The following is a 57,671-nucleotide window of genomic DNA, read 5'->3' on the forward strand; positions in this document are numbered from 1 at the left end:
ATCCGTCAATTGGGCTACGTGGCTATCTTTCGCGATGTCGACTCCCACCACCGCATGGTGTGGGGTTATACGGTCGATTCGTTGATTTATAGTGGCATTTCGGTTAAACTTCATAATAAGACGCCTCCTGATGGGTTTTTAGGGCCTTGACCCGTGACACCCCCATCATACGAGGCGTCCCTGTTTTTGTCCAAGGCCAAATATTAGCCTCTACAGGAATGTTTACTTCCGATCGCTCTTGTTCCCGGATTTCTTGAATATTTAAGCCCGTGAAACGAGTGAAATCCGAGAACAAAGGCGAACGCTTACGCTTTTCCAGAATTGCCTTCGCTTAGCGAAGTCTGCTTTTTCACCGGGCATTTTTGCTATCCGATGTATCCTATTGTCCCATAAAGCCCACCGCCGCACAATAGTATCCTGTAAGTGACTACACCACTTTGAAGTGCGTACTTCCTAAAATGAAACTTTGCTTTTACAATAAGTCTTGTTCATAAAGACATCCTAACTACCTAAAAGGAGTGACCCAGATGCAATTACAATTAGCATTGGATCTCGTTGATATTCCGGAAGCGAAAAAAGTCGTAAAAGAAGTAGAAGCTTATATCGACATCGTAGAAATCGGCACGCCGGTTGTCATAAATGAAGGACTTCGCGCAGTAAAAGAAATCAAGGAAGCCTTCCCTCATCTGCAGGTTTTGGCCGATTTGAAAATTATGGATGCCGGCGGCTACGAAGTGATGAAAGCTTCCGAAGCCGGCGCAGATATTATTACCGTGCTCGGCGCCTCCGACAACTCCACCATTCAAGGCGCGGTAGTAGAAGCGCGCAAGCAAAACCGCAAAATTATGGTCGACATGATCAACGTCAAAAACCTCGAAGAGCGGGCGCAAGAAATCGACGAGCTGGGCGTAGACTATATTTGCGTACACTCCGGCTACGATCATCAAGCCGCGGGCAAAAATTCCTTCGAAGAGCTCAACTCTATCAAACGCGTCGTGAAAAAGGCCAAAACGGCCATTGCCGGCGGCATCAAATTGAGCACGCTGCCGGAAGTCATTCAAGCTAGCCCGGATCTGGTCATCGTCGGCGGCGGCATTACGGGACTGGACGACAAAGCGGCGGGCGCGGCCGAAATGCGTAAGCTGATCCGCCAAGGGTAACGATGATGCAGATCACGGAATATACCCGGATCATGCTGACGGAGCTGCATGGCACCGCTAACCTGCTCTCCGATGAAGCCGCCGATGAGTTCGCGGACCGTATCGTCAGCGCGAAGCGCATCTTCACGGCCGGCGCAGGGCGGTCGGGTCTGATGATGCGGGCGTTCGCCATGCGGCTGATGCATCTCGGATTGAACGCCTATGTCGTCGGGGAATCGGTCACTCCCGGGATCGGCCGGGACGATCTTCTTATTATCGGCTCCGGCTCGGGCGAGACGAAAAGCCTCTTGTCGATGGCGCAAAAGGCCAAAAGCATCGGAGCCGACATAGCTCTGGTCACCGTCAACCCTGAATCAACCATAGGTCAATTATCCGATGCGACCGTCCGCATAGCCGCCTCTCCCAAAGAGCAGCAAGGCGGCGGCTCCGCTACCGTCCAGCCTATGGGTTCCCTGTTCGAGCAAAGCCTGCTCCTGCTGACGGACGCCCTCGTCCTCAAGCTGATGGATCGTCAAGGCATTGAGGCCGCGGCGATGTTCTCGAAGCACGCCAACCTGGAATAAGCGGGCCGGCTCAGAAGCTTCCGCATCGCAGTTGCCCGCCTTCATGCAGCTCACGTATCTCGCTCGCGCTGCGGGCTTGCGCGGTATATAAGCTTCTTCCAGCGGCTTACGAGCGCACAGGCCAAGCCAACGGAGCCGCAGACGGCAAGCCATCCGGCCCCTTCACAGACAAAGACGCCTCCGGCACCGCTTTAACATAAGCGGGAACGGAAGCGTCTTTTGGGGGTTACAGCCCGGGTTCGCGCCCGGCCTTCTCCACCTGCACGCGGCCGGAGAAGAATACGGCGCCGCCGCCCATATCGGCCTCGCGGTCCGGCGTCAACGCGTTGACGAGCCGCTTGCTGCCCGGCGCGTCGGCCCACAGCCCTTGGCTGACGACGACCCCGCTCAGCACGTCTTCGCCGACCGAAGCGGTCAGCTCGCATTCGCCGCGGCGATTCCAGACGCGCACGGCGTCGCCCGTCTGTATGCCGAGCGCCTCCGCATCGGCGGCGTTCATGAACAGCTTCGGCGTTTTCTCCATTCGCACATGCTTCTCGTTGTTCGAAAACGTCGAGTTGAGGAAGTTATGATTCGGCGCCGGTATGAACAGAAACGGCAGGTCCCCATCCTCGCACAGCGGCGTATACGTCGGCAGCGGCGGGAATCCTTTCTTCTCCATCGCTTTGGAATACAGCTCGATCTTCCCGCTCGGCGTGCGCAGCCGGCCCGGGAACAGAGGCTTCGCCTTCGCTTTCATAAACTGGCGCTCCGTCAATGCCTCGAACGTCATCCCTTCCAGATGCGGGTTAGCCGGATGATCGAGCGCCTGGCGGATCAGTTCCTCGTCCGTATCCTTCAGCGCCTGCTCCTCAAAGCCCATCGCCTGCGCGAGCAGCCGAAATACCTCGGTGTTCGACTTGCTCTCCCCGTAAGGCTCGATGACCGGCTGTTGAAGCTGAATGTAATGATGCCAATACGAGCGGTAAAAATCGGTATTCTCAAACGAAGACGTCGCCGGCAGCACAATATCCGCGTATTTGGCCGTTTCCGTCAGGAACAGCTCGTGAACGACCGTGAACAAATCCTCCCGCTCCAGCCCCTGCCTGACGCGGTTCGCGTCCGGAGCGACGACGGCCGGATTGGAGTTGTACACGTACAGCGAGCGGATCTTCGGCTCCAGCTCCAGCAGAGCGCTGCCGAGCCGGTTCATATTAATCCGGCGCGTGCTGCGCTTCAGCAGATCGGGCCGCTGCAGCGCGGCCGCGTTATGCTCCAGCACCGCGCCGTTGCCTTTGATCGCGCCTCCGCCCTTCACGAGCCATTGGCCCGTCAGCGCGGGCAGACAGGCAATCGTCCGGATGCACATGCCGCCGTTGTCGTGATGCTGCGGCCCGTTGCCGATCCGAATCAGCGACGGCGAGGTATCCGCGTACAAGCGCGCCAGCTTGACGATGTCCTCCGCAGGCACGCCGGTAATCGCGGACACCGTATGCGGGTCGTACTGCTTCACATGCTGTCTCAGTTCCTCGTGTCCGACGGTATACTGCCTGAGAAACGCCTCGTCCGTCTTGTTCTCGGCGAACAAAATATGCATGATGCCGAGAGCGAGCGCCGCATCGGTGCCCGGCATAATCGGGATAAACCAGTCGGCCCAGCGCCCCGTCTGATTTTTATGAACGTCGATGACGACGATTTTGGCGCCGTTCTTGCGCGCCTTCTCGGCGAGCACCACCTGATGCATATTCGTGCTGACCGTATTGATGCCCCACATGATGAACAGCTTGGCATCGACGGTATCCTCCGGGTCGGTGCCGACCGCGCCGCCCATCGTATAATTGTAACCCTCGGTGCCGGCGGCCTGGCAGATCGAATACAGCAATCGGCTGGCTCCGAGCCGGTGGAAAAACCTCCGGTCCATCCCTTCGGTCCCGATCCGTCCCATATTGCCGTAGAAGCTGTAAGGAAGAATCGCCTCGGCCCCATACGCATCGATCGTTTGCTTCCAGCGAGAGGTGATCGTATCGATCGCTTCCGCCCAAGATATGCGCTCGAAACGGCCTTCTCCCTTGCCGCCGACCCTCTTCAGCGGATACTGCAGACGCTTCGGATCGTAAATCCTTTCCCCCATATTGCGCACTTTATTGCAAATCGCGCCTTGGGTTACGGGATGCGAAGGATCACCTTCGATTTTGACGATTTTACCGTTCTCCTTATGAATGATCAATCCGCATTGATCCGGGCAATCCAGCGAACATACGGAGGGAAATACCCCATTAGCGGCATGCTTGGCAGAGTTCATTATGACATCTCCTTCCGGGTTAGACTGCCGGCGGCAAAGCTTTCGAATCACAAGCGCGCGGCCGCTTCGACAGACCGTTCCCGCTTGCTTCGTCTTCCTATTCAACAGAATTAATATATAACGTAGTTTAAAGTTTACGGCGGCAATAGTAAAGCAGGTTCATCGTCAACGCCCTGAATAATATGCTGCGCCCCAAAAACACGGAAAAGACGTTTCCAGGTCTTAAACCGCCTTAAGAAACGCCCTTGCCGTTATCGTGTTTTTCGTATGCCCAGCGTTCCGACTTGAGTTCCAACTCTCCCAAGCCGCGCCTATGCCCCCAACGTTCTGAAAGCCGCTTCCGGCACAGGGTCCGGATCTTTGTTCATATTCGCATGAATGTAGAACATGACGAGCGCGGCAAGCGAAGACAGCGTCCCGAGGAAAAATACCGCTCCAATGCCCCACAAGTCGAAAGCGTGGCCGAACAGGAGCGGTCCGATCATCCGTCCCACATTGGCGAATCCGCCGGCCAGCCCCATATAGAACGGCGCGTTGACTCCCGTGCGCTCGGAGAAAAACGTCGGAATCGCCGGCAGCAGCATCATTTCGCCCAACGTCGCCAGCACCATGCCTATAATCAAATACACATACAGCTCATGGAAAAATAAAATAAAGGAAAACGCCGCGACCGAAAACAGCGCGCTGACGAGCATTTGACGGACGATGTTTTGCGCGAAATTTTGTTTGATCCAGTTTGTAAACGGCTGGAAGGCAAGAATGACAATACCGTTCACCGTCCAGAGCAGACTGTAATACTTCAAATCCATTCCTTGCTCTTCAATATAAGGAGCGTCCACTGCGTAAAAGACAGCCAGAAAAACATCGAGCCGACGGATATAAATAAATACAGCCGGATGTTGCGCAGCAGACTGGAACGGTTCATCCGGACAGCCTCCGCCTGGACAGCGGCTCTAGCATCGTCATGCCCGTGGCGGCCATCCTCCTTGACTGCCGCCGCCGGCTCAGCGGATTCCAAAGAGTGAAGAGCGCGCTCTTTCATAAAAAAGAACAAAAACACCGCGAACAGCAGCGTCGTCGTTCCCGTCAGCACATACGTCAGCTGAAAGGAAACGGCGGCAACCAAGCCGCCGACCATGGCTCCGATGGACAAGCCGGCATTGTTGCAAACATACATCACATTGTACAAACGCCGGCGGTGCTCCTTCCACCGGAACCCTGCATAAGCGTTCATCGAGGGCATCGAGATCCCGTTCGTAAATCCCAGCAAGCAGACAAGCGTTATATACAAAGGCCAACTATCCGTGAAGGCGATCGCATACAGCGTGAGCGCCGAGATGATAAACGACCCCGAAATCATCGTTTTCGGTCCGATCCGGTAATACAGGTTGCCGCCGGTAAATTCCCCCAGCACGCTGCACAGCGCCTGGTACAGCACGACAAGCCCAGCTTCGCCGTACGATTTGCCCATCACATTATGCACATACAGCGTCGTCAGCGGCCACATCACCGCTTTGCCCGTCGCATTGACGCAGCTGGCGGCAATAAAAAATAAGGCGTCCCTCGGAAACTGCTTCCAAGAAGACGTTAACGATTGAAGTACCCGATTCGCATTCATCTTTTTTCCCACCATATCCATTCAGTCAGCTCTCGCGCCGTTACATTTCCGTATCTCCATCATATCAGGAGAGCCTCCCCGAAACCAGACTTTATCCTGTCGTCCGGGATAATTTTCATTATGCTGTAATCCGGGCTTGCAACCATTCAATGGCTCCGCTTCATTTGCATTTCCAGGACGCGGTCACGCGTGTCGGCCGGCCGGTACTTTTTCAACATTCCGCGGTCATAGGTAAAAAAGGCATAGGCATCGTCGTCGCCGATTTCAAAAAAAGTCTTGCCCTCCTCTACAAAAAGCGAAGAATAGGAAGGCGTATCGCCGGCCATATCCGGAAACAAGCCGGGGTCCAGCTGGACAACGGTTGATTCGAAGCGGCCCAGCTCCTGATTCCAGCGGTGAATTTCCACGGCAGGGGGCACCCAATCCGTTTGGTTTCCGACCCATTCAGTAACGCCGTCGCCGTCGAGATCCGCTGCCATGGCGCCGTGCCCTTGGAAATCGATGACCTTCCACGAATCCGTAGGTTGATGATAAACCGCAAGCCGTTTCTTCGCCGCCGCGGAATCGGACGTGCTTGCAATCTCGGCTCCGGTCCATTCCCCGGCGATCCAGTTCAACGGGGTAATCCGCACTTGCCCGGGAGCAGCAGCGGACAAGGAGCCCAGCTTCCACTCCGTCTGCAAGCCCTTAAGATATCCGGTCAAGTTCGAGGACGCATCCGTATCCAAATAAATGCGAATTTCTGCTTTTGTATCCGCAAGAGGAACGCTTTGAATCAGCTTAGCTCCGCTCGGAGGAGAAGCCTGTTCCAACGGCTGAACGGCGCTTTCGCCGAACGGAATCGCAGCCTGCTCCGGAAACAAGTCCGGGCGGTACGCCGCTTGCTTCGGCTGCTGATGGTGCTGATCGGATAAGAACTTTACGGGGATGACGCTTGGTTCGGCCATTCGCTCCGTGTCGCATCCGGCGACGGCAACGGTTAACACGGACAGCATAGTGAACGCGATACGCTGGAATTTATTCATCAATGTGGAAGGCTTCCTTTCTGTTAAATACATATCATAGCAGGCATCACGATAAATAACTTGAATCCAAACGACTACCAATGTTTTAGTTATGGTTATCGGGATCTTTCTTCAGCCAATATTTCGCGTTCTGATTATCCACCAGGTACCACACCGTACCTTTAGGATCTTCCCAATAAGCGCTCGGGTAAACGGTAACGTTAGCTAGCTGGAAACCGCCCAATTCCAACCCATCGAACGGAAACTGGTATAACGGGTGAGAGCCTTTGAGCTCCAAGGGAGCGCTCGTCTTCACCGTGTTCGACGGCTCCGTAAGCCCGAGATCCAACCAGCCGTCCCCGAAGCTCGTATGCACGTGGTATACGTCGGAATCGCGAAGCTGCTCAAAAGAGCTTACCGTCTGCGGGTGCAGCACAACGGAGAGCCCGCTTCGGTAAGTGGCGAACGCAAATAAAGGCGTGTCGTTATGCAAAGTCAAAGGTTCATTCTTCCGAATGACCGGTATCCCTTGCTCGTGGATATATTTCGGGCCTTGCTCCGTCTCCACCTGATAGCTGGTATCGTACACATTGACGTATTCGCCGGTAACGTGAAGCGTTTCGTTGACTGTCTGCTGGAACATCGGGCCGGCCATCGAGCCGTAAGGGCCGTAGTAATTGGGATCGTCCAGCAAAAATTGACCGCTCCCATAGTACGAATAATAATCCGCCGGCTTTACATATCCGATGCTTCCGACGGATAGATGCACCCACTGCTCTCCCAGGTTGGGAGTCTGTATGCGTACCCATCGTTTCTCATCGCTGCTGTTTGCGTAAAACCACATTTTCTCCGCTCCGGTTACCCGCACCTCTTGTGGAGTTAAAAGCGCAGTAGGAGGGACAGTGTCATCCATAGAGGCATAAGCAGGGGTCTTTGATACCAGATGGATTTTTTCTGGAGGAGGGACAGTGATATTCCATGGCTCAGGAGAAATCCATTTCGGACCGAGATAAGTGGAGATCAGCCACCAACTGCGTCCTCTCGCCCATTTATACTCTCCGCCGAGAACTTGAATGCCTTTCTGTGCGGCGAACGTGCCTACAGGGTCCGCGGCAGGATTTCCGGGCTCCGAATAAAAAGGGGTTTCGCTTAACAAATCGATCGTAGAGGGAATTCGAAACAGCTCAGGCGGGTTTACGATGACAGAACCGGAAGGAACCACGGCTTGTTCAACCGCAGAGGCCGTAACGGCATGAACACCGCTGCAGATCCAGATCATTGCGGCAATCGTACAAACGGTCCAATTTTTGCCCATAATATAGCTCCTTATTTTCCGAATGATACCATTTATTAACTCGATTGTTTAGACGCTAAAAAACGAAATTAGTTGTACAAGCGCCTTTGCAAATCAAGTCCAAATCCTGCAGGCAAACCTCTGCACAGTGATTGTAGCATCAATCCATCCGCTTCAGCACATTTCCAGCGGCTTGGTATGTTATTAAAAGTAATGATCATCTTTTCATTTACAAACCGATGGTCGGTTTGTATAATAATCGTATAAAGCGGCTCTGATCAGCCTCGCGCCAAGAAATCAAATTCCCCTACGAGAGGATGAATGCATAATGAACTTATGGCTTGTTCTGCATCTGATAGGAGCGGTCTTATTTGTAGGCAATATTATAACGGCGGCGTTTTGGAAAGTTCGCGCGGATTTGCAGAAAGACCCCGTTATTATCCACAGCGCGGCCAAGAACGTCATGCTCGCCGATATGGTCTTTACTTTGCCCGGGCTACTTCTCATCGTGCTCTCCGGCGTTGTTATGGCCGTTCGCGCCGATATGCCGATGATGGGGCTGAATTGGCTTACGCTATCGCTGATTTTATTCGCGATAACGGGCATCATCTGGCTGGCCGTGCTCATTCCGCTGCAGCGAGCTATGATCCGCCACAGCGCCGCGGACGTCCGGAATGGGCGCATGTCCGACGCTTATTCCCGCGCTTCCCGCTATTGGGCTATCTTCGGCGTAGCCGCTACACTGCTGCCTGTCGTTATCCTCTATCTAATGGTGAGCCGAAGCTTCTGAAAGGTGATGAAAAAATCCGTTGCGGCGCCTACAGGCAAAAAGCCGCTCTCCTTCTCAGCGTAAGGAGGGCGGCTCTGTAAGCCTAATCCGCGCAATCCGGCGCGGCGATTATGAAATCAGCTTCGTCTGTCTCGCCTTCTCGGCTACGCGCTTCGTATAACCGCTGAGCGGCTTCTTCAGCGCCAGAGCGACGACATAGCAAACCGCTATAAAGACGATCAGGAAAAGCACATCCTTCAGTACGGCGCTCAGGAGTATGCCCCCTACTGCCTCGCGCATCGCTCCGACCGCATAAGTAAACGGTACGAACGGATTCAGCTTCTGAAAGAACGTAGCCGCCGTGCTGACCGGGAACGTGCCCCCGGAGCTGGAAAACTGCAGCACGAGAAAAATAATCGCTATCCCTTTGCCGATATTGCCGAACACGGATACTAGCGTGTACGTGATGGTCACGAACACCGCGCTAATCAAAATCGCAAAGACGACGAACCAAAACTTATGGACGACATAGGTGCCGAGAATGAAGAAATCGCCGAGCGAGACGATGAGCGCCTGGAAGAAGCCGATCGTCAGGAAGATGCACATCCGGCCGAAGTAAATTTCGTAGCTTTTGTACACGATGCCTTCCGGATCCTCGACTTCCACCCGCATGAGCGACACGAGCAGCATCGCCCCGACCCACAGCGACAAGGTCGTATAGAACGGCGACATCGCCGAACCGTAATTCGGAATCGGGTACTTCTTCACCTCTTGGATGAGAACGGGATTGGCGAGAAAATCGCTCTCCTTCGTCATATCGTTCTGCAGCCAGTTCAGCAGCTCGGCGATGCTGCCTTCCCCCTCCACCTTGCGGATCTCGTCCGCCGCCTTATGTACGGCATCCTCCAGCTGCGGCAAATCGTCTCGGACCATATCCGCCACCTGATGCACCGCGCTCTCCACCTCGGGAAACTTGGTTTGGTACAAGTCGGCTACTTTGCGCAGCTCCTCCTCGGCCTCCGGCAGATCGTTGCGTACGAAATCGGCCGCCTGATGCACTTTTTGCCCGACCTTCGGCAGGTCGTTGCGAATGAAGGGAGCCGCCGCATTCAGCGCTTCGGTGAATTGCCCCATCTTCGTCTGCACCGCCTCCGCCGCTTCGTGAATCTTCGCGCGGATTTGCGGCAAATCCTGCTGCAGCGCCTCAAGCCCGCTCGCGGCGAATTGAATGCCCGCCTGCGCATCCTGCAAGATGCCCTTGATGTCCGGCAGCTTGTCTTTTAGCGTCCGCAGCACCTCGGCGCTGTTCTTGGCGACCGACAAAATCTGGTCTAACGCCTTCGTCACGTTCGGCACGATCTCCGAATCATACTTCGACAATATCGATCCGAGCGCCATGCTCGCTTCCTTGGACAGCTTGTTCAAGCTGGACACGATGTCCTTGGCCGGCTTCTCTCCGTTCTGAACCGCCGTCACGATAGCGCGGATTTGCTCAATCTGCTGGGTGAAGTTCGACCGTACGGCGCTCAGCCGCTCAATGTTGTCCGTCAGCGGAGCTTTGGGCAAATATTTGTTCAGCCGGGTGAACAAATCGATCTGGCGGTCGAGCACGTTCACCGCCGTCGTCAGCCGGTCCGCGGCAAAGCCGAGCACGGCGAGAAACGGCTTGGGATCGAGATTGGCATCCTGCAGCTGCTCTGTAATTTCGGTAACGTCGTCGGCCGTCTGCTGCATCAGGATCAAATTTTGCTTGACCACGGGAATGAGCGCCTGAAAAGCGGCGTCGTTGTTTTGCAAAAAACTCTGCAGCCCGTCCGCGAACGCGCCTCCGTCAACGGCGATCGCCTCCAGCTTCGGCAGCGCGTCCAGCGCGGCGCTCGTAATTTCTCCCGCTTTGCGGGTATCGTCCACCGCCTTGTTGAGCGCGTCCTCGACCTTGTAAAAGTTTTGGTCCAGCTCGGTCACCCGGTCGGCCGCCCGCTGAATGTCCGGCAGCTTCTCCTGAATGAGCAGCAGCTCGCCGGCGGCGTCCTCAATCTGGGGCCAGCGCTCCTCGATCTTAAGCACCGCGTCCCCGGCCTTGTCGATCTCGGGAATTTGCTGCTCCAGCCGGACGATTTTATCGCCCTTCTCCCTAATTTCCGGAAGCTTCTGTTCGATCTCCAGCGCCCTGTTCCCTACGCCTTCGATCTCGGGAAGCCGTTTCTCCAGCTCGAAGATGCGGCTCTCGATCTTACGGATCGTCGGCAGCTGCGCCTCGAACTCGAGTCCCAGCTCTTTCATGCGCGACAGTACCGTATCGCTGACCGTCCGGATAAAATTTTCGCTAATTTGCGTCGTCACGCTGGAAGCGCCCTTCTCGGTAATTTTCGGTGCGACGGCGTTTACTTTTTCATTAACGGTATAAATAATTTCCGGCTTTTGCGGATTGCCTTCCAGCACGCTGGCAATTTTGCCCGAGAAGTCGGCGGGAATGATCAGACTCGCATAGTAATCGCCGCGCTCCACGCCGTGCAGCGCCTCTTCCTCATCCACGAACGTCCAGCCCAGCTTATGATTATCATGGAGGCTGCTTATGACTTCGCTGCCGATATTGAACGTCTTGCCTTTGGCGGAAGCTCCCTCGTCCTTGCTGGTTACGGCGATCTTGATGCCCGACGTATTCCCGTAAGGGTCCCACATCGCCTTCAGGTTCACCCAGGCATAGACGGAAGGAAGAATAGCCAAAGCGACCATCAGCAGCAGCCCCGTAGGCACCTTGGCAATATTCAATAAATCCGTTTTATATATTTGAAATATGTTTTTCATCCGCAAATCACCCAGATTGTCTCATTTGTCGTTTAATTTATCCGTGTAAGCCCATTTCCATCCATTGAAGTTTTAGGGCGCTCTCCCCGCTTACATCTGAGCGTACGATTATAGCGCCCAAGGCTGGCGGACGGCCGTTACGGTTTCTCCGGTGGCGATAGCCCGCTCGATCATCATCCCGAGGTAATGGTCCTGCGAAGCTTCGCGAAGACTGTAAAATTCCGGCCCGCCCGCCGCATATTCGGCCATCAGCTGCAAGCAGGAGGCGATGCCGATCTCGTCGTCGTACAACCGCGCCGGGGCGAACGGATTGTCATACAGCCATTGATCCCCCGCCATAATGCCTTTAAGGAAATATCCTTCCTGATTCTCCTCCTCGCCGCGGTTAATTCTCTTAAGATCAAGATAGAGCGGCGTCGCATGATCGGCCAGTACGCGAATCCGGTTATCGAAAATTTCGCCGCGCTGCCCTCGCACCGACAAATGATTGGAGCGCGTCCAGGAGCGATGCTGGTCCTTCGTAAAATCGTAAATGCCCAGCTTATCGCCAAAATCGAGCCAGGCTAAGTCGCGCTGCAGCGCAACGATTCTCTCCTCGGCCGGCGGCCCGCTGCGGTCGGGCCCCGCAACCCAGTCGGACGTAAACCGCATTCCCCGGATACGGACTTCTTCGAAGCCGGCTCCGAGCATTTTGCGAATCAGGCTGACGCCATGATACAAATGCGAAATCGATACCGACGCCTCGGATATACGGCCGAGCCGACCGGAGCGAATGAATGCAAGCCGTGCCGCCTGAATCGGCTGCAGATGGTACTGCTCGGCCACCTGTACCCGGGCTCCGCGAAGCGTAAGCCGCTCGTGCAGCTCCAGCAGCCCTTCCAGATCGGGAGCCGGAGGAGTTTCGGCCAGGGCAGGGATGGACAGCTCCGCCAACCGGAGCAAGTAATCCGGGGAAGCGCTGCGGCTAACCGATACGACGACAAAATCCGGACGCTCCCGCTCCAGCAGCTTCTCCAGCGACGGATACACGTTCGTTCCCCACTGCCGCTGCATCGCTTGTCCTTTGGCCTCGTCCCTGACTACCATGCCGCTCACGCGGAACCGGTCCGGAAGCGCTTGGGCGATGCGAAGATAATATTGCGCGCGAAACCCCGCGCCGCCGATAATACTGAATTGAACGGGTTTGCTCATCATCGTTTACCTCCAACAGGCTTCCTCCCTACCGGCAGGAAACCAGCATATTTTTCCAAACCATCATACCATAAAAAAAGCGCGTCTCAAGCGCTATTCATCATAACATTTTATCGTCCGACAAAAACGTTCTATCGGGAAACCCAGTCTTCGCGTGATATGATAGATACCAAATGCAGTAAAGGAAGTGCTTTCTCGTGGATTCGTTCTGGAAACGCAATCTTATCGTCTTATGGATCGGCGCGTTCCTCGTCAGTATGGCTTACTCGGTGTCCATTCCGTTTATGTCGATTTTTTTGCAGGATGAACTCGGGGTGACGGATCATCTGGAAGCTTGGACGGGCGTTATCTTTGCCGTTACTTTTCTGGCCAGCTCGCTGATCGCTCCGTTCTGGGGCTCGCTCGCCGACAAGTACGGCCGTAAGCCGATGATGCTAAGGGCGGGGCTATGCCTGTCGATCGCTTACTTTTTATATTTTCTCGTGCAAAATCCGTACGAATTAATTTTGGTGAGAGTTATGGAAGGGCTGCTGGCGGGCTATATTCCGTCGGCGATAGCGCTCGTAGCCACCAATACGCCGGAGAAGCATGTCGGCTATGCGCTCGGGATCATGTCGACGGCCAGCGCGACCGCATCGATCATGGGTCCGCTGCTCGGAGGCATCGTAAGCCACTGGGTCGGACCGCGGCAGACGTTTTTTCTCGCGGGGATCATGGTGCTGATAGCCTTCCTCATTGCGCTCTTGTGGATTAAAGAGCCGTCGTTCAACCGCTCGGAAGGGAAACGCTCCTCCGTGACGAAGGATCTTAAAGAAGCGGCGTCGAACCGGATGCTGATGTCGGCGCTGTTCATCGTCTTTATTACCTCCACCTCGATCATGATTCTTGAACCGCTGCTTACCATCTATGTGCTGAAGCTCGGTTCCTCGCAAAATTCGGCTTCGCTGCACGCAGGCATCATCTTCTCGGCCGTAGGCGTCGCCACGCTGATCGCCGCGCCTCGTTGGGGAAGAATCGGAACGAAGGTCGGCTACGAGAAGGTGCTCTTTATCGGGCTCATCGGCGGCGGAATCGGCAATCTGCTGCAAATTTTGTTTCACAATCTGGTTGGCTTCGGATCGCTGCGCTTCGTATACGGATTGTTTTTCGCCGCCGTCTTCCCGGCGCTTAACGCCTTTATCGCCAAGCATACGGACCCGGGCTTCCGCAGCCGCGCCTTCAGCCTGAACCAATCCGCCAACCAGATGGGGCTGCTGCTGGGCCCGCTGATCGGCGGCTTCCTGGCGACGCAGCTGTCGATTCCCATCGTGTTCGCCATCAACGGCTGTATGCTGCTGCTTGTCGCTCTGCTGTTGAAAATGCCCAAGTTCTCCTTCAATGCGGCTTCTTCTCCCTTGAAAGAGACCTCGAAATAACCGGCTCCCGCCCGGCCCGGCTCAGCAAAAAGCCAACCTGACTCAGGTTGGCTTTTCCGTTTCTGCCCGCCGCAGAACGGCGGCCGCAGCGCAGCATGTGAATAACTAAATCTGTGGATATGTTGACAGAACGTCTAAACATATGCACAGCAAGTCTGAATGATCTGTTTATTATGTGGATAACACTGTGGATAATTTGTGTGTTAACTTTTATAAGCATGGTGAAAAAAGATCAAATGCGCGCCGCAGCGGACTTTTTCGCCACATTTTTATAAGTCCACCTGCAAATAACAGTCTTCCTCCAGGCCCTGCGCATCGGCTGTCGGTTTGAAACCTTTCACCTGAGTATTAAACCGTTCGATATGGCCTGAAAGCGTCTCATCTTCCATCGTCACAAAGCCGATCGTCAGCTTCTCCCCGCTTAGCTCGATCAGGCGAAAGGCCGGATGATCCAGACAAGCCGCCGTTTGTATGTAATGCCAGCCGTCGCGGGACACGATCGAATTGAGGTGGTTATGCCCGCAGAAGTAGAAAGCCGGGCCTTGCTTCGCCCGCAGCGCCGATTGGATATCGATATCGGGATGAATCGATAATTTGTCCTTAGTCGAATGCGCCGTCGTATCGTATACCGGATGATGAGCGAACACCAGCACCGGCTTGCCGCCGGATTGCTCCAATTGCTCCTTAAGCCATGCGAGCTGCCGTTCGTCCAGCTCTCCGCCCCAATCCGAACGATTCATTTCCTTCGTAGAATCGAGGAATAAGAGCTTGGCTTCGTCCAATTCAATCGCGCCGTAACGCTGCTGGCCAGTAATGGCGAGAATCTCGGTCTTGGGAATCGAATATGTGTCGTGATTGCCCAGCACGTGAATAAAGCTGCGCCCGCTGCCGTTAATTTGCTCAAAAACGTAGCGGAATTCCTCCGGGTATCCGCCGTGCGTAAGATCCCCTAGCGAAATATGCAAATCCGCCTCGGTCTGCAAGAACGCATCCAGCATCGTCTTGTAAGCCGCATCCCTTGCTTCAAGCATCTCGGCCGTACCGCCGTCCATCCGTGAATAATGAAAATCTCCCAACAATGCAATACGCATACCTGGTACCCTCCCATTTTTGACGAACTGCTTGCCTTTTCCTACTATATGCCGCACTTTGCTTGCGCTATGACGGGGGGTTGTCCTGCGCGCCGGTCCGGCGGCTATTGACCGATACGCCATGAAACCGGGCCCTATGCGGGCAGGTTTGTCCCAAAAACACGGAATACCTAGCAATCCTCTCCGTCAATAGCATCGTACCTCACCGGCCTTGGAAAAGAAACGGTTCTTGATAAAAAAACTCGCCGAGAGAGCAAAAAAAAAGCAAAAACAGCCCTCCCCAGCGGGGAAGACTGCTGCGTTTCGTATTAACTATTAATGTGCCGGGTCGGCATGATCGATATGCTTCAGATGGTTCCGATTCATCAGCACGAACAGCACCGAGACGAGCACGAAGCATCCGCCTACGATGAACGGAACATGAGGGTTGAACCATTCCGCCAATTTGCCCGCCAGCCACGGAGCGATAGCGCCTCCGAGAAAGCGCAGGAAGCTGTACGCGGCTGAAGCGGTCGGACGTTCCACCGGCGCTGCCTGCATAACTGCCGTAGTAATCAATGTATTATTATTGCCCAGGAAAGCTCCGGCAATGATAACGGAAATAATAACGACCGCCTTGCTCGAAGTCCATATGCCCATCGCAAGCAGCGTCGCCGCGAACAGCGTAAGCATAGCGCACATGGAAGAGATCGTGCCGAACCGTCTTTGCAGCTGCGGAGCAACAAATACCGATGTGACGGCAAGCAGCAGGCCCCAGCCGAGAAAGACATAGCCCAGACCGCGTTCCTTCAACTGCATGACGAAAGGAGCATAGGCGAGCAAAGTAAAGAACCCGAAGTTATACAGCAGAGCGGTGATCCCGAGCGTGGATAAACCGCGGTATTTCAAAGCCCGAAACGGATCGAGAATGGAGCTTTTGGCCTTCGTCATTTGTTTCGTTTTGGGCATCATGACCAAGAGGAATATAAATGCCACCACCATTAATACGCCGACGCCGTAGAACGGACCGCGCCATGATATGGAGCCCAGTTCCCCGCCGAGCAGCGGTCCGACCGAAATCCCGAGTCCGATAGCGGCTTCGTACAAAATGATAGCTTGAGCCGTTCCCGCTCTGGACAGGGACACGATAGCGGACAATGCCGTAGCTACGAACAGCGCATTGCCAAGCCCCCAACCGCCGCGCAGCCCGACAAGCGCCCAGATGCTGTTCGAGGCGCCGCCCAGCGAGGCGAATACGGCAATGATGATGATCCCGCAGAGAAGCGTCCATTTGGTCCCCAGCCGTGACGACACGACTCCGGTAATCAGCATGGCCACGGCCATGACGATATTATAGCTGGTGAACAGCAAGGTCACCTGGCTTTGCGATGCGTTCATTTTCTCGGCAATGGCGGGCAAGATCGGGTCTACCAGACCGATCCCCATAAAAGCGATAATGCAGGCGAAGCCGACGGCCCATACCGCCTTCGGCTGACTTAACAAGCTTCCTTTCTGCGATGATGAGGAATCCATCATTTCTTCCATCTCCTTGTTTTATTGGTTTTGATCCATTTTATTGATCGCGTTCAGCACGCGGTTGTGGAATTGCTTGATCTCGTCGCGCATCTCAATCATCTTCACCAGCTTCTCTTCGATCAAATCCAGCTGATGCTTCACGACGGGCTCCAGTTCCTCAAGCTTGCGCTTCTTTTCGGAATCGTCCGATATGAGGCGGTAGCCTTGGCGGTGGCTCTCCAGCTCCTCCGTAATGCTGACGTAATGCTGCAGCTCCTGCAAGGAAAATCCAAGCACATCGCGGGCGTTAATGAGCTTCTTAAGCCGGTCGATATGATCGCGGGTATACAACCGGATGCCCCCCTCGCTTCGTTCCGGGGGAGGCAGCAGCCCGATCTCCTCATAATACCGGAGCGTCCGCTTGGTTAATCCGCACTCTTTGGCCACATCGTCGATTTTATATTTTTCCGTCATTATGCAGCTCCTCCGTGTCAATCTAACAGTATCCATCATATCTAACCTTAACGTTAACGTCAAGTATTTCTTTTTATTTTTACCCCCTGTCTTTTAGTACATAAGAAAAAAACGCTCCATCCGGCCCGTTCGAACCGATTTGGAGCAGTTCCTTTTCCATGATCGTATGTGTCCCCTAGTAACCGTCGGTGTTCCCGCCCATCTGCCGTGCGGCGCCGGCTCCTTCCGCCATAGACGGACTGACATTCGGGTCCGCCTTGTGCGTATCCCGCAGCTGCAGACCTTCCGCCACTCTTCTGCCATATTCGGGATCGGCCTTGGTAAAGTATCCGATCATTTTCTCCCGAATATGCGGCCTACAGACGCTCAGATTCGCAACCAGATTGGCGATCAGCTCATCGCGCTCCCAAGCCTGGAATTTCCGGTACGTGTCGCCGGCCTGTCCGAAATCGTTCGTTCTGTCGATCTTCTGACGGACCAAGCTCGCGTCGTAGTGCGGCTCATGCTCTCTTCCACGGCATTCCGCCTCCTTCAGACCGTCCAGCGAAGAAGGCTCGTAGTTGACATGAGGACTTTGTCCGGGAGCTTGATCGACGAAATAGGTCATCTGCCCGTCCCGTTGATTGGTCGCGACCCGCTTCTTCGGCGCGTTGATCGGCAGCTGCAAGTAATTCGTCCCTACGCGGTAACGCTGCGTATCCGAATAAGAGAACGTTCTTCCTTGAAGCAGCTTATCGTCGGAGAAGTCGAGCCCGTCCACCAGCACGCCGGTACCGAAGGCCACCTGCTCCACCTCGGCGAAATAATTTTCCGGATTGCGGTTCAGCACCATTTTCCCTACCTTCCGAAACGGGAACTGTTCATGATCCCACAGCTTCGTCGGGTCCAGCGGGTCAAAATCAAGCTCCGGATGCTCGTCGTCGCTCATAATTTGCACGCACAGCTCCCACTCCGGGTAGTCTCCGCGTTCTATCGCTTCGTACAAATCCTGCGTGGCATGGCTGTAATTGACGCTTTGTATTTCGTCGGCTTCCCGCTGCGTTAAATTGCGAATCTTCCGCTTGACCGGCTCCCAATGATATTTGACCAGAACCGCCTCTCCCGCGGCGTTGACCCACTTATATGTATTGACGCCCGAGCCCTGCATTTCGCGATAACCGGCAGGAATGCCCCATGGCGAGAACAAAAAGGTGACCATATGCGTCGCTTCCGGACTGTTGGAAAGAAAATCGAACATCCGCTCCGGATTTTGCAGATTATTAACCGGGTCCGGCCTGAACGAATGAACCATATCAGGGAATTTCAACGGATCGCGTATAAAAAATATTTTCAGATTGTTGCCCACAAGATCCCAATTTCCGTCCTCCGTATAAAACTTGACGGCAAATCCTCTCGGATCGCGAAGCGTTTCCGGGGAATGCCCCCCATGGACGACCGTAGAGAAACGAACGAATACCGGAGTTCGCTTGCCCTCCTCTTGAAACAGCTTGGCCCGCGTATACTTGGACACCGGCTCGTCCCCGACCTTGCCGTAGGCTTCGAAATAACCGTGAGCCCCGGCTCCCCGCGCATGAACGACCCGCTCCGGTATCCGTTCGCGGTCGAAGTGGGATATCTTCTCAAGCAAATGGTAATTTTCCAGCGTCGTCGGCCCGCGGCTTCCTACCGTCCTGACGTTCTGATTGTCTTTGATGGGATGACCTTGGCGGTCGGTGAGCGTCATTTCATTCTCTCCCGCTCCCATCCTATTGTCGGCGGGTCCGCCGGGCCCTTCATCAACAGCGTAGACTATTATATGCTTTGGCTGCATCATTATCCTCCTATTCGTCTAATGCACTCAAGTATTTTCTGACTCATTCGCTATTTTTATGCTTGACCGCATCAGGAGGACAACGGAAACAAACCGCCTTAAGGTTCCAGCACTTTGGCAACGGCGGCCTGCACCCGGTCGGTGGAAAACGGCTTGACGATAAAATCTTTGGCGCCCGCATAAATCGCGTCAATGACCATATTCTGCTGTCCCATGGCCGAGCATATCACCACCTTCGCGCAAAGATCGTAACTCCGGATTCGTTTCAACGCTTCGATCCCGTCCATTTCGGGCATCGTAATATCCATCGTCACCAAATCCGGAGAAAGCTTCTTATACAACTGAACGGCCGTTTCTCCGTCCGAGGCTTCGCCGACAATGCGATGCCCCATCGCAATCAGTATATCGCCCAGCATTTTACGCAAAAAAGCCGCATCGTCTACGACCAAAATGTCAGCCATCGTTTGCCCCAACCTCCCGAATGCTCTCACGTTTGTAGAGAGAGCCGCCGCTATTTTCGAAGCGGACTGCGCCTTGCTTCCCTTCCGCTCCCGCAGCTCTATGCCGCTCCATTATAGCAGCCCGCTCTGAATCGATTCTGAACATATGCGAAGCAGAGCCGCTTCAATCTCAGCGGCTCTGCTTCGCATATTTATGCATATTAGGCGAATCCATGTCTTTGCCAAACCCCTCCGCCCGTTCGTAGTCGCAGCCTCACTCGGCAGCAGCGGGCGTCTTGGGAATATCGAAGCTCACGGTCGTACCTGCATACGGTTCGCTCGTAATTTGCAAACCGCAGCCGTAAAGCGACATCAGACGGCTGTGAATGTTCACGATCCCTACTCCGCGCCTCGCGCCGCGGCCGGACAGCACTTCGGCGATCCGCTCGCGCGACATGCCGACCCCGTCATCGGATACCGCTACCGTCAGCCGCTGCCTGTGCTCCTCAATGCGCAGCCGGATCGTCCCTCCCTCTTCCCGGACCATAATACCGTGCCGAACCGCATTTTCCACGATGGGCTGAATGGTGAGCGGAGGCAGCAGCACGTTCAGATCCCCCTCCACCTCGCAGCGTATTTGCAGCCGCTCGTCGAATCGGGCCTGCTCCAGGAATAAATAAGCGTCAACCAGCTCCATCTCCCGGCGCAGCGTCGTCAGCTGATCACGGTTCGTAAAATCAAAGCTGCTGCGCAAATATTGGCTCAGCTTGTTCAGCAGCTCTGTCGTCTTCTCCGGATCGGTCGGCAGCAGCGCGATCATCGTGTTCAGCGCATTGTACAAAAAATGCGGCTTGATCTGCGCCTGCAGAAAGGCCATTTCCGAACGGATCGCCTCCTGTACCGACCGCCGCAGCTTGATCAGCGTCCTCGCGCGGGCCCGCAGCTCCTTGGCGTCGACCGGCTTGGCAAGAAAGTCGTTCACTCCGGCCTCGAAGCCGGTACGGATATCCTCCGGCCGGCTCCGCGCCGTAAGCATCAGCACCGGCAGCTCATAGAGCGAATGGCGCTCGCGGATCATTCTGCACAGCTCAAGGCCGGACATGCCCGGCATCATCCAGTCCGTCACGACCAAATCGAACGGCTCGCCCGACTCCAGCAGATCGATCGCCTCATTCCCGTGCTGCACGGCGGTGACGGCATAATGATCTACGGACAGCAGGTTGATCATAACCTGCAAATTGACCGGATCATCGTCTACGACCAGCACGGCTCCCTTCCCGCGGTCGCCGCCGTGCAGCGGCGGATTTTCCGCCTCCCGGCCTGCAGCGGCCTCTTCCGCCGCAGGCGCAGCGATTCGCCGCGCCGCCGCGGCCGGGCTCCCCGATTCCGCGGCTTTGCCGGCAACCGGCAGCGTGAAATGGAATCGCGAGCCCGCTCCGAGCTCGGATTCCGCCCAGATCCTCCCGCCGCTCAGCTCCACCAGCTTCTTCGTGATGGTCAAGCCCAGTCCGGTTCCGCCGAAGCCGGACTCTCCGCTCGGCTCTCCCTGCTCGAACGATTGGAAGATCGACTGCAGCCGCTCCTGTGCGATGCCGATTCCCGTATCGGCGACAGTAATCGTCACCAGCTCCGCATCCGCCCGCGCGGTCAGCTTCACCTCGCCCTGGTGCGTGAACTTCAAAGCATTGCCGAGCAGATTGTACAAAATCTGATTCAGCCGGTCTTCATCCGCGTTCAGCGGCGGCAAATCTTCCGGCAGCTCCTGAATCAAACGCACGCGATCCTTGCGGCTGACATGACGGACGACTTCCATCACCGAGTCCGCTACCGTCTGCACATCGACCGCCTGGCGGCGCAATACGATTTCGCCGTTCTTCAGCTTGGCGAAGTCTAATATATCGTTAATGAGCGCAGACAGACGCCTGCCGGTCGAGACGATCGTCGCCAAATGTCTGGATTGGGCTTCCGTCATCGCCCCGGCCACTCCCTCAAGCATCGACTCCGCTATGTTGACGATGCCGTGCAGCGGCGTCCGCAGTTCATGGGACGTATTGGCCATAAACTCGTCCTTGAGCTCATCCAAAGTGATCAGCTTCCGGGACAACTGTTCCACCTCATGAAACGATGTTGCAAACCGTTTGGCAAGCAGCAGCGCTTGCGTCACGATAAAGACGATCATCCCTACCGAAAACAAGATCTGGTTCATCAGCAGCCCGGCGACATTCAAAATGCTGTTGATGATCGGCAGCAAAATGCCTATGACGCTGGTCATCACGAACACATAGTCTCCCGGCCGCTGCAACGCCACCCTAAGCAGAGCGTACAGCACATAGCCCACCGTCAGCAGCGCAAGCGACAACAGCGGAACCTCCAGGTCGGACACGATGCTCGGAGACAACAATATCCCTACGGCAAGTTCGAAACCCGTCACCCATGTGCACGCCTTAAGAGCCCAGCTATGAATCGCTCCCGGCATGACCGCGGCAATGTACAGCAGCAAATAATAATAGGCGAGAGCGGACGCAATGATCTGCAGCTTCATGAACAGATCGTAATTGAGCCCGCTGAAGACAAGCCCCAACAGCTTCTCCCCGTGCGTCAGCACGTAGACGACCCCCGAGAGGCAAAATCCGCCCAAATAAAGCAGCGATCGGTCGCGGGCCCGCAGCAGGTAGAGCGCCAGAAAGAAAAATCCGGGAATGAAATAGCCTACGGCCGACGCCAGATCGAGCATAAATTCCCAATCTCTGCTCTTCATGACCGACTGCTGATCGCCGAATACGATAGGGTATATAATCCCGCCGGAGGAATAATCGAAATTGGCGACCTGCACGATCATCTCGACCTCGTCCCCGGATACGGGAAAAAAAGCGGTATACGGAATATTGTTCATAACGCTCGTCTCGGCCGATGTGCCCGGAGTGCCGCTCGCCCCCACAGCCTCGCCGTTCACATACACCTTGTTGGCCAGCCGGATATTGTCCGTGCGGATGCCGAACAAGAGCGGATGGTCCGGCTTCAGATGAATATGCAGCCGGTACGTCCCGTAGCCGTACGCCCCTATTTCTCCGTCCGACTCCATATAATCGTTCCATCTGCCGGGCACCGCAGCCATCTTCACGGGCACCGGCGCTTCGTCCGTTCGGAACTGCTCCGGAGTCAGCAGCCTGCCGCCGTAAAACTCCCATTCTCCAATTAAGCGCACGGTCCCCTCTTCGGCAAAGCTCCAGCCGGATAAATCCATCTGCGCCTGCACCGCTCTAGGGCTATGACTGGAAGCATTCTTCGTATCCACGTACGCGAAGAGCGGCAGTAAAACGATCAATACGACCGCCGCAATTAAAACTCCCCGGTTATGTCTCATGTATCCGTTTCTCCTGTAGGTCTTGACGAAGACCGGTTATAACGCTTACTCTCCCGCAGGCAGCGATGAAAGCCCCCGCTGCAGCTTCGTATACAGCTCCGCCGTCTGCTCCTCCGGCTCCGTACCCAGCTCGCTCATCAGAAACTGCGCGAACGCCTCGTAATACCGGCGCAGGCCGTCGGCATCCTTCAGCTGCCCGTATGCGGCCAGGATCAGCCTGCAAATGTCCTCTGAGTAAGGCTCCTTCTCCTGCGCCGCGCACAGCCTTTCTATCGCCTGAAGTTCCCGGCCGTTCCCCATATCATGCTCGGCCATCCGGTACACAAGACGAATGTAGCGTTGAAGCAGCTCTCTTCTTCTAGGCTTGGCCCACGCATAATCATGCTCTTCCAAATAATCTCCGCGGTATAAAGCGAACGCCTGCTCGTTTAGCCGCATCTGCCGCTCCTCGTCCGCCGCTTTCTCCGTCAAGCAGCGCTCGAACAGCTCCACATCGGTCGTCAGTCGGGCCTTGACAAGGCAGTAGCTGTCATGGGCGTATTTGATCGATGCCTCCGCGTCCCACTCCTTCAGCTGCTTGCGAATCTGGTAAACCGCCGTATGCAGATGAGTAAGCGCCTTGTCCTGCGTATATTGCGGCCAAACCGTATCGAGAATCAGTTCTTTGGAAACCCATTGGCCATGCTGATGAAGGAGAAAGGCGAACAGCTCCTGCGCCCTTAACGTTCTGAACTGCAGCTTGCTCTGAAAATGCGTGCTGTCCAGCCGCTTGAAGCAGAGTATCGCCGGTTCTTCCTTCGCCTCCTCCTTCTTGCCGGAGCGCAGACTAAGATAAGCTTCTATCCGTTCGACAGTCTTGTGCAGCCGTTCGGGCGTCACCGGTTTCAGCAGGTAATCCAGCGCATGCAGCTCGAACGCGTTAAGCGCATATTCCGAATAAGCGGTTATATATACGATGCGGATGCGCTCGTCGATTTGTTGAATCAGCTCCGCCGCCTTCAGTCCGTTGATTCCGGGCATTCCGATATCGAGAAATACGATGTCCGGCGGCTCCTTGGCGAGCTGTTCGAGTCCGGCTCTTGCGGATGTGTACTTGCCGTCTACCTGCACCCGTCCGTCCATTTGAAGCATTCTCTCCAAATGAAGCAGCGCCAGCTTCTCATCATCTATCAATATCGCTCTCATTCTTAAACTCTCCTCCTGCAAACACTGCAGCTGTTATTCCCAACATACCTTATCCCCGGCGGAAAGAAAAGCAAAACTATTGCATTTATTTTGGAAATCTATGACAATGAAACCAAGCATGCGCATCTCTATGAAAAATGCAACCCGTCGAATTTGAGGGAAGGAGGCGAAGGCTCTGGCTAAAACCAATATATTTATCAGTTCGGTCGGGCAGGATGAGCTTAAGTCCATCCGCAATGCCGTATTCGATGAGCTGACCGCGATGGGACACGCCCCTCTCATGTACGAGCGCAATTTCGGTCCTTGGGACTCTCACCAAAATCCCTTGCAGAAATGTCTCGACAAAGTAGAGGAATCCGATATATTTCTATTATTCATCAAAGATAAGGGCGGCACCTTCTATCCGGCCTACGACCGAACGATTACGCATTTGGAATATATTCAGGCGGCCCGCTTGAACAAAACAATTCTCGTATTCGTCGAATCCGGCGTCAAGCACAGTTATTTCTCTCAGGTCAAACCCGTCATGGAACGAATCGCCGACAACCATATGGAAAAAACCGGAGGCTACCCCAAAGCCGCGGAGTTCGTAACCGCTCTGCAGGCCGCTCCCGGCATTCCGCCGCATATCGATCCTTACGTCTGGTTTTTTATCGACGATCTGGTCAAGAAGGGCATCTATTTCGAAGAGCTGTCGCTCGGGGTTTCGATCCATTGGAAAGAGTATTTCAGCGATTTGCTGCGCCGGGGCGTCCTGCTGCTGCCTTTGGAGCGGACATTCGACGCATACATGAAACAAATTCAGGCTTACGAGGAATTTCATCAATTTATCGATCATTGCGCAGGCGCGTTTCAAACGGCTTCCCAAGAAGGAACGATACAATTTCTTGCCGCCTTGATGGACAAGCTAAAGGGCGGCATCGTGCGGCATCATTACGGCAATCTGTTCGCAGAGGACATCGGCACCTTCCAAAACTGCTCGGCCCTCACCATTTATGAGCGAAGCGGTAACCGTTTGAATCTTGCGTTCGTGACGGGAGCCATTACCAGCGAGCCTTATTACGAAATCGACAACGAGCAGTCCTATGTGTCCATTACCGCCCAACGCGCCAATACCGAGCAGCTTTTTTTCCGCGAAGAGAAGCAAATGCTGTATTTAACCGTGAAATGCCGAGACCGGATCTTAACCTGCCACTTCCTTGCCGATTCCAGCTGGAATACGGGCAAGTTTGTCTCTTTCCGCGACGATATCTTGTATGCTATAATGGATCAAAATCCGATGATATTGGAGTTTGCGCGAAAAATGATTGGAGGGATGCGGCTATGACTACCGTATATGTATCCAAGAATGGAGAAATCTCCGTCGCCGTAGGGGAGCAGCCCAAAGACGCCCTTCTGTTCGTTTCCCCAAAGAAGAGCTTCCAAGACCTGCTTCGGGAACAAAAGGAAGAGAGCGCCAAGGCGCTTGAACTGATCAAAAGCCGTTTTGCCGCGGCAAAACGGGGCTAATCGTCCATATTTCACCGCAGCCAAGCAGGCCCGGACCGGTTTAGAAGTCTTTCTAAATCAATCGGGCCTTTTCTGTTTCCGGATCGCTCAAGCTTGCGCGCGCTGTACCGGCTGCATATCGGGGACGGGAAAACGCACTTCGATGACGGTCCCCTCATTGACTTTGCTATGTACGGCCATCGTGCCCCCGTGATGCTCGATAATTTTGCGGCTGATCATAATCCCAAGTCCCGTACCGCCTTCTTTGGTCGTGAAGAACGGCTCTCCTACTCTATTAATTTTGTCCTCCGGTATCCCGCAGCCTTGATCGATAATCCGCAGCAGCGTGCCCCCGCCTTCATCGTTCTTTAGATGGAGGCAAACCGTACCGTCCGGGCCCGTCGCTTCGATAGCATTTTTCAGAAAATTAATAATCACCTGCTTGATCTGATTCGGATCGCAATATAAGGGAACATGCTCCAGATCGGATTCCAGATCGATTTCGATGCCCCTCATAATCGCCTGGGTGCCGATAAGCGCCCTGACTTCCTCTGTCAACTCCTTCAGATTAACGCAGCGCAGATGAACGGATTGCGGCTTCGACAGCATCAGCAGCTCGCTGACAATCAGCTCGATCCGCTCCAGCTCCTCCTTCATAATGCCGAGGTATTTGGGGAATTGCTGACCGGAATGCATCATCAGCTTAATGAAGCCTTTGAGCGCGGTTAGCGGGTTGCGGATTTCGTGGGCGACCCCTGCGGCTAGCTGGCCGACGACGGACAGCTTCTCGGATTGGCGCAGCAGCTCGTCCTTACGCTTCTGCACCGTAATATCCTTCATCATAATGTAGCAGCCTACCATTTCCCGGCGAACGAAGATCGGGGCGGGGGTCACCAGCAGATCGAGAACGGAGCCGTCCTTATGCAGCGCGCGAACCTCCTCGCTTTCGGACATTTCGCCCCGCATAAATCTTTGGTACCACGCTTCGGCACGCATTTTATCGTCGTTTAGCCCGTATACCAAATCGGTAAAATGCAGCTGTCCGAGTTCCGTCGCGCTGTACCCGGACATATTCTGGGCGGCGGGATTCACCGAAACGATATACCCCAGCTTATCCAATGATATGACGGCATCCGGATTGTACTTTTTCAGCGAAGTGTAACGGTCAATCGTTTCTTCCAGCAGCAGCTCCATTTTTTTCCGTTCGGTAATATCTTGGGCGGTCCCGAGCATTTTGCACGGGTTTCCCCTTTCATCGGTTAAGACGATGCCTTGGATATGTACATATTTATCATTGCCTCTGGCCGTCACAATGCGGCATTCCAGACTGTACGGCTCTCCGTTGATCGCTCTTTGCACAAGCTTCCGTACCGTGCCCAGATCGTCAGGATGAATGAATTGCTTCAGACTATCGTAGGTATGGGCAAAATCTTCACGGCGAAGCCCGCAAATACGCAGCAGTTCATCGGACCAGATTACCTGAGACGTCGGAATATCCCATTCCCAGCTGCCGATCGATGCAATTTTTTGCGCTTCCGCAAGCGCCCTTTCGCTCTTAAGCAGCGCCTGCTCCGCTTCTATCCGCTCCGTTACGTCGCGCCCTACGCCCATAATCTTCCAGGGTTCGCCTTGCTCGTCGCGGATGAGCTTGATCGACGTCTCGAACCAGACATAATGACCTCGGGCGTGCCGGTATCGGGCGCAAATCTTATCCGTATCGGCGTATGCGCGCTCCAGCACTCCCTGCTTGTCGTCCGGATGAAGCAGCCCGTGCTGCTGCCGGCCAACCATCTCTTCGGGCTCATATCCAAGAAGACTTTTCACGGCCGGCGATACGTACAGGCATGTTCCGTCCAAAGAATTGAATGTGATGATGTCCTGCGAATGCTCAAAAACAGTCGAATAGACCTGATCGCTATGCTTGCGGTCCGAAATATCGGTCAAGTGAATATAGAAGCAGTAAGGCTGGTCGTCTTCGTTGCGGATTAACGAAACGTGTCTGGATGTCCATATCACGCTTCCGTTCCTACGGTAATGCCGCATCTCGATGCAGTAGGAGGTGAAGCGGCCCTCCAGCAGCTGCTGAATTTGCCATTCAGCCAAAGCCAGATCATCCGGGTAGGTAATCTCGCGATAATCTATAGAACAAAGCTCCTGCTCCCCATAGCCGAGCATGTCGCACAGCGCCCGATTCACTTTTTGCCATTCACCGCCAATAGAAGCTATGGCAATACCGATGGGAGCCAGCGAGAATGCGTGCTCGAAAAAAGAAGGATGATCCGGGTGCATGGATATCAACTATGTACGACCTCCTTAATCAAACCGGTTCGAACGGCCGGAATTATTGGCTCAGGTTGTTGGCGAATAAACAAGCATGCGTCATCCCCTTACGGACGATAATCGTTCAATCAGCCGATGAACCGGAAGAACCCGATCGGCCCGGATCGAGCATGAGCCGCCGTCTTGCAAACTTGCCAGGAAATGGCGTACCGCTCCAGCAAAGCCGCGGCGTTCGATTATCGTATCCCAGCTGCCGAAGCCTGCCGCTTGCGGCAGTTCATCCTTCTGATGCAGCTCCGCCGCTTCCATGTTGGTCACGATGACGGAACGGCCCCCGCCGTGCAGTTCCAGCCTCTCCAGATCGGTACCTGCGCGCCTTACCATACTGAACTGTCCGCTGCGGGTTCCCGCGGCGGAATGCCCGGGGAAAGCCAGGCTGCCCGCTCCGCACAAAAGCCGGCCATCTTCGTTCGTGCGCTCGATATAATGCAGCGGATCGGCATCGTCGCCTCCGAGCCATAGCAGCAAGTCGAGCATATGAATCAGATCGTCGTACAGCGTATGTTTGGCGCTGTGGTGCTGCAGCTTCAATCGATGCTTGGCCGCCGCGCACCACTCGAAGGCGCCCGCTTCCTCCATCCACTCCCGCGCCCGAACGTATAACGGCGCGAAACGTCGGTTGAAACCGACGGCAAGGAGCGTTTGTCGCTCCAGAGCGAAACGGGCCATCGTCTCCGACTCGCGGTAATCGTAAGAGAGGGGCTTGTCTACATACACGGGCACCCCCCGCTTCAGGCAAGCCATCACTACTTCATAATGAGCTTCCGTCGAGGTATGAACGAATACCGCGTCGGGTCCCGCTTCGAGCAGCCCTTCTACGCAATCGTATTTCCCCGGGATTCGGTAGCGGCCGGCGATGGTTTCTACGGCAGCCGGCGTTCGGCTGCTCACGCCGATAATCTCTACATTCTCATCGGCCGACAGCAGCGGCAAATATACCTTCCGTGCGATGTCTCCCAGCCCAATGATTCCAATTCTATATTTCACGCGGCGGTTTCCCCCTAAGAACGTTCTGCAGGAATTGCAAGACGTCCTGCTGTCCCACAATCTTTCCACATCTATAGTAGCGCAGCCGTCTGTTCACTGTCATTATATTTTGTATGGTTTCATAGCATTTTTCATAAATCGACAGTAAAACACCCGGGTTATTCAGAATTTCGACTAATAACGACAGCGGGAATCTCCGCTGCGACGCTTTCATCCGCGCCTGCTTCCGCTTCCATAAAATTGACATGCTACAAAACGTCGTCTCTCTTTAATTTGCCTTAACCGTTATGGTAGAATAGGAATATTGCGAATATTGTCTGATTCATCATCATGTATTCCATCTGGAGGATGGCTCAATTGTCGAAAAAAACCACATGGTTGTTTTTTGTATCCATTATCGCTTTTGCCGGATTATTAGGACTGGCGTACTTATTCCAATCGGACATGTGCATTTTCGCCGCCAGCGCGATGCCGATCTTTATCGTTTTATTTTTGCCTGATAAAAAACGGTATCAATATATCCGTATCCGCAGGGATCGCAAGAACATTTCTATCTTCAAACAAGCCGGCGGAGAGGAATCGCTGGTCGTCATCTCGTTCAAGCCCGGTTTTTTGCGCTGGAACTGCAGCAAGCTCTATTTTCATTTGAACGATATCGCTCCCGAAGCCAAACCGGGAGAAGCGGCAGCCCAAGCAAGCGGAGCTGCAGCCTCCGTACTGGCCTACGATTTGTCCGGCCATCGCCGCAAGCAAGGATGGATCGGTATTAATCTGAGGCAGCTCGCTCAACGAACAGCGAATTTGTCCTACACGACGGACGAAATCAGCCGGCTGGTCATCCGCATGCAGGATTTGGAGGAAACGGCGCTTTCTATGGTCGCGCCCGCAGCCGCTTCCCCAAGCAAGAAGAAGAGCATCTCCGCTTAACCGAACCAGCGAGCATGGCAATGCCGCCCGCGCCCGAGGCGCGAAGCGGCATTTTTGTGTGCTTGCCGCTAACGGACGCTTCTTCATCGCCCAACCGCTTCGATGAATTGCAGCATTACAGCTCGCTAATATACGGCGTCAAGCCCGGCTTGCTCAAGCGACGTTTTCTAGTTTTCCTTTTGCCCGGATGAAAGGCCTTATCCGTAATAAGCCGCGGATTCCTGCACCACTTTTTGCATAGGAAGATGATAAGGGCATTTTTCCTCGCAAAGCGGCTTCTCCTTACAGGGCTCGTAGTCCGCACAGGATAAAATTTTATCCTTCTGCTTATCGTAAAAACCGCTGCCTTTGGGCAATAAGCCGAACGTCTGCCGCACTTGGCTCGAAATCATAATATCGGGGATCGTCACCCCGATCGGACAGGAGCAGTAATTGCAGCGGCGGCAATTATGACTGCCAAGCTCCAGAGCCAGCGATTCCAGCTCCTCGCGTTCTTCCCGCTCCACTTCGCGTTCCATAGCGGCAAGGTTTTGCCGAACCTCATCCACGCTGACCATACCGGATATGATCACATGAACATCCTGGCTGTACGGGTAGCGGATGGCCTTCTCGACCGGCTGGATGAATCCTCCCGACAACGGCTTCATCGCTACTTTGCCCATTCCCATCTTCGTCGCCATCGGAATTAGCTCGTCCAGGGCGAACGGCTGCGCCAAATTCAGGTGAAACAACACTTGATCGAAGTCTCCCTTGCTGATCCACTTAGCCAGCAGTTCGGGACGATGCCCGGTAATGCCGATAAAGCGAACCTTTCCGGCCTCCTTCATCTCCAACGCCGCCTTGTAGGCTCCGTTCTCTTCCATGGCAAGCTTGTATTCGCTGACATAGTTAACATAGTGAATTTGCAGCAGATCGATGACATCGGTTTTCATTCTGGTCAGGCTGCGTTCGATTTCTTCCTTGGCCGAGGCATAGTCCCGCTTGTTCGTCTTGGTCGCCAAAAAATAGTCCGAACGCCGGTGAGAGATCGTTTCCCCGATAATTTCCTCGCTATTGCGGTATCCCGCCGCCGTATCGATGTAGTTGATTCCGTGATCCAGCGCGTAATTCAAAGCGTCTCCCGCCTGATTCAGAGGCACCCCCGGCAAATTCATCGCTCCGAAGCCTAGCGCGGACACCCGGTGTCCGGTTTTTCCAAATTCACTGTATCTCATCGTCTTCTCCTCCTCATCCCAGCAAGCATCCTGTCGTTCAAGTACTCATTTTATCACAACCGCCCCCATCCGTCATGAGAGCGTTTCATTCTAAAGAGCAAACACAGCCGCCATCACGGCAGCTGTGTCGAATTTGGCCTATTCCGTTATCGTTACCGGAAGCATGGTGAAAACGGCGACTGCACATGCGGAGGCGTCTTCCGATCGCTGTGACCGCTTGCTTCGTCTCCCTTTCCACCGGGCTTCTAGCGCCACCGGTTGCTGCCGCTGTCGCTCTTTTTATCGTCATCCTTTTTATCGTCTGTTTTGGAAGCGTCATTTGTCCGGCTTGGGCTTTGTTTCCGGTCGTCTTCTTTTTGCTTGTCGTTTTGCTGCCCTTGCTGAAGGTTGGAATCATCCCGCAAACGCCCTTGCTCATCGCGCTTGCGGTCATCATCCTTTTTTGGGTCGGTTACCTTCTTGGGATCGTCCTTCTTCTGAGAGTCGTCGTTTTTCTTAGGATCATCGTTTTTCTTGGAATCGCTCTGTTTTTTCGAGTCATCCTGCTTTTTGGAATCATCCGCCTTTTTGGAATCGTCGTTCTTTTTCGAGTCGTCATCCTTTTTCGAATCGTCCTTGCCGTCTGCTTTTTTGCCGCTATCCTGCTTATTGTCCGATCCGGGACGTAACGTGCCGGGATTCAAAGATCCCGGCTTTACGACAGGCGTTGTAATGGGACTTTTGGAATTTCCGGACGGTTTGTTGTCGCCCTTGCGGTCGTCGGATTTGCCGTTATCGTTACGGTCGTCCTTCGTGTCTTCTTTTTTGCCGCTTTGGCCGACGCCGGTTCCGTTGGGCTTTTTGGGATCGTTTTTATTGCTCAGGCTGCTCGCGGCCGGCTTTCCGCTGTTTTTGGCGTTGTCATTGTTCCGGGAATTATCCTTAAGACCGGAATTGCTCTTGGAGTCGCCTTTGGAGCTGTCCTTATCGTTGTCTTTGGCATTATCCTTGGAACTATCCTTGGAGCTTGCCGTGATCGACCGCTTTCGCTCCTGCAGCTTCTTGTCCAGCTCGCCCGATTTTTCCTCTTCGACCAGCTTCTTGAAATCGGCCTTCGAAGGCGTTTTATCCGGCTGAACGACGGCGTTTTTGATGTCCGGGTTTTTCTTGATGATCTGGTGAATCGACTCTTTCTTCAGATCGTCCAGCGTCACCTCGACGCCATTGCTTTTGGCATTGAGATAGACGGAATATTTCCCCATGGACACGCCGGTTTTGTTCGCTTCCTCACGGACCTCCTGCGGAGCGGCGAATGCCTCTACCTGATAAGCCTGCGCCTGCTCGGGATGCGTCTGCTTAATATGGTCGGATACCTGCTGGCGAAGCTTCTCCGCAATCTGCGAGTCGTTCACCGGGCTTTGCTCCTGCACGACGGAGCTGGCAATGACGATATCCCCTTCGCCTTGCGCCAATGACTTCTGCTCCGCCTTATCCAATAAAGCGGCGGTTACATTTTCGAGCGTTTTCCCCTTATAATCTACCGTTTGAATTAATTCTGACCCGTCATCATTCAGGCCTCGAAGCTCGAGCACTCGTTCCTTTTCATCGATTCCCATCTCTACGGATGGATTGATGTCCAGCGATACATAGGCAACGACTTCGGAGCTGCCCAATTTGCCGGCGAAGCTGGCAAATATAACCAGGCAGAACACGACCGCCGCTACGAATGCGGAACGGCCGGCTACGGACGGGCTGCGCCAATTGACGCCGGAATCGGCATACATAATTTCCTCGCCCACTTCGCAAGAGCGGTTTTTGCGGGGAATCTTATCGAATTTGCCGTCCGGACGCATGACGATAATGCTTTTGCCCGTCATCTCCATGACGATGCCTTTATTCATTTGCTACCCCCCCTTCAGCTGCATCATCCTTAATATGTAAGTAATCACGGAGATATGGATATGGACCGTTATAGATAAGTGCGACAGCGATGATGAATTTCCGGTTACGTTCCAATGTCTTCCGGGACACTTGCACCATGTCCAACAACTCTTTGATCGGGAGCATGCGCTTGGCCAGCATGGTCCGCATCAGCTCGGAATTCCGGGACAGCTTTCTGCCTATGGCAAACAACGCCTGCCTGGAATCGTCATGCTTGGGAGACACATCCACCAGATCCGAGAATTGAATACCGAAATCCGCCAAACAACGGTTTAAATCTACAATTTCACTGCGCCGCTCCTCCATTCCTTTCTGCTTCTCGTACTGTTCGATCGCCTGGTGAATTTCCACCGGGTTGACGACGTTATCCTCTTCGTCTTCCACCTCGAACATGCTATAAGGAATTTGCTGCGAAAACCGCTGCTCCTTACGCACATAATCGATCAAACGGCGTCGGATGACCTGCTCGGCAAAACCGAGAAACGACCGTCCCGCCTGTGGGGAAAACTGGTTAACGGCTTCGTTAAAAGCGCCTAAAGCGATGCTGAACTCATCGTCTCTAGCCGGATCAACGTATCTTTTACAAAACCGGCTCGTTACCTTGGCAACATACGGCTGATAATCCGTAATAAACTGGTTGCGCAGGCGTAAATCACCCTCTTGAATCCGAATCACGAGTTGCTCTGGTGTTTGCGAATCCGATGCTTCAGGGTGGTGAGACTGGCGTTTTCCAAGAAATCTCTTAAATAAAACGAGCAGCAATCGTTCCACCTCACACTATAGTTTTTCGCTGTCCTCACAGCCGTTTGGGGGGGTCGATTGGTCCCTGCAAAAACATTATATCACAGGTAATTAGACCCAAACCTCTTTGGCCCCGAAACGGGAGTTTCCCATCCGCTTTTTCACCTTTTTACACAAAGGTAGTTCTACGGAATTAGTTATTTTTTCAAAAAGACCTGCCGCGGTCCATCGAGTTACATTTCGTACCTAAAAATGAATAATTTTACATACAATGGCCTATTAAGAAGCGTCAGCCGCTTAAAATAAAAAAACGTCTCCCGTAAATAAGAGACGTTGTCTTGGTCGATTATGACAAGCCGCGCATCGACCTTTTGTTCTTCAGCTTGCTCTTGCGCTGGCTTAGGATATTCAGCCTTCGTTTCAGCTGTTCCTCCCACTCGACATCGCCCCATGCCTTAGCCACCATCAAAAGGTCCAAAGACATATCGATTTGACTGCGTACGACCTCAAGAGGATCTTCGTTTTCATGATTCACGCAGTTCTCATATAATTCCGCTTGGCTGCGGTTCTCCACATATTCCTGAAAGTCAACCTCAGGGGCTCCGTCGCCATGCGCGTACTCGGCCAAAATATCGTACTCGCTTTCTACCAAATAATGAACCTCCACCCGATGACAAACGGGACAAAATAAAAGAGGAACATTGTGAATTTGTGTTCGTATATGTTTAAGTGTACCCTTCGTTCCAATCATACTGGCGCCGCAGCAAAAGCTCATGATTCATGCCTCCTGTAAGTTCTCCCTCAGGAAAACCGCATCTAAGAATAAGCCTACCTACTCTATTTCCGCCATTGACCCATATTGCTTACAGTATCCGGAACACGTGGAAGGGCCGTGTGCCCTCCATGCTCATTAGACGGCCTACAGAACAAAAAGTTGCGCTGCTTCCTCGCTCCGGAGCAAATAACTTATCGTCTATTATAACAGCAGGCGGCTTCTATGAACAAGGCACTTCGATATATTACCAATTATAAGCAGGACGTCTTAAGCGGATGTATAGTTACAGCGCCCTTGGCGCAACATGTAACGGTACCTTAATGAATATGAGCTTAGGACCGGGTTAATGAATGCCGCGGCAGCGAATGTTGTTAGCCTTCGAATTCTAAATCGCATAGCGCAGGCATACACTGTGACTATATCGGCAAAAGTCCGTTGTCGTGCCGCTCTTTGTACCTGCTACGGATTTTGCTATTCATACGTCGAAGGGAGAGGATCTTGTGCAATACATCCCGATCAGTTCCAAACAAATCGCCTTCGTGCATTACGATAATCAATCTTCGCAAATGCACATCCAATATCATACTGGACAAACGAAGATTTGCAGCGGCGTCGGGCAGGAGCAGGTCCAAAGACTGCTGCAATCGGATAATCCCTACGATATCATAGTCAGATTGACCCGCCAGCTTCAGCCGGCCGGACAGCAGGTGTAGAACTCGCCTAACGGGGCTTCCCCGCGTGCGGAGCAAGCAGCATAAACGGCTTTGTCACGGTACGATTCGCATACCTGCTCTCGGGGTTCTCCCATCTCCGCTTTCGGGTGGAGATTTATTTATTTTCCAGCAAATCCTCGGTACGGGAAGTATAGTTCTCCTGCCGCGCGGAGATAGTAGAATAATAGAAAGCAGACCTTATTGCTTCATTTTTCAGAAAAAAGAATCCAGGTATCCGTTTTCATTAGCGGCTGCGGGATTGACCGGCTTGGTATAAAAAGGTACTCTAAAAAAAACATCAAGCGAAGACTGGCGAAAATATGCCGCCCGCGATTTATGCGGCCGGCCGAAGAAGTATACTTTCGGATACGCAAAGGATGTGGATCGATTGCCAAGACATTTAGTCATCGGAAACGGAAAGTTTCTAATCAACCTAGACCGTCACACTTATATGAGAGATTTGTATTATCCCTATGTCGGACAATTGAACCATGTAGGCGGCTATCAGTGCAGAGTGGGCATATGGGTCGACGGCACGTTTTCATGGCTGAATGATCCGGAATGGAACTTTCAGCTCTCTTATACGGAAGATTCCCTGATCACCGAAGTGACCGCTTCTCACCCTCACCTGGGCATTACTTTGTTGATCAACGACGGGGTGCATCAGCGGGAAGACATTTATCTTAAGCGGGTGCAGATTCACAATCAATGGGAAACGGTCCGCGAGGTGCGCGTCTTCTTCAATCAAGATTTGGTTATCAACGAAACCGAAGTCGGCGACACAGCCGCTTATTACCCGGTGAATCATACCGTGTTTCATTATAAAAAAGACCGCTATTTCATGTTCAGCGGCAGCACGGGACCCGAAGGCATCTACCAGTATACGACCGGAGTCAAACGGTTCTACAATGCCGAAGGTACCTGGCGCGACGCGGAGGACGGCCATCTGATGGGCAACGCGATCGCCCAAGGCTCGGTAGACAGCACGATCAGCTTCCGCCTTCACGTTCCGCCTCATTCGGACGAGACGATGTATTATTGGATGACGGTCGGCAAAAATCTCGAAGAAGTCAAAAAGCTCGACGCCTACGTGAAGGAAAGCCAGCCCGGCAAGCTGCTAGACCGGATCAAGGTATACTGGCAGCGCTGGGTGAACAAATCGGAGCGCGATTACGGCGATTTGAGCCCGGAGGTCATCTCTCTCTACAAGCAGAGCCTGCTGATCGTCCGCACGCAAACTGATGTCGGAGGAGCCATTATCGCGGCCAACGATTCGGATATCATGCAAAGCAACCGCGACCATTACAGCTATATGTGGCCGCGGGACGGCGCGCTGATCGCCTACGCGATGTCGATGGCCGGCTACCAAGGCATGATTACCCCGTTCTTCCATTTCTGCGCCAATGCGCTGTCCCCGGAAGGATACCTGCATCATAAATACAATCCGGACGGTACTGTAGGCTCCAGCTGGCATCCTTATATTCACGGGGGTAAAATGCAGCTGCCGATCCAGGAGGACGAAACGGCCCTCGTCTTGTTCGCGCTATGGCAGGATTTCCTGAAGCACGGCGATATTGAGCTTCCGCAATCGCTGTACAGCACGCTGATCCGCCGGGCCGCCCGCTTCATGTCGAGCTATATCGACCAGGACTTGAACCTGCCGAAGCCGAGCTACGACCTGTGGGAGGAACGCTACGGCATTTATACGTTCACCGCATCCGCCGTCTACGGCGGTCTTATCTCCGCCGCCAACTTCTGCAACCTGTTCGGCGACGAGGAGCGCAGCAGCCGGTACCGCCATACCGCCGAGCGAATCAAAGCCGGGATCATGAAGCATCTGTGGGATGAGGACGAACAGCGCTTCGTTCGCGGCCTCTATCTCGAAAACGGCGAATGGGTCAAAGACCGCACCTTCGAAAGCAGCGTCTACGGCATCTTCGAATTCGGCGTGCTTCCCGCCGACGACGAGCGCGTCGTACGAACGATGCAGGCCAACCGGGATCGGCTTACGATCCAGACCGAGGTCGGCGGCGTAGCCCGTTATTATCACGATTATTATTTCCAGCGTTCCTCGGATATCGAGAAAATCCCCGGCAACCCGTGGATCATCTGTACGCTCTGGATCGCCGAGTGGGAAATCGAGTGCGCCAAGACGTTAACCGATCTGGAATCGCCGCGGCGAACGCTCGAATGGGTCGTCAAGCACGCCATGGAGAGCGGCATATTGCCAGAGCAGCTGGACCCGTTCGACGGCAGCCCCGTTTCCGTAGCGCCGCTGACCTGGTCGCATGCGACCTACGTGCTTGCCGTCGTCAAATATATGGAGAAGTTTAAAAAGCTGGCCGGTTAGCGCATCACCCGGAACAAACCTGGCGTAACGGAATCCGTTATGGCCGGGTTTGCCGTGCTGCGCCGTCACTGGAACTCAAAATCCTCCCGCCAATCGAGGCCTTGGCTTCGAAGCGGCTTCGGGTATGCAAAAACAAAGCTTGCATGGGCTAATCGCCTTGCCATGCCAAGCTTTGTCGTGAGTGCGGCGCTGCAGTTAGCGGGCGGACGGCTGCCTTGCCCCAAGCTTCGCTTGCTCTCCGCCGGGAGCGAGCACCATCCTTTCCCGGCTCATGCAGCAGATGAAAACAAGCGTCAGCACCGCCGGAAGCAGCGCCCATAGAAACGTTTGCGCAATGGAAGAGGACAAGCCTTGAGCGATGGGCTGCAGCAGCTGCGGCGCAATCGCGCTTCTCGTCTCCGGCGACAACAGCGCGCGGGGGTCCTCCAGGCTGATGCCGGTTTGCCCGGCCTGCGCCCCGAGCGTCCCGGCCAGGTAGGAGGCAAACTCATTGCGCTGGATGATGCCGAATACCGTAATGCCGACAGTCATGCCGAGCGAGCGCAGGAAAGCCATCGTCGAGTTGGCCGAGCCGCGCTGAGCCGCTTCGAACTTGTGCATGACGGCCATGCCGAGCACGGAGAACGATGCGCCCGTCCCCAGTCCGACAAGCACCATATACAGCGTCAGCAAATACCGCGGCGTCTCGGGAGTCAGGGTAGCGAGCAAGGCGACTCCGGCGATAAAAACAACGGAGAAGATCAGCATGACGTCGCGGTAGCTGAGCTTGCCCGAACCGGCCAGGAAACCGCCGAGCTGCGCCGTGACGACGCTCCCCAGCATCATAGGCAGCAGAATGAGACCGGAACCGGTCGCGCTGCCTCCCATAACCCCCTGAACGTAGATAGGAATATATACGGTCGCCACGATAAAGGCCGCTCCGTAGAATAATCCGACGACATTGCTCATGGCGAACAGCCGGCTGCGGAACATCGCAAACGAAATGATCGGCTCCTTGGCCTTCGTTTCTATATATAGAAACAATGCGAACAGCGCGATAAATCCTCCGAGCAACCCGAGCATTTCCGCCGAGTCCCAAGCATACTGCTTGCCGCCGAGCTCCAGTCCGAACATCAGGCAGACAATGGCGCCGACCAGCGTTGCCGCGCCCCACCAATCGATTTTTTGCCGGACATGCTGCAGCGATTCCTTATAAAAAAGCGTAACGAGCAGAAGCGCCAGCAGCCCTAACGGAATGTTCACATAGAATACCCAATGCCAGTTGATATAATCGGTAATATAGGCTCCGAGCAGCGGCCCGAAAATGCTGGATAGACCGAAGACGGCCCCGAACATGCCCGACATCTTCCCCCGCTTCTCCGGCGGAAACACGTCGAAGACAATCGTGAACGCGATCGGCACGAGCGCCCCGCCCCCGATGCCCTGAATTGCGCGGTAAATGCTGAGCTGGACGATCGTCTGGGCCGTTCCGCACAAGATCGAGCCAAGTAAAAAGAGGATGAGACCGAAGATGAAAAAGCGCTTGCGGCCATACATATCGGAGAGCTTCCCGAATATCGGCATCCCCGCCATTTCGGCGACCATGTAAGCAGAAGTAACCCAGACGAATTTATCGAGTCCTCCCAGATCGGCCACAATCGTTCCCATCGCCGTAGCGACAATCGTATTGTCCATGGCAGCCATCAGAATACCGAGCAGCAGCCCCGTTACGACATAACCGAGCCGATTCGTATTAGAGCTGCTTGATTTCATTGATTTGGGCCCCTTTGTCGCGGTCCATCGAATGCTTGTATTCGACCCTTTGAATCACGCAGCCCGGTCCTATCGTAATTCGGTTGCCGCGAACGGTTTGCGCTACCGTATGCTCCAAATAAATTTCATCGCCCTCGATCGTATCGGCTTTTAGCTGCTTGGAGGCGAATTTGGGAAGAAAAGGATTCAAAAAAGACTTGAGGCCGCTTCTGCGCACCATAATCTTCTCTCCGCCGATTTCTTCAGCCTGGCAAGGCCAGTACATCGTCACGTCGATAATACCGCCGCTCAGCAAACCTCCGATCCGGAACCCGCCCTGCACTATCACCGTCTCGGCTTCACAGTCTCCTTCTACGTTAATCCCCCCCTCGACGTCAACGATCTCCCCGTTCAGGCTACCGCCGACCGTTGTCGAGCCTTTGCCCTTCAATTGCCGGAAACCGGCATCGCCGTCGATCTTCGTTTCGCCGTTCACTTCAAGCGTATCTGAAATCCGGACCGCGCCGTGAATCCGGACAGAGCCGTTAATCGAGGCCTTCTCGGCTTGAAGGCTCCCGCGTACTTCGCTCTTGCCGTTCGTCCCAAACTCCACGCAATCAATATCGCTCAATAACTTTCCGTAGCCGTCGATGCGCACTTGGCGAAAGCGGCCTCCGCCGGACGAACCGCTGCCTGCGATAACCAAATCCTGTTCATTTCCATATTCCATTGTTAATCCCTCCATTATCCGATTCTAAAGCTTCTGGTCATATTGTTTCTAAAAATGGGGTGAACTACGACGACTTTCTTCTGCGGTGACGTCGTTCGATCTCCTATAGGACTTTCACTCGCCATCCCACTAACAAAACAATGTTTCGTTATTCATTCATACGAAGCCGGGGCGCTCCTTGTTCCTCGATAATTCATTTTTCAGATCCAATGCGGTTGTCTTCATCTTATTTGGCGATTCGTCTTCGTTAACCCTCTCTCTTCACACTCCCGATTGCGGCAACTTATACTTCCGCCCCCTTCCTTCATCCTCATTCCGGCGCTGCCGCGACATTTTCTTTATAAACGGATTATAAACGATCCCTACTGACAGCTTTATGGCAGCATTCCCATCGCTTGTTTGCAAATATATAATCAATGATCATCTTTCGATGGAATTTAGTGTAACATAACACTGTTACGTTGTAAATAAAAAAATAAAAAGCTCCATTTCAGAGCTTTTTCCATGCTGCATCCCCTTGGGCGATACGCCGATTATTATGCCGCCGACCTTTATTCGTGCCCGTAGGTCGCTTCATACTTGGCCGCATCCCACAACCGGTCCAGCTCCGACGAATCGGATATTTCGAGCACAATCATCCATCCGCCGTCATACGGCGACATATTGATCGCCCCCGGGTTATTCTGCAGCGAACGGTTAATATCGATCACCTTTCCCGACAGCGGAGCATACATTTCCGAGACGGTTTTCACCGATTCCATGCTGCCGAACGGCTCTCCCGCCTTCAACTCGTCCCCTACTTCCGGAAGCTCCGCGAAGACGATCATCCCGAGCTCTTCCTGGGCAAAATCGGTCATCCCGACGATTGCCCGGTTTCCCTCCACGCGAACCCATTCGTGATTTTCGCTGTATTTCAAATGCTCCTTTATATCCACTAGCCCTTCCTCCTGCCTCATAAATAAAATCCCTCTAGCTGCAAGTATAGCAGACTAAAGGGAGTTTTAAAAATTCCTGTTCGATAAGAACCCGGTATTATTTCGCAACCAGATGGCTGTCGCCTTTCTTCCAGTTCATCGGGCACAGACCGCCGGATTGCAATGCTTCCAGTACGCGGAACGTTTCTTCTACGCTGCGGCCTACGTCGTTATGATTTACTACTTGATATTTCAATTCGCCTTCCGGATTGATGATGAACAAACCGCGAAGAGCGACGCCTTCTTCTTCGATCAGCACGCCGTAATCGCGCGCTACTTTCTTAGTCAAGTCGGAAGCCAGCGGGAAGCTTAATTTACCCAAGCCGTTATGCTCGATCGGAGTATTGATCCATGCGCGGTGGGAATGAATGCTGTCGGTGGATACGCCGAGCACTTCCGTGTTCAATTTTTTGAAATCTTCATATGCTCCGCTCAAAGCGGTAATTTCCGTCGGGCATACAAAGGTGAAATCAAGCGGATAGAAGAACAATACCAACCATTTGCCTTTATAATCGGACAAGGAAACTTTGCCGAAATCTTGGCCGTTGCCGCTTGCCGTTTCCATTGTAAAATCCGGTGCTTGTTTGCCTACCAAACGTTCTGCCATCTGCTTATATCCTCCCTTAATACTTGTCATTTACATGTAAAATCGTATCATTCGACAAATCGAAAGTCAAGATTATAACAATTCTTATTTTATAATAATTATAATTAACTGAACACAGGCCGCCAATGGAGAAAGACTCTTGACCACCCTCGACGGATGGAAGAGTCTTCTCATGACGGCTGCCAGTCAGCCGATTATTTTCTAATTGCGTTCACAATCAAATCGCCCATAGCCGTTGTGCCGATAGCTTTGCTCTTATCGACGGCAATGTCGCCCGTGCGGTGGCCTGCGTCGAGCACTTCCTTCACCGCGCGCTCGATAGCTTCAGCCGCATCGTGGTAGCCGAACGTGAGGCGGAACATCAAAGCGACGGAAAGAATCGTCGCGATCGGATTCGCTACGCCTTGACCCGCGATGTCCGGAGCGGAACCGTGCACCGGCTCGTACAATCCGAAGGCGCCTTCGCCGAGCGATGCGGACGACAGCATACCGATCGATCCTGTCAGCATAGCCGCTTCGTCGCTCAGAATGTCTCCGAACATGTTCTCGGTTACGATAACGTCGAAGCTGGACGGACGGCGCAGCAATTGCATCGCGCAGTTGTCGACCAGTACATGCTCCAGCTCTACATCCGGATAATCCGGAGCGATGCGGTTCACCGTTTCTCTCCATAAGCGGGAAGTCTCAAGCACGTTGGCTTTATCGACGGAAGCCAGCTTCTTGCGGCGGGTGCGGGCAATTTCAAACGCTTGACGCACGATGCGCTCTACTTCCTGCACGTTGTATACGCAAGTATCGACGGCTTCTTCACCGTGTGCGCCTTCGCGGCGGAGCTTCTCGCCGAAATAGATGCCGCCGGTCAATTCGCGAACAACGATCAGATCCGTGCCTTCCAGCACTTCCGGCTTCAGCGTGGAAGCGTCTTTCAGACAGTCGAAGATAACAGCCGGACGAATGTTCGAGAACAAGCCCAGCGCCTTGCGGATGCCGAGAAGACCGGTTTCCGGACGAAGCTCTTTCGAGTTATTGTCCCATTTCGGTCCGCCTACAGCGCCCAGCAGGACGGCATCCGCTTTTTTACACAGATCCAGCGTTTCCTGCGGAAGCGGCGTTCCTTTCTCGTCGATGGCGATACCGCCGAACAAGCCGTGCTCGGTTTCAAAACCGTATCCGAATACCTCTTCGGTTTTTTTCAATACTTTTTCCGCTTCAGCGATAACCTCGGGTCCGATTCCGTCCCCTGCGATTACGGCGATTTTTTTTACGTCTGCCATTAGGTTCACTCCTACAATTTAGGTATTATATCTTTTGTACCACATTTAACCCTGTATGACAAAGATATAAAAGCTATCATTGTCATAGGGAACGCCTATAACCATACGAAACGTTCGTTCCCGGCCCTTCGAATAGGCTGGACAATGCAAAATAGTCCTCCTTAATAGCCCTCTCCTGGAAGATGAGCTATTAAGAGAACCTATATGCCTGCCTGGTTCCATTCGCGGCTTGCCTGATCTTGTTCCGGCGCCCTTCCGTTTCCTTTACACCACCGTTGCGCTGGAACCGTCCACCACATCCGGGTCAAGTGTGTTCGTGCTGCTTGCTTGGTTATTCGCTACGGCTCCGAAGGCGTCACCCGGCGAAAATGCGGCAGCCCCGCCATAGTTTTTGGAGGAACTGGACAATGCGACAAAGGCGGTATCTCCGATTTGCACATTAGAGCCTTGGCTTACGCTGTTGATTTTCAGATTCCCGACAATTGAAGGCATCGCTGCATACCTCTCCCGTCATAATTTTGCTCCCTAGTACATTGTATGGGGTTTTCGCCCAAACGCTACTGCCGTTCTTCTACCCATGCCTTATATTGTTTTCTAATGAGCAAAGGATTACAATGATTCGTATGTACCCACCCTCTATTCCATTGTGTTTAGTCAAAAGTCAAAAGGAGCCTATGTTATGAACTATCGATTCTCCGATACGATCGAAAGCTTCAAGTCATCCGCCGTTCGTGAAATCTTGAAGCTGACTCAGGGCAAATCCATCATTTCGCTCGCCGGAGGTTTGCCAAACGAGCAATACTTCCCCATCGAGGCGGTAAAAGATGCCTTTGCCCGCGTATTTGACGAAGGCAAGCAGGTACTGCAGTACGGCTTGACCGAGGGCTTTACCCCGCTTCGCGAGGATATCGCCAAACACCTGGAACGCAAAAATATCCGCGTCGGTATCGACGAAATGCTGCTTACAACCGGTTCCCAGCAAGCGATCGATCTGCTCACACGCGTCTATATCGACCCGGGCGACATTATTCTCGTGGAGCGGCCAACCTATCTGGCGGCGATTCAAATTTTCCAATCCCGCAAAGCGAACATCATTTCCGTAGACTGCGATGACGAGGGCATGATTTTATCCGATCTGGAAGCCAAAATCAAGCGGCATAACCCGAAGATGATCTATGTCATTCCGACCTTCTCCAACCCGTCGGGTAAAGTATGGAGCCTGGAGCGGCGCCAAGGGACGCTGGAGCTGTGCAAGCGCAGCAATGTGCTTATCCTCGAGGACGATCCTTACGGCGAGCTGCGTTTCGGCGGAGAAGAAGCGATGCCGTCGCTCTTTTCGCTGGACGAGCATCCGGGCGGCTGCGTCGTCTATACGAGCACCTTCTCCAAAATCGTCGCACCCGCATTGCGCACGGGCTGGATCATCGGAGACCCGCAGCTTATCGTGCATATGACACGCGCCAAGCAAGCGGCCGATCTGCACTCCAGCTCGATGGATCAGCAGGCGCTGCATCAGCTGTTCCTGCATTTCGATCTTTACGGTCATATCGATCTGGTGCGTAGAGAATACGAAGGCCGGATGCGGCAGATGGTCGAGCTGCTGAAGCAGCAGGATTGGCCGGATACCCGCTGGATTGAGCCTAAGGGCGGCATGTTCATCTGGCTGGAGATGCCGGAGCGCATCAATACTGAAGAGCTGCTGAAGCTGGCTGTACAAGAAGGCGTCGCTTTCGTGCCCGGCGTCAGCTTCTTCGCAACAGAGCCGCAGTATAATACGATGCGGCTCAATTTCACTCATACCGACAGCCAACAAATGATTGAGGGCATCGAACGTTTGAATCGGGCTATTCGCAAAGTGCTGTAGCTTTTAGGAGACCGCGTCGTTCACGGAAAGCCCCGAGTATAGGAAAAGAGCAGCCTCCAGACGGAGACTGCTCTTTTTTTTGCTGGTATGGTTACAAGAACGAGATCTCATGGCCGTCGTCTTCGCTCTGTTAGATCCAAGCTCTGGAGACGATTACCAACAAAATGAACAGAACCAGAATAACGCCCGTGCTAGTAAACACGCCGCCACAGCTGCAGCCAACTCCTCCTAATCCGTATCCCATAGATCTCATCCTCCCTTCTTAAAGGATATGATGTATGGTATGTGGTTAGGGATCGTAACGAGTGGGCTCTCCAAGGAATAGGGCGTTTCCCCAGATCTTCCATTAGCCGATACCCTATTGGCCGAACCTCGACAGATGACCCGCCCTAGCCGCCTCGCCTCTCACCCGATGCGCACGAAAAACGCCTCTCCGCCATGCTCGAAGGCATGGTCAGGGAGACGTTCCTCTTGCCGCCGCGGTTAGATCAGCATTACGCTGCCGCGGCAGATTCGCGCGGGGAACCTGCCCATCTGAGGCAGGCGGTTACCGCATCGATATTACTTCTTGATCCAGTGCATCATTTCACGCAGCTGGGAACCTACTTGCTCAAGCGGATGCTCGGATTCCAGACGGCGAGTCGCCGTCAAGAAAGCGCGGCCGGATTGGTTTTCCAAGATAAAGTCGCGAGCGAATTTACCTTGTTGGATATCGGAAAGCACTTCTTTCATCGCTTTCTTCGTTTCTTCCGTAATGATGCGAGGACCTGTTACATAGTCGCCGTATTCAGCCGTGTTGGAGATGGAATGTCTCATCGTAGCCAATCCGCCTTCATACATCAGGTCAACGATCAATTTCAGCTCGTGCAAGCACTCGAAGTAAGCCATTTCCGGAGCGTAGCCGGCTTCAACCAAAGTTTCGAAGCCTGCTTTAACCAATGCGGATGCGCCGCCGCAAAGAACGGCTTGCTCGCCGAACAAGTCGGTTTCGGTTTCTTCGCGGAAGGAAGTTTCGATAACGCCTGCGCGTGTGCAGCCGATCCCTTTAGCATAAGCCAAGCCGATTTCTTGCGCTTTGCCAGTCGCATTTTGGTGAATCGCGATCAGACCAGGCACGCCGAAGCCTTCTACGTATACGCGGCGAACCATGTGGCCCGGGGATTTAGGAGCTACCAGCAAAACGTCTTTGTCTGCGGACGGGTTGATTTGACCGAAATGAACGTTGAAACCGTGGGAGAACATGATCGTTGCGCCTTGTTTCAGGTTCGGTTCGATTTCGTTATGGTATACGCTGGCTTGCGTTTCATCCGGCATAAGGATTTGTACCACATCAGCCAATTTTGTAGCTTCTGCAACGGAGAATACTTCGAAACCGTCGTTTTTCGCTTGCTCAAAGGATTTGCCTTGGCGAAGACCGACGATTACTTTCAGACCGCTGTCACGCAAGTTTTGCGCTTGTGCGTGACCTTGGCTTCCGTAACCGATGATTGCGATTGTTTTGCCTCTTAATACGTTGAGATCAGCATCTTTTTCATAAAAAGTAGTAACTGCCATGGATAATAGCTCCTCCTTTAATTTAAAAACCCTGTGAGTGGGCGATGCAGCGGACGGCCGGGCTGACGCGATATCGGCGAGCTCGGGGGACTGCCGGCAGCTATCTTGCTTAGCGATCCGTTCCATCCCCCACTCACAGAGTAGTTTTAACCGATTAATATTCATTCATGTAAAGCAATAAAGTGCGAAACTATTTCACTGAACCCCGAATCATTGCGGTAACGCCGGTTCTCGACAGCTCGCGGATGCCGTAAGGCTTCAGCAGCTCGACCATCGCATCGATTTTCTCGGAATCGCCGACAACCTGCACGATCAGCGAGGAAGGCCCGATGTCCACGATCGCGGCGCGGAACGTCTCGACAACGCCGAGAATCTCAGGACGCGCGCTTGGCTCGGCGCTCACTTTGATCAGGGCCAGCTCGCGCGCCACCATCGGGTTGGAGCTGAGGTCGACGACCTTAATGACGTCGATCAGCTTGTACAGCTGCTTGGATACTTGCTCCAGCGTTTTCTCGTCGCCCGTCGTGACGATGACCATCCGGGACAAGCCCGATTCCTCGGACTCGCCGACCGTAATGCTCTCGATATTGAAGCCCCTGCGTCCGAACAAGCCGGATACGCGCTGCAGAACGCCGGGCTGATTATTCACTAATACGGAAATGGTATGTTTGTAAGTCATTCCGAATCCCCCATTATCATTTCATCTACCGTCGAGCCTTGTGTAACCATCGGATACACATTCTCTCCTTTGCGAACCACGAATTCGACGAGTACCGGACCTGGGGTGTCCAGCGCTTCCTGCCATGCGCGGCGGGCTTCCTCCTTGTTCGTCGCTCTGAGGCCCTTGACGCCGTAGGCTTCCGCCAATTTCACAAAATCCGGGCTGCCGGCCAGGTCGATATGGCTGTAACGATTGTCATAGATGATTTCCTGCCATTGACGCACCATGCCCAGCACCTGGTTATTGATGACGGCAATTTTTACAGGAATGTTGTTAATGGCGCAGATCGCAAGCTCCTGCGAACACATCTGCATGCCGCCGTCTCCGTTGATCGATACGACCAAGCGGTCCGGATGCGCCACCTGCGCTCCGATCGCGGACGGGAAGCCGAAGCCCATCGTGCCGAGCCCGCCGGAGGTGATAAACGAACGCGGATGGTTGAATTTGTAATACTGCGCCGCCCACATCTGATGCTGGCCTACGTCCGTCGATACGATCGCTTCGCCTTTCGTCGTTTCATGGATCATTTCAATGACGTATTGCGGCTTCAACTCGGTCTCGGAATCTTTATAGCGAAGCGGATGATTCCGCTTGTTCTCTTGAACGAGCTTGATCCATTCTTCGGATTGAGCCGGTTTCGCTTTTTGCAGCGCCTGCTGCAGCACCGCTTTGACATCGCCGACGCAAGGAATCGTCGCTTCGATAATTTTGCCGATTTCGGCCGGATCGACATCGATGTGTACGATCTTCTTCGCTTTCGGCGCGAAGCCGTCGACCTTCATCGTCACCCGATCGTCGAAACGGGCGCCGATGCTGATCAGCAAATCGCAGCTTTGCAGCGCTTTGTTAGCCGTGTAGGCGCCGTGCATCCCCGGCATGCCGATCCACAGTTCATGCGCGCTCGGGAATCCGCCCAGACCGAGAAGCGTCGTCGTAACCGGGATGCGCGTCTTTTCTGCAAAAGCCAGCAGCTCGTCGGCTGCGTTCGAGTATACGACGCCGCCCCCGGCCAGAATGAGCGGGCGCTCCGATTCGGCGATAGCTTCGAGCATCCGGTCCACCTGCAGCTTGTTCGGCTGAACGGTCGGATTGTAGCCGCGAATTTCGACTTTCTCCGGATAGTAATAAGGCGCTTTGTCGTTCGATACGTCCTTCGGAATATCGATCAATACCGGTCCTTTGCGTCCGGTCGAAGCGATATGGAACGCCTCCTTGATGATGCGCGGCAAGTCGTTTACGTCGCGAACCAGATAGCTGTGCTTCGTAATCGGCATCGTAATTCCCGTAATGTCCGCTTCTTGGAACGCATCGGTTCCGATCACCGATGTCGCTACGTTCCCTGTGATGACAACTAGAGGCACCGAGTCCATATAAGCCGTGGCAATACCCGTTACCAAGTTGGTCGCTCCAGGTCCGGAAGTCGCGATACAGACGCCAACCTTCCCTGTGGAACGCGCGTAGCCGTCCGCCGCATGGATAGCTCCTTGCTCGTGACGAGTCAGGAGATGCTTGAAATCCGGATTGCCGTGCATCGCATCGTAAATATATAAAACCGCTCCGCCCGGATAACCGAAGACGCAATCCACATCCTCCAGCAACAAGCTGCGCAGAAGCATTTCCGACCCTGTGATAATATCCGGCTGCAGCAGTTCTTTATGCAATTGTTCTTTTGACTTTTGTGTGGTTTGTACGATCATGATTTGTCCTCCTCTCGAAAAATGGGAACTACGTTAAATAACCAAAAAACCCCTTTCGCCCCAAACGCAACCAAATGCGTCTGAAGGGACGAAAGGGGTCTAATCCTCCGTGGTACCACCCAGAATTTGTCATCTGCCTCACGGCAAATAACCTTAGCAGGTAAGATGCAGCATATGCAAAATTACCTTCAGCACGGTAACGTGTGCTATTCCGATTCCCCCTACTAGCTACATCCGTCATTGCGACGTACTTTTCAGGAAAACAGCTCCGAGGTGAGCTCGTACATAAGGGATTAAGGCATCGGTTGCAGCTTATCCTTTGCTCTCTGAACATAAGAGCCCTTATAACTTCGTCCTCATCATTGCCGTTATCAGCAAGTTGTACTTTTCAATAATTATATGCCGAATTGGGGGAAGAGTCAAGCGTAATTCAATGGGCAATACTGCCACTCATTTCGATTTACTTAATTTTTTTTATCTATGATATAATGTTGCTCGGAGAATCTCCAATGCCTTTCTCCCTCATCTCAACGTAAAGGAAATCACAGTATGAAGGCATTACAAAAAGGCATATCCTGGTTCATGTTTTTTTTAGTTTTCGCGGTAGAATTCGCCCTGGGGTATTATATGGCGATCTGCCTTGGATTCATCCATTCCGATGCGCTGAGCCGGGTAGCTAATGCTTTTTTCGTTCTATACAGCCGTCAGCCGCATCTGGGTGCAATCGGGTTCATCTGGAATCCACTCCCCAGCTTTTTGGAGGTTATCGTACTTACCTTATATCCTATATTCAAAACTCTGGCCACCCATGGCTTGGCGGGTGTTATTGTAAGCAGCTTCTTTGCCGGACTTTCCGCAAAACTGATTTACGATGCTGGCACCCACTTCAAATTATCGACTTTTCTAAAAATTGTCCTTGTTTTGTTATATTGCTTCAATCCTTTTATTTTACTGTTCGGTGCTGATGGTATGAGCGACATTCCGTTCATTTACTTTATCATGTACGCCACCGTACATTTCACGATCTGGCTTCGGGAATACGGCCCTGGGAGCTTGATTAAGTGTGCTTTCGCTCTTGCGCTCGCTTTTTGGGTTCGTTACGAAGCCGCTATGGTGGGAGGGGCTATAGCCGTATGTATCCTGCTGATTATGTGGAACAAACGAAGCAACGATCAGCTCACCTTCAAAGAGCGGTACTTTAAAACCGAGGCCAGCTCCATCATTGCCTTAACCCCCCTTGCCTTTTCGGGAATACTGTGGGTCTTCTTCAATTATATCATCATGGGCAATCCGTTATATTTTTTAAATTCGGAATATTCCAATACCGCTCAGTCTCAAACATTGGCAGAAACCAGTGCCCAAATCCAAAACGTTCGGTCAAGTTTATTTACGATAATGTATTATATCGGCAAAAAAATGGCTTGGTTCTCCGCGCCTTACTTAACGCTGATAATTATTCACCTTATTAACGGGAAGCTGTTTAGTAAAGATACGATTAGAGCGACAGCGTTGTTTCTGTGTATTCCCAGCTTGCAGGTGCTGCTGCTTTTCAAAGGCTCCTCCATGGTGTTCTTCCGATATTTTATGTATATCTTCCCTCTCATGGTGGCCTTGATGCCTTATACTTTATTTAGAGCTGCTTGGAAAAAACTATCCGCCTTGCTCTGTATCGCCAGCTTAATAGTTACTGGAGTCATGCTCAGCTATGCTTTATCCAAACCTAATTTAGCTGGAGATGAGTATAACGTGCTGCTCGGTTTCCAGCGACAAGGTTATTATTATCAAAGACAAGTGGATGACAGAGCTATCTCCGCTTGGATCGACGAGCATCTACCCAATAATTCCATCATTACCGATTCCAGCTCGTCCTATGGCTTTATACTGAGCAGCAGCAATCCGAAAAAATATATAATAAACAGCGACAACGCATTATTCAACGCTTTCCTGGACAATCCGTCGCCGGATACAGCCGAATATGCTCTTGTTCCCAATAATTTGCTGAGCAATAATTTGCCGAGCAAGCTAAACGACAAATACTTCAAGTTGTATAATGAAGGTATGCCTTGGGCAGAGTTGTACCATGATTTTAACAATGAATGGCGCCTCTATAAGATCATAAAGCCTCAAAATGTGGAATCTAGCCAGCAAAAAGATTTTCATGATCAGCAATAATTTTCAATGATAGAAAGGTCGGTTACAGATGAGGGTAGGAATCATCGGTTTTGGAAAAATGGGTATGCTTCATGGCGCCTTGCTGCATTCTATAGAGAACGTCGAGCTAGTCGCGATTACGGATACGTCAAAATTTGTGTTAAACGGTTTTAAATCCTTATTTCCGAATATTCGGGTATTTACTTCTTACGAAAAAATGATCGACTCCTGCGACCTCCATGCCGTCATTATCGCCACGCCTTCGTTTAATCACGTTTCTATTGCCAAGTACGCACTGGAGCGCGGGCTGGATCTCTTTATCGAGAAACCTTTAAGCAATACGCTGAAGGACTGCAAGGAATTGCTTCAATTGGCGCAAAACCGCAATGCCGTTGTAATGATAGGCTTCTGCATGAGATACAACCCGATGTTTGCGAAGGGTAAAGAGATTGTTGACTCCAGAATAGTAGGGGATATCATCAAGGCGGATGCTTATATATATTGTTCTGACGTCCTGTCTCAGCAAAGCGGCTGGAGATTCGATCCCGCAATATCCGGTGGAGGCGTCCTGATTGATTTTGCAGTCCATATGGTTGACCTGCTGTATCATTATTTCGGCAATGCCTCTGCTGTAAGCGGCAATATCTCCAGCGTATACTCTAGACAAGTAGAGGATGAAACTACCGCAGAGCTTTACTTTCAGAGCGGGTTACAAGCGACTTTGCACGCTTCATGGAGCAAGCCCGAATACCGAAAACCGTTTTACAAAATCGAAATTGCTGGATCGTTGGGTTCATTATCGATAACGGATCAGGATATTCAGTTAAACGTTGGCGGAATAGAGAAAACCTATTATCCTGAGCATTACGAAGGATATTATATCGATATAGGCGGCCCCCATTTTTCCAAACAGATGGAGTCGTTCGTCAAGAGCGTTCAAACCAGACAGGAACCTAAAGCTAACTTAACGGCAGGATTGCACACTCAGAATATTATTAATGCGATATATACTTCCGCAGCCACAGGTAAGAGACAAGCTGTAAGCGAGGACGATACACTATGACAATCGACATTGATTCCATTATACTCGGCGATAATCAGTTTTTCGGCGTAAACCATATGTCACATGAACGGGGAAATGTGACTCAAGAGCATTTTAAGAATATTGAGGAAATTAAAAAGGTTCTCTTCTATGCCATCGACAACGGCGTGTCCGGAATCATGTTCTCTACGCACCCCGCTATTTATCAAATTACCGATATGATTCGGGCGGATCACGCTTTACGGGACCACTTCAATATTTATGTCAACGTCCCTTATGTTACAAAATACATCAGCATGATTAATACAATGGGACTCTTCGGCACAATTCAAAAAATGCTTGAAGGTAAATCGTATTTGGATAAAGCCGGTTATGTATTAAAAAGCTTAATGAATGTAGGCACCAAGAATTACTTGCAAATAGCCAACCGGTTAATTGACGTAGAGCTCAACCCGTTCTATGATTTGAAAGTAAAATCGATCTTTCTGCACAACGCGCTGACTGATCTTGCTTTAGGCTATAAAATGGAGAATGTCATTACAAGTTATGACAGTTATATCAAAAAGCAATACGGGGCTATTCCAGCGTACGGTACGTTGAATTACCCCCGTTTCAGTCAATTTCTAAACGATGCAGGCATTTCCCAGTCACTCGTCATGACCGCCGTGAACAAGAAAGGCTTCCTCATGAATCCTGGCCGCGAAGCCGTCGAAGCGGAAATAAAGAAAGGCTCCCACACCGTTCTGGCTATGGCTACGTTGGCCTCCGGAAGCATCTCTCCCGAAGAAGCCTATGATTATGTGTTTTCCTTGGGACACATCAAACATGTCGTCGTAGGGCTCTCTTCCAAACATCATGCCGATGAAACCTTCCGAATTTTGAGAAGATATTTACGATAGAGGAGCGAATTACTTTGTTTCTTAAGATGCTTCTATTAGTGGCAGCTTCATGCTCGCTCAATGCGACTGGCAATACGCTGTGGAAATTGGAATTTGCAAAAAAACCGTTAGACTTATCTTCATTCTCAACCTTATTGAGCACTTTTTGGTCATGGAAGATTCTTCTGGGGATGCTTTCCTATTTCTGCTCCATGCTGTTGTTCTTTTATTTGCTGTCTAAGTTCAAACTGTCCTTAATCATTCCCTTAACTTCATTAACATACATTTTGAACCTAGGGGCAGCTTTCTTCCTATTCAAGGAGAAAATCTCCATGCTGCAATTGCTGGGAACCCTTATTATTATCGCAGGAATTTTGGTGCTCATGCGCGCCAATCCTGTTGAAAGTTAAAAAATGCACCGCTCCATTTGGCAGGGACTCCTCCATCTCCCGTGCCATATGTGACGGTGCATTTTTTCATTATGAAACACTATGCCGATCCATCTGACTTTCAGCTTGGCCGGATGGTATCGTATAACTTGTACGTTCATTAACCAAATAATTGGGACGACGCTTAAGCTCGTTAAAGATTTGAGCCATATAGACTCCTAAGAGTCCTATGCTAAACATCAACACGCTACCTATAAATAACAATAGGATGATTACTGTCGTAAAACCGTCCAGTGCGTCTCCTAAAAGCTTTAATACCAAAGAATAAATCCCAAGCACAACACTGACAATGAAAGTGACGACCCCGAGAACGGTCACTATTTGCAGGGGGGCCGAAGAGAAAGCCGTCAAAGCGGTGACCGATAATCGAAACAATCGAAATACGGACCAACGCGTCCCGCCGCCCTTTCGTTCCGGAACAACAAAAGGAATTTGCGCCGTCGGGTATCCCATCCACTGAATTAAACCTCTAAAGAAACGGTTTTTTTCATTTAAGTTCAGGTAAGCTCGAACCACTTTGGCATCAAGCAATTTGAAATCACAACGGTCCTTCAGATCAATGCCGGACAGTTTGCCGAACAGCTGGTAAAATAAGCTGGCCATCCGTTTATAAGAGCGAGTCTCCACTCCACGATCGATTTTCACAGCCTCCACGACGTCAATCCCGCTCTGCCAAAGTTTGACCATGCTCTCTACCAATTCAGGAGGATGCTGCAGATCGCAATCCATAACAACAATCGCATCGGCAGCGTTTGCTTGGACCAGACCGGCTTCAATAGCCCCTTCCTTGCCAAAGTTCCGCGTAAGGCTTATGAGTTCACACCCGTAGGTATGACGGCAAAAGTCCCGAACAAGACTAGGAGTCAAGTCCCTGGAACCATCGTCCACGCATATAAACGCGAAGGATACCTTCAATGTTTTTTCATAGGAACGCAGCATTTGCGTTATTTGAGTCAGATTCTCTATAATACCGATCTCTTCATTATACATTGGAATGACAACGGCTACCGATTTGAGTTTGGTTAATGGTTTATTATCCATGCAGGCTACCCTCGCTATCAGACGTGAACATCGTTGTTATTAGAAGCTGGAGGCTGTTTAGTAAGACCATGGGTTGTTTTTTCCCAATAAAATGGTTTGGTTATTAATTGCCAGGCTGCCTTCACAGCAGCCAAACTCATGAGAAACCAGTAAACTGGCGTTAGCAATGCAGATCTTACAAGAGAATAGGAAAAGACACGTTGATTCTTATATTCCAGATCCCGGATAATCCAATACATACCTGCCACATTACTGTACACGAACAAAAAGTTGCCTATAAAAAACTCAGCCGCCGCCAAATAATAAATAAATCCCGGGAAAAACTGCGGTATCCAGGCCGCCTTCCAGCCGTACCAAAGCACGATCATAAACCAGAAGACCGGATTTAAAAGCGGCAGCATCGGCGTCGCCAGCACCATCACCTGAAAGCCCATAAACCCTTTAAAGCCCAGCTCCTTATACAATCTGAACGGATTGCGCATATGGACGAGCCAGGTTTGCATATAGCCTTTAATCCAGCGGGAGCGTTGGCGAATCCAGTTCCCGACGCGGCTGTTGGCTTCTTCCCAAGTACGCGAATCGACAATCGCGGTCGAATATCCCGCTTTGTAAAGCCGAATCCCGAGATCGGCGTCCTCGGTCACGTTGTACGGGTCCCAGGCGTTAATTTCCTTGAGCGCCGACATTTTAAAGTGATTGGACGTGCCGCCGAGCGGGATCGGAATATCGAGCTGCATGACGCCCGGCAGCAGCAGTTCGAACCACATGCTGTATTCATGCGTGAACCAGCGCGTCAGCAAATTCTGCTCGCTGTTGAAGTAATTCAGCTTCGCTTGAATGCATACGCAGTGATCCGGACTTCTTAAGAATGCCGCGTGCACCTTCTTGAGCTGGTCCGGGTCCGGACGGTCCTCGGCGTCATAGATGACGACATATTCGCCCCGGGCGCGAATGAGCCCATAGTTACAAGCCTTCGGCTTGGTCTTCGGCAAGCTGTGCGGCACGACGATCGTCGTGTAATACGCCGGCAGATTCATGCTCTGGAGAATTTCCTGAGCTTCGATGTCATCCTGTTCGATCAAGAGCCTCACGTCCAGCTTGGCCTTAGGGTAGTCGATTTGTTCGATATTATCCAGCAAATGCGGAATGACCTGGCTTTCCTTATACATGGGAACCAGAATCGTATAGACCGGCAGCTTCCGCTCGTCGATCGCGTCGATCTCTTCCTTCGTAAACCGGATCTGCGCGAAGTCGCGGGTGCCATACATAACGATCAGAAACTTGAACAATGTCATCAAAAAGTAGAAAAGCTGAACCGCTACGTTAGCTACGATCAGCGTATGAAACCAGTCCAAGCCTAAGCTGACCAGCAGCAGGAAAAGCATAATTCCCACCACGCCGAGCTGAGGCCTTGTGAACGTAATGTGAGCCGAGTTCTGCGGCTGCTCGACCACCAGCTTCTGCGTGCTTTCGTGCAGCAGCTCGGACTGGTAGACTTCCTTCCAGAAAAACTCCATTTCCTCCCGCGTAGCCAGCACCTGTTCGATCGGCAGGCCGAGCAAGCTTTCGATGGAGCGAATGGCTTCCTCTTTCAGCGGGCTGCCGACGGCAACCAAATACCGGTTCAGGTCCCTGTTGATGACAACGGCATCGTACTGCCTTGCCATATACTCCGGAAGCTTGTTTTCTTCTTCGAACGAGTATTCGGAGCCGATGCGTCCCAGATTGTTTTGCGTCGCGATATGGCGGTACAGCTTCTCCGGCTCGATAAACCGCAGCGACATGAGAATATCTCCGAGCAGCCCGCCGCTCTTGTTTTGAAACTCCAGCGCTTTCTGCAGCTGCTCCTGCGAAATCGCACCGGTTTCGACCAGCATTTCGCCAAGGCGGCCCTTCTGCGCTTGACGGTTCATAATGGCCCCGATGCGAGCACGGTCCGTAAACCCCATTTCGGCTATAATATCGCCGAGACGACCGCCGTACTTGCGCTGCCGCTCCATGGCTTCCTGGAGCTGCTCCTCGCTGACGAGCCCTTCGTTCACCAGAAGATCGCCGAGCCGCGGCTGCATTTGGGGCTTCTGCTCCAGCGGCGGATCGTCCAGCATCGGAACGAAGCCGTCGCGGTCCATGATTTCCAGCTTATGCGCAATCAGTTGATCGACAAGCCGGTCTTTATGCTCCAGCTCACGCTTTAACTGTTTTACCGTCTCTGCCAGCTGTTCCAGCTGCTGCTGCTGCTCGCGCTGTTCGCGCTGCACAAATTGCTTGTAATCCCGGCAGCGTTTCTCTAGCGCCTCAATCTCCCGGTCGGTCGACTTTTTGCGGAGCCCGGACCATGAAGTTCCGAACGGTCTCACCGGCTTTCGTTTTGCGTTATCCATCGCTTTAAGCTCGTCTCCAGTTGATCCAGCTCAGCCAAGTTTTTGCGAAGGTCCTCGATTTCACTCAGCAGCTCCGCTTGCGCCAGTTGAAACGATTCCTTCCCTTCCTGCTGCTGTTGATTCAGGAGCAGCATTTCCGTTTCCAGCAAAGAAACATATCGCCGCACTTTTTTGGCATTATAACCAAGCAGCGCTTTTCTCTCTCTCACGGCAGCTCACCCTCTTGTAAGTCATATTTCTGTCATTCTCACGATTTCGATTAGCTCCGCAGGCGCCAGCGCTCTCAAGCGGGCACGATCGCCATGTTCGAGCGTGATCTGCAAGCCGGGCGAAGAAGCAGCTTCTTCGCCGTTGACGGTTAAACCAAGCAAGCCCTGCAGTACGGTCAAGGAGATCGTTTTCCGCCCTTTATCCGCTTCCGCGAGCGCCTCAACCTCCATTTGCTCCCCGGTTTCAAGTCGAAGCTTGCTTGTCGTTACGACACTTCCGTCGGCAAAAGCGGATTGATCCAGCAGCTGCCGCTGCACCCGGACGGATTCGCCCCGTTTAGGCTGCTTCCCCTCCATCATTTGATGCCATGCATGCTTTAACTGCGCGCTCTCTTCTTTATGTGCAACCAGAATTCCTTCGTCGCTCGCGGCCACCACCACATCCGATAACCCGAGGACGAGAATCGGCACCTTCAGTTCATTGACGATATGAACATTGCGGCAGCCGTCCGCAATAAAGCCTTCCCCCGTCACAGGCCCGCTCATCTCTTCGGTCAAAGTAGACCAGGTTCCGAGGTCTTTCCACGGCCCGTCATACATCACTCCGGCCAGGCTTCGTTCCTTCTCCAACACGGCATAATCGAAGCTTCGGCATTCCAGGCCGTCGTATTGAGACAATAGCCGCTCATAAGACGAAGGCAAACCAAGCTCGTTTAATTTATCCAGCAAAAACCCCACACGAAAGCAAAAGACCCCGCAATTCCACAGACCGCCGAGTTCTATGTACCGCGCCGCACGGTCTGCCGAAGGCTTTTCGTAAAATTGCCGCACGGTAAAAACGTCTCCTTCACAGCGGTCAGGGATCAAGTACCCGTATTTCTCCGATGGAAACGCCGGCCGCACTCCCATTAAAGCCACTTGGGCGCCGGTCCGCTCCAACGCAGCCGGCAGC

General features: G+C 52.8%; 48 protein-coding genes (1 of these 48 running past the window's edge). 14 read left to right on the top strand and 34 right to left on the bottom strand.

The window, feature by feature from the left end; all coding sequences use genetic code 11:
* Positions 1 to 527: 527 nt before the first annotated feature.
* Both hxlA and hxlB read left to right on the top strand, forming a co-directional pair.
* Entirely contained in the window at positions 528 to 1,160 is a 633-nt protein-coding gene (gene hxlA / locus N0M98_RS22555; RefSeq protein WP_249865821.1) for a 3-hexulose-6-phosphate synthase, read from the top strand.
* A gap of 5 nt (positions 1,161 to 1,165) precedes the next feature.
* A complete protein-coding gene (hxlB, locus tag N0M98_RS22560) occupies positions 1,166 to 1,723 on the top strand; it encodes a 6-phospho-3-hexuloisomerase (protein ID WP_249866307.1) in 558 nt (185 codons plus the stop codon).
* Between the two features lie 226 nt (positions 1,724 to 1,949).
* Here the strand turns inward: hxlB and N0M98_RS22565 are convergent, their stop codons facing one another.
* From N0M98_RS22565 to N0M98_RS22585, 5 genes are all read right to left on the bottom strand, one after another.
* Positions 1,950 to 4,004 carry a molybdopterin-containing oxidoreductase family protein gene (locus tag N0M98_RS22565; protein WP_249865822.1) on the bottom strand — a complete coding sequence of 685 codons (2,055 nt, stop codon included), beginning with the start codon at positions 4,002 to 4,004 and terminating at the stop codon, positions 1,950 to 1,952.
* Positions 4,005 to 4,315: 311 nt separating this feature from the next.
* Positions 4,316 to 4,813 carry an MFS transporter gene (locus tag N0M98_RS22570; protein ID WP_259619250.1) on the bottom strand — a complete coding sequence of 166 codons (498 nt, stop codon included), beginning with the start codon at positions 4,811 to 4,813 and terminating at the stop codon, positions 4,316 to 4,318.
* Complete coding sequence (locus tag N0M98_RS22575; RefSeq protein WP_259619251.1) at positions 4,804 to 5,622, bottom strand: MFS transporter; 819 nt, start codon at positions 5,620 to 5,622, stop codon at positions 4,804 to 4,806. The genes N0M98_RS22570 and N0M98_RS22575 overlap by 10 nt, the downstream gene beginning before the upstream one ends.
* A 146-nt stretch (positions 5,623 to 5,768) precedes the next feature.
* Entirely contained in the window at positions 5,769 to 6,650 is an 882-nt protein-coding gene (locus tag N0M98_RS22580) for a hypothetical protein (protein WP_259619252.1), read from the bottom strand.
* Between the two features lie 82 nt (positions 6,651 to 6,732).
* Entirely contained in the window at positions 6,733 to 7,941 is a 1,209-nt protein-coding gene (locus N0M98_RS22585) for a hypothetical protein (protein WP_259619253.1), read from the bottom strand.
* Positions 7,942 to 8,248: 307 nt separating this feature from the next.
* Here N0M98_RS22585 and N0M98_RS22590 point away from each other — a divergent pair, with 307 nt between their 5' ends.
* Entirely contained in the window at positions 8,249 to 8,710 is a 462-nt protein-coding gene (locus N0M98_RS22590) for a DUF2269 family protein (protein WP_249865826.1), read from the top strand.
* 108 nt (positions 8,711 to 8,818) lie between these two features.
* Here the strand turns inward: N0M98_RS22590 and N0M98_RS22595 are convergent, their stop codons facing one another.
* Positions 8,819 to 11,497, bottom strand: a complete 2,679-nt coding sequence (locus N0M98_RS22595; protein ID WP_259619254.1) for a YhgE/Pip domain-containing protein — start codon at positions 11,495 to 11,497, stop codon at positions 8,819 to 8,821.
* Between the two features lie 108 nt (positions 11,498 to 11,605).
* Positions 11,606 to 12,688, bottom strand: a complete 1,083-nt coding sequence (locus N0M98_RS22600; protein WP_249866308.1) for a Gfo/Idh/MocA family protein — start codon at positions 12,686 to 12,688, stop codon at positions 11,606 to 11,608.
* 197 nt (positions 12,689 to 12,885) lie between these two features.
* On the opposite strand from N0M98_RS22600, the gene N0M98_RS22605 reads away from it, so the two are divergent.
* Positions 12,886 to 14,103, top strand: coding sequence for an MFS transporter (locus tag N0M98_RS22605; RefSeq protein WP_259619255.1), 1,218 nt, complete (start codon positions 12,886 to 12,888; stop codon positions 14,101 to 14,103).
* Positions 14,104 to 14,372: 269 nt separating this feature from the next.
* On the opposite strand, the gene N0M98_RS22610 is transcribed toward N0M98_RS22605, so the two are convergent.
* The 7 genes from N0M98_RS22610 to N0M98_RS22640 form a co-directional block, all read right to left on the bottom strand.
* Positions 14,373 to 15,194: a metallophosphoesterase family protein gene (locus tag N0M98_RS22610; protein WP_259619256.1), complete on the bottom strand. Its 822-nt coding sequence runs from the start codon at positions 15,192 to 15,194 to the stop codon at positions 14,373 to 14,375.
* Positions 15,195 to 15,509: 315 nt separating this feature from the next.
* Complete coding sequence (locus N0M98_RS22615; RefSeq protein ID WP_259619257.1) at positions 15,510 to 16,709, bottom strand: MFS transporter; 1,200 nt, start codon at positions 16,707 to 16,709, stop codon at positions 15,510 to 15,512.
* Between the two features lie 18 nt (positions 16,710 to 16,727).
* Entirely contained in the window at positions 16,728 to 17,162 is a 435-nt protein-coding gene (locus N0M98_RS22620) for a MerR family transcriptional regulator (protein WP_249865831.1), read from the bottom strand.
* A 175-nt stretch (positions 17,163 to 17,337) separates the two neighbouring features.
* The gene (locus N0M98_RS22625) at positions 17,338 to 18,906 is read right to left on the bottom strand and encodes a catalase (RefSeq protein ID WP_259619280.1); all 1,569 of its coding nucleotides are present in this window, start codon (positions 18,904 to 18,906) and stop codon (positions 17,338 to 17,340) included.
* Between the two features lie 164 nt (positions 18,907 to 19,070).
* Positions 19,071 to 19,433, bottom strand: coding sequence for a response regulator (locus N0M98_RS22630; RefSeq protein WP_249865832.1), 363 nt, complete (start codon positions 19,431 to 19,433; stop codon positions 19,071 to 19,073).
* Between the two features lie 253 nt (positions 19,434 to 19,686).
* The gene (locus tag N0M98_RS22635) at positions 19,687 to 22,776 is read right to left on the bottom strand and encodes a hybrid sensor histidine kinase/response regulator (protein ID WP_259619258.1); all 3,090 of its coding nucleotides are present in this window, start codon (positions 22,774 to 22,776) and stop codon (positions 19,687 to 19,689) included.
* Between the two features lie 45 nt (positions 22,777 to 22,821).
* Complete coding sequence (locus tag N0M98_RS22640) at positions 22,822 to 23,961, bottom strand: response regulator (RefSeq protein WP_249865834.1); 1,140 nt, start codon at positions 23,959 to 23,961, stop codon at positions 22,822 to 22,824.
* A gap of 196 nt (positions 23,962 to 24,157) precedes the next feature.
* On the opposite strand from N0M98_RS22640, the gene N0M98_RS22645 reads away from it, so the two are divergent.
* Both N0M98_RS22645 and N0M98_RS22650 read left to right on the top strand, forming a co-directional pair.
* Positions 24,158 to 25,288 carry a DUF4062 domain-containing protein gene (locus N0M98_RS22645; protein ID WP_259619281.1) on the top strand — a complete coding sequence of 377 codons (1,131 nt, stop codon included), beginning with the start codon at positions 24,158 to 24,160 and terminating at the stop codon, positions 25,286 to 25,288.
* Positions 25,285 to 25,470, top strand: coding sequence for a hypothetical protein (locus N0M98_RS22650; RefSeq protein WP_249865835.1), 186 nt, complete (start codon positions 25,285 to 25,287; stop codon positions 25,468 to 25,470). Before N0M98_RS22645 ends, N0M98_RS22650 begins: the two co-directional genes overlap by 4 nt.
* An 87-nt stretch (positions 25,471 to 25,557) precedes the next feature.
* On the opposite strand, the gene N0M98_RS22655 is transcribed toward N0M98_RS22650, so the two are convergent.
* Both N0M98_RS22655 and N0M98_RS22660 read right to left on the bottom strand, forming a co-directional pair.
* Complete coding sequence (locus N0M98_RS22655) at positions 25,558 to 27,738, bottom strand: PAS domain-containing sensor histidine kinase (RefSeq protein WP_259619282.1); 2,181 nt, start codon at positions 27,736 to 27,738, stop codon at positions 25,558 to 25,560.
* Positions 27,739 to 27,828: 90 nt separating this feature from the next.
* On the bottom strand, positions 27,829 to 28,776 hold the full coding sequence (locus N0M98_RS22660) for a Gfo/Idh/MocA family protein (RefSeq protein WP_259619259.1): 948 nt from the start codon (positions 28,774 to 28,776) through the stop codon (positions 27,829 to 27,831).
* 357 nt (positions 28,777 to 29,133) lie between these two features.
* On the opposite strand from N0M98_RS22660, the gene N0M98_RS22665 reads away from it, so the two are divergent.
* Positions 29,134 to 29,703: a hypothetical protein gene (locus N0M98_RS22665; RefSeq protein ID WP_249865837.1), complete on the top strand. Its 570-nt coding sequence runs from the start codon at positions 29,134 to 29,136 to the stop codon at positions 29,701 to 29,703.
* A 197-nt stretch (positions 29,704 to 29,900) separates the two neighbouring features.
* On the opposite strand, the gene N0M98_RS22670 is transcribed toward N0M98_RS22665, so the two are convergent.
* From N0M98_RS22670 to N0M98_RS22685, 4 genes are all read right to left on the bottom strand, one after another.
* Positions 29,901 to 30,917, bottom strand: a complete 1,017-nt coding sequence (locus tag N0M98_RS22670) for an aldo/keto reductase (protein ID WP_249865838.1) — start codon at positions 30,915 to 30,917, stop codon at positions 29,901 to 29,903.
* Positions 30,918 to 31,162: 245 nt separating this feature from the next.
* Positions 31,163 to 32,797, bottom strand: coding sequence for an anti-sigma factor domain-containing protein (locus tag N0M98_RS22675; RefSeq protein ID WP_259619260.1), 1,635 nt, complete (start codon positions 32,795 to 32,797; stop codon positions 31,163 to 31,165).
* Positions 32,790 to 33,599, bottom strand: a complete 810-nt coding sequence (sigI, locus tag N0M98_RS22680) for an RNA polymerase sigma factor SigI (protein WP_249866311.1) — start codon at positions 33,597 to 33,599, stop codon at positions 32,790 to 32,792. Before sigI ends, N0M98_RS22675 begins: the two co-directional genes overlap by 8 nt.
* Positions 33,600 to 33,924: 325 nt before the next feature.
* Positions 33,925 to 34,353, bottom strand: a complete 429-nt coding sequence (locus tag N0M98_RS22685; protein WP_249865840.1) for a hypothetical protein — start codon at positions 34,351 to 34,353, stop codon at positions 33,925 to 33,927.
* Positions 34,354 to 34,853: 500 nt separating this feature from the next.
* Between N0M98_RS22685 and N0M98_RS22690 the strand changes: the two genes are divergently transcribed.
* Positions 34,854 to 35,066, top strand: coding sequence for a KTSC domain-containing protein (locus N0M98_RS22690; protein WP_249865841.1), 213 nt, complete (start codon positions 34,854 to 34,856; stop codon positions 35,064 to 35,066).
* A gap of 388 nt (positions 35,067 to 35,454) precedes the next feature.
* Positions 35,455 to 37,416, top strand: a complete 1,962-nt coding sequence (locus N0M98_RS22695; RefSeq protein WP_249865842.1) for a glycoside hydrolase family 15 protein — start codon at positions 35,455 to 35,457, stop codon at positions 37,414 to 37,416.
* A gap of 195 nt (positions 37,417 to 37,611) precedes the next feature.
* On the opposite strand, the gene N0M98_RS22700 is transcribed toward N0M98_RS22695, so the two are convergent.
* The 6 genes from N0M98_RS22700 to N0M98_RS22725 form a co-directional block, all read right to left on the bottom strand.
* Positions 37,612 to 39,168, bottom strand: coding sequence for an MDR family MFS transporter (locus N0M98_RS22700; RefSeq protein WP_259619261.1), 1,557 nt, complete (start codon positions 39,166 to 39,168; stop codon positions 37,612 to 37,614).
* A complete protein-coding gene (locus N0M98_RS22705) occupies positions 39,149 to 39,877 on the bottom strand; it encodes a bactofilin (RefSeq protein ID WP_259619262.1) in 729 nt (242 codons plus the stop codon). Before N0M98_RS22705 ends, N0M98_RS22700 begins: the two co-directional genes overlap by 20 nt.
* 551 nt (positions 39,878 to 40,428) lie before the next feature.
* Entirely contained in the window at positions 40,429 to 40,812 is a 384-nt protein-coding gene (gcvH, locus tag N0M98_RS22710; protein ID WP_259619263.1) for a glycine cleavage system protein GcvH, read from the bottom strand.
* Between the two features lie 97 nt (positions 40,813 to 40,909).
* A complete protein-coding gene (locus tag N0M98_RS22715; protein ID WP_249865846.1) occupies positions 40,910 to 41,458 on the bottom strand; it encodes a peroxiredoxin in 549 nt (182 codons plus the stop codon).
* Positions 41,459 to 41,652: 194 nt separating this feature from the next.
* Positions 41,653 to 42,732: a 3-isopropylmalate dehydrogenase gene (gene leuB, locus N0M98_RS22720; RefSeq protein WP_249865847.1), complete on the bottom strand. Its 1,080-nt coding sequence runs from the start codon at positions 42,730 to 42,732 to the stop codon at positions 41,653 to 41,655.
* A 264-nt stretch (positions 42,733 to 42,996) separates the two neighbouring features.
* Entirely contained in the window at positions 42,997 to 43,224 is a 228-nt protein-coding gene (locus N0M98_RS22725; RefSeq protein ID WP_259619264.1) for a spore germination protein, read from the bottom strand.
* Between the two features lie 187 nt (positions 43,225 to 43,411).
* Here N0M98_RS22725 and N0M98_RS22730 point away from each other — a divergent pair, with 187 nt between their 5' ends.
* Positions 43,412 to 44,596: an aminotransferase-like domain-containing protein gene (locus tag N0M98_RS22730; RefSeq protein ID WP_259619265.1), complete on the top strand. Its 1,185-nt coding sequence runs from the start codon at positions 43,412 to 43,414 to the stop codon at positions 44,594 to 44,596.
* 130 nt (positions 44,597 to 44,726) lie between these two features.
* Here N0M98_RS22730 and N0M98_RS22735 read toward each other — a convergent pair whose 3' ends face one another.
* The 4 genes from N0M98_RS22735 to ilvB all read right to left on the bottom strand — a co-directional run bounded on the left by N0M98_RS22735 (position 44,727) and on the right by ilvB (position 48,568).
* Positions 44,727 to 44,840: a YjcZ family sporulation protein gene (locus tag N0M98_RS22735; protein ID WP_249865850.1), complete on the bottom strand. Its 114-nt coding sequence runs from the start codon at positions 44,838 to 44,840 to the stop codon at positions 44,727 to 44,729.
* Positions 44,841 to 45,157: 317 nt separating this feature from the next.
* Entirely contained in the window at positions 45,158 to 46,150 is a 993-nt protein-coding gene (gene ilvC, locus N0M98_RS22740; protein ID WP_249866312.1) for a ketol-acid reductoisomerase, read from the bottom strand.
* A gap of 190 nt (positions 46,151 to 46,340) precedes the next feature.
* Entirely contained in the window at positions 46,341 to 46,829 is a 489-nt protein-coding gene (gene ilvN / locus N0M98_RS22745; RefSeq protein WP_249865851.1) for an acetolactate synthase small subunit, read from the bottom strand.
* Positions 46,826 to 48,568 carry a biosynthetic-type acetolactate synthase large subunit gene (gene ilvB / locus N0M98_RS22750; RefSeq protein WP_259619266.1) on the bottom strand — a complete coding sequence of 581 codons (1,743 nt, stop codon included), beginning with the start codon at positions 48,566 to 48,568 and terminating at the stop codon, positions 46,826 to 46,828. The genes ilvN and ilvB overlap by 4 nt, the downstream gene beginning before the upstream one ends.
* A 549-nt stretch (positions 48,569 to 49,117) precedes the next feature.
* On the opposite strand from ilvB, the gene N0M98_RS22755 reads away from it, so the two are divergent.
* The 4 genes from N0M98_RS22755 to N0M98_RS22770 are packed head-to-tail and all read left to right on the top strand — an operon-like array spanning position 49,118 to position 53,049.
* Complete coding sequence (locus N0M98_RS22755; RefSeq protein ID WP_259619267.1) at positions 49,118 to 50,740, top strand: glycosyltransferase family protein; 1,623 nt, start codon at positions 49,118 to 49,120, stop codon at positions 50,738 to 50,740.
* Between the two features lie 28 nt (positions 50,741 to 50,768).
* Positions 50,769 to 51,782 carry a Gfo/Idh/MocA family protein gene (locus tag N0M98_RS22760; RefSeq protein ID WP_259619268.1) on the top strand — a complete coding sequence of 338 codons (1,014 nt, stop codon included), beginning with the start codon at positions 50,769 to 50,771 and terminating at the stop codon, positions 51,780 to 51,782.
* Complete coding sequence (locus N0M98_RS22765) at positions 51,779 to 52,660, top strand: aldo-keto reductase family protein (RefSeq protein ID WP_259619269.1); 882 nt, start codon at positions 51,779 to 51,781, stop codon at positions 52,658 to 52,660. Before N0M98_RS22760 ends, N0M98_RS22765 begins: the two co-directional genes overlap by 4 nt.
* Positions 52,661 to 52,674: 14 nt before the next feature.
* Positions 52,675 to 53,049 (top strand): EamA family transporter, encoded by a 375-nt coding sequence (locus tag N0M98_RS22770; protein ID WP_259619270.1) that lies wholly within the window; start codon positions 52,675 to 52,677, stop codon positions 53,047 to 53,049.
* 69 nt (positions 53,050 to 53,118) lie between these two features.
* On the opposite strand, the gene N0M98_RS22775 is transcribed toward N0M98_RS22770, so the two are convergent.
* The 4 genes from N0M98_RS22775 to N0M98_RS22790 all read right to left on the bottom strand — a co-directional run.
* Positions 53,119 to 54,129 (bottom strand): glycosyltransferase family 2 protein, encoded by a 1,011-nt coding sequence (locus N0M98_RS22775; RefSeq protein ID WP_259619271.1) that lies wholly within the window; start codon positions 54,127 to 54,129, stop codon positions 53,119 to 53,121.
* Positions 54,130 to 54,146: 17 nt separating this feature from the next.
* A complete protein-coding gene (locus tag N0M98_RS22780; protein WP_375295545.1) occupies positions 54,147 to 56,234 on the bottom strand; it encodes a cyclic di-GMP-binding domain-containing protein, MshE-related in 2,088 nt (695 codons plus the stop codon).
* A gap of 248 nt (positions 56,235 to 56,482) precedes the next feature.
* Positions 56,483 to 56,719 carry a hypothetical protein gene (locus N0M98_RS22785; protein ID WP_249865859.1) on the bottom strand — a complete coding sequence of 79 codons (237 nt, stop codon included), beginning with the start codon at positions 56,717 to 56,719 and terminating at the stop codon, positions 56,483 to 56,485.
* A 21-nt stretch (positions 56,720 to 56,740) separates the two neighbouring features.
* Positions 56,741 to 57,671 carry the 3' portion of a sugar phosphate nucleotidyltransferase gene (locus N0M98_RS22790; protein ID WP_259619283.1) on the bottom strand. It continues 383 nt past the right edge of the window, so only the last 931 of its 1,314 coding nucleotides appear in the window; its start codon lies beyond the right edge, outside the window — the gene reads right to left on this strand; its stop codon occupies positions 56,741 to 56,743.

It is taken from the genome of Paenibacillus doosanensis (assembly GCF_025060755.1).
GTDB classification, from domain to species: Bacteria; Bacillota; Bacilli; order Paenibacillales; family NBRC-103111; genus Paenibacillus_S; species Paenibacillus_S doosanensis.

What these genes read in the sequence shown, in the direction of transcription:
- hxlA (WP_249865821.1), top strand. Translation starts at nt 528, where the DNA reads ATGCAATTACAATTAGCATTGGATCTCGTTGATATTCCGGAAGCGAAA.
- hxlB (WP_249866307.1), top strand. Translation starts at nt 1,166, where the DNA reads ATGCAGATCACGGAATATACCCGGATCATGCTGACGGAGCTGCATGGC.
- N0M98_RS22565 (WP_249865822.1), bottom strand. Translation starts at nt 4,004, where the DNA reads ATGAACTCTGCCAAGCATGCCGCTAATGGGGTATTTCCCTCCGTATGT.
- N0M98_RS22570 (WP_259619250.1), bottom strand. Translation starts at nt 4,813, where the DNA reads ATGGATTTGAAGTATTACAGTCTGCTCTGGACGGTGAACGGTATTGTC.
- N0M98_RS22575 (WP_259619251.1), bottom strand. Translation starts at nt 5,622, where the DNA reads ATGAATGCGAATCGGGTACTTCAATCGTTAACGTCTTCTTGGAAGCAG.
- N0M98_RS22585 (WP_259619253.1), bottom strand. Translation starts at nt 7,941, where the DNA reads ATGGGCAAAAATTGGACCGTTTGTACGATTGCCGCAATGATCTGGATC.
- N0M98_RS22590 (WP_249865826.1), top strand. Translation starts at nt 8,249, where the DNA reads ATGAACTTATGGCTTGTTCTGCATCTGATAGGAGCGGTCTTATTTGTA.
- N0M98_RS22595 (WP_259619254.1), bottom strand. Translation starts at nt 11,497, where the DNA reads ATGAAAAACATATTTCAAATATATAAAACGGATTTATTGAATATTGCC.
- N0M98_RS22600 (WP_249866308.1), bottom strand. Translation starts at nt 12,688, where the DNA reads ATGAGCAAACCCGTTCAATTCAGTATTATCGGCGGCGCGGGGTTTCGC.
- N0M98_RS22610 (WP_259619256.1), bottom strand. Translation starts at nt 15,194, where the DNA reads ATGCGTATTGCATTGTTGGGAGATTTTCATTATTCACGGATGGACGGC.
- N0M98_RS22615 (WP_259619257.1), bottom strand. Translation starts at nt 16,709, where the DNA reads ATGATGGATTCCTCATCATCGCAGAAAGGAAGCTTGTTAAGTCAGCCG.
- N0M98_RS22620 (WP_249865831.1), bottom strand. Translation starts at nt 17,162, where the DNA reads ATGACGGAAAAATATAAAATCGACGATGTGGCCAAAGAGTGCGGATTA.
- N0M98_RS22625 (WP_259619280.1), bottom strand. Translation starts at nt 18,906, where the DNA reads ATGGGAGCGGGAGAGAATGAAATGACGCTCACCGACCGCCAAGGTCAT.
- N0M98_RS22630 (WP_249865832.1), bottom strand. Translation starts at nt 19,433, where the DNA reads ATGGCTGACATTTTGGTCGTAGACGATGCGGCTTTTTTGCGTAAAATG.
- N0M98_RS22635 (WP_259619258.1), bottom strand. Translation starts at nt 22,776, where the DNA reads ATGAGACATAACCGGGGAGTTTTAATTGCGGCGGTCGTATTGATCGTT.
- N0M98_RS22640 (WP_249865834.1), bottom strand. Translation starts at nt 23,961, where the DNA reads ATGAGAGCGATATTGATAGATGATGAGAAGCTGGCGCTGCTTCATTTG.
- N0M98_RS22650 (WP_249865835.1), top strand. Translation starts at nt 25,285, where the DNA reads ATGACTACCGTATATGTATCCAAGAATGGAGAAATCTCCGTCGCCGTA.
- N0M98_RS22655 (WP_259619282.1), bottom strand. Translation starts at nt 27,738, where the DNA reads ATGCACCCGGATCATCCTTCTTTTTTCGAGCACGCATTCTCGCTGGCT.
- N0M98_RS22670 (WP_249865838.1), bottom strand. Translation starts at nt 30,917, where the DNA reads ATGAGATACAGTGAATTTGGAAAAACCGGACACCGGGTGTCCGCGCTA.
- N0M98_RS22675 (WP_259619260.1), bottom strand. Translation starts at nt 32,797, where the DNA reads ATGAATAAAGGCATCGTCATGGAGATGACGGGCAAAAGCATTATCGTC.
- N0M98_RS22685 (WP_249865840.1), bottom strand. Translation starts at nt 34,353, where the DNA reads ATGAGCTTTTGCTGCGGCGCCAGTATGATTGGAACGAAGGGTACACTT.
- N0M98_RS22700 (WP_259619261.1), bottom strand. Translation starts at nt 39,168, where the DNA reads ATGAAATCAAGCAGCTCTAATACGAATCGGCTCGGTTATGTCGTAACG.
- N0M98_RS22705 (WP_259619262.1), bottom strand. Translation starts at nt 39,877, where the DNA reads ATGGAATATGGAAATGAACAGGATTTGGTTATCGCAGGCAGCGGTTCG.
- N0M98_RS22715 (WP_249865846.1), bottom strand. Translation starts at nt 41,458, where the DNA reads ATGGCAGAACGTTTGGTAGGCAAACAAGCACCGGATTTTACAATGGAA.
- leuB (WP_249865847.1), bottom strand. Translation starts at nt 42,732, where the DNA reads ATGGCAGACGTAAAAAAAATCGCCGTAATCGCAGGGGACGGAATCGGA.
- N0M98_RS22725 (WP_259619264.1), bottom strand. Translation starts at nt 43,224, where the DNA reads ATGCCTTCAATTGTCGGGAATCTGAAAATCAACAGCGTAAGCCAAGGC.
- N0M98_RS22730 (WP_259619265.1), top strand. Translation starts at nt 43,412, where the DNA reads ATGAACTATCGATTCTCCGATACGATCGAAAGCTTCAAGTCATCCGCC.
- N0M98_RS22735 (WP_249865850.1), bottom strand. Translation starts at nt 44,840, where the DNA reads ATGGGATACGGATTAGGAGGAGTTGGCTGCAGCTGTGGCGGCGTGTTT.
- ilvC (WP_249866312.1), bottom strand. Translation starts at nt 46,150, where the DNA reads ATGGCAGTTACTACTTTTTATGAAAAAGATGCTGATCTCAACGTATTA.
- ilvN (WP_249865851.1), bottom strand. Translation starts at nt 46,829, where the DNA reads ATGACTTACAAACATACCATTTCCGTATTAGTGAATAATCAGCCCGGC.
- ilvB (WP_259619266.1), bottom strand. Translation starts at nt 48,568, where the DNA reads ATGATCGTACAAACCACACAAAAGTCAAAAGAACAATTGCATAAAGAA.
- N0M98_RS22755 (WP_259619267.1), top strand. Translation starts at nt 49,118, where the DNA reads ATGAAGGCATTACAAAAAGGCATATCCTGGTTCATGTTTTTTTTAGTT.
- N0M98_RS22760 (WP_259619268.1), top strand. Translation starts at nt 50,769, where the DNA reads ATGAGGGTAGGAATCATCGGTTTTGGAAAAATGGGTATGCTTCATGGC.
- N0M98_RS22765 (WP_259619269.1), top strand. Translation starts at nt 51,779, where the DNA reads ATGACAATCGACATTGATTCCATTATACTCGGCGATAATCAGTTTTTC.
- N0M98_RS22775 (WP_259619271.1), bottom strand. Translation starts at nt 54,129, where the DNA reads ATGGATAATAAACCATTAACCAAACTCAAATCGGTAGCCGTTGTCATT.
- N0M98_RS22780 (WP_375295545.1), bottom strand. Translation starts at nt 56,234, where the DNA reads ATGCTGGACGATCCGCCGCTGGAGCAGAAGCCCCAAATGCAGCCGCGG.